The organism is Aquincola sp. J276 (genome assembly GCF_024700035.1).
GTDB classification, from domain to species: domain Bacteria; phylum Pseudomonadota; class Gammaproteobacteria; order Burkholderiales; family Burkholderiaceae_C; genus Aquincola; species Aquincola tertiaricarbonis.
This window is the reverse complement of the sequence record NZ_JAJONC010000002.1, coordinates 2511768-2559255: the sequence shown is the minus strand read 5'-3', so window position 1 is coordinate 2559255 and position 47488 is coordinate 2511768. Positions and strand designations below refer to the sequence as shown.

Annotated in this window: 41 protein-coding genes and 4 pseudogenes (1 of these 45 running past the window's edge); 15 read left to right on the top strand and 30 right to left on the bottom strand. The window is 71.1% G+C overall.

Annotated features, from left to right (window positions below; translation table 11 throughout):
• Both LRS14_RS29860 and LRS14_RS29845 read right to left on the bottom strand, forming a co-directional pair.
• Positions 1-222 (bottom strand): fasciclin domain-containing protein (locus tag LRS14_RS29860; RefSeq protein ID WP_257802158.1); only part of this gene is annotated, 222 nt, incomplete at its 3' end.
• Between the two features lie 258 nt (positions 223-480).
• Positions 481-1001 (bottom strand): annotated as a pseudogene (locus tag LRS14_RS29845) (fasciclin domain-containing protein).
• A gap of 210 nt (positions 1002-1211) precedes the next feature.
• Here LRS14_RS29845 and LRS14_RS29840 point away from each other — a divergent pair.
• Positions 1212-1806, top strand: a pseudogene (locus LRS14_RS29840) (TetR/AcrR family transcriptional regulator).
• A gap of 15 nt (positions 1807-1821) precedes the next feature.
• Here LRS14_RS29840 and LRS14_RS30875 read toward each other — a convergent pair.
• The 3 genes from LRS14_RS30875 to LRS14_RS29825 all read right to left on the bottom strand — a co-directional run bounded on the left by LRS14_RS30875 (position 1822) and on the right by LRS14_RS29825 (position 3409).
• On the bottom strand, positions 1822-2373 hold the full coding sequence (locus LRS14_RS30875; protein ID WP_404977619.1) for a polyhydroxyalkanoic acid system family protein: 552 nt from the start codon (positions 2371-2373) through the stop codon (positions 1822-1824).
• The gene (locus LRS14_RS29830; RefSeq protein WP_257802153.1) at positions 2300-2557 is read right to left on the bottom strand and encodes a hypothetical protein; all 258 of its coding nucleotides are present in this window, start codon (positions 2555-2557) and stop codon (positions 2300-2302) included. Before LRS14_RS29830 ends, LRS14_RS30875 begins: the two co-directional genes overlap by 74 nt.
• Positions 2558-2620: 63 nt before the next feature.
• Positions 2621-3409, bottom strand: a complete 789-nt coding sequence (locus LRS14_RS29825; protein WP_257802152.1) for a hypothetical protein — start codon at positions 3407-3409, stop codon at positions 2621-2623.
• Between LRS14_RS29825 and LRS14_RS29820 the strand changes: the two genes are divergently transcribed.
• Positions 3399-4547, top strand: a complete 1149-nt coding sequence (locus LRS14_RS29820) for a hypothetical protein (protein WP_257802151.1) — start codon at positions 3399-3401, stop codon at positions 4545-4547. The two genes, LRS14_RS29825 and LRS14_RS29820, sit on opposite strands and share 11 nt — an antisense overlap.
• 10 nt (positions 4548-4557) lie before the next feature.
• Here LRS14_RS29820 and LRS14_RS29815 read toward each other — a convergent pair whose 3' ends face one another.
• The 5 genes and pseudogenes from LRS14_RS29815 to LRS14_RS29795 form a co-directional block, all read right to left on the bottom strand.
• A complete protein-coding gene (locus LRS14_RS29815) occupies positions 4558-7701 on the bottom strand; it encodes an efflux RND transporter permease subunit (RefSeq protein WP_046114795.1) in 3144 nt (1047 codons plus the stop codon).
• A 10-nt stretch (positions 7702-7711) separates the two neighbouring features.
• Positions 7712-8884, bottom strand: coding sequence for an efflux RND transporter periplasmic adaptor subunit (locus tag LRS14_RS29810; protein ID WP_046114796.1), 1173 nt, complete (start codon positions 8882-8884; stop codon positions 7712-7714).
• A gap of 166 nt (positions 8885-9050) precedes the next feature.
• A pseudogene (locus LRS14_RS29805) lies at positions 9051-10332 on the bottom strand (HD-GYP domain-containing protein).
• A 67-nt stretch (positions 10333-10399) separates the two neighbouring features.
• Positions 10400-11509 carry a chorismate synthase gene (gene aroC / locus LRS14_RS29800; protein ID WP_046114798.1) on the bottom strand — a complete coding sequence of 370 codons (1110 nt, stop codon included), beginning with the start codon at positions 11507-11509 and terminating at the stop codon, positions 10400-10402.
• 87 nt (positions 11510-11596) lie between these two features.
• Positions 11597-12076 (bottom strand): CBS domain-containing protein, encoded by a 480-nt coding sequence (locus LRS14_RS29795; protein ID WP_046114799.1) that lies wholly within the window; start codon positions 12074-12076, stop codon positions 11597-11599.
• A gap of 110 nt (positions 12077-12186) precedes the next feature.
• Here LRS14_RS29795 and LRS14_RS29790 point away from each other — a divergent pair, with 110 nt between their 5' ends.
• The 3 genes from LRS14_RS29790 to LRS14_RS29780 are packed head-to-tail and all read left to right on the top strand — an operon-like array spanning position 12187 to position 14515.
• Positions 12187-13485 (top strand): O-acetylhomoserine aminocarboxypropyltransferase, encoded by a 1299-nt coding sequence (locus tag LRS14_RS29790; protein WP_257802150.1) that lies wholly within the window; start codon positions 12187-12189, stop codon positions 13483-13485.
• Positions 13482-14330 (top strand): alpha/beta fold hydrolase, encoded by an 849-nt coding sequence (locus tag LRS14_RS29785; RefSeq protein WP_257802149.1) that lies wholly within the window; start codon positions 13482-13484, stop codon positions 14328-14330. The genes LRS14_RS29790 and LRS14_RS29785 overlap by 4 nt, the downstream gene beginning before the upstream one ends.
• Positions 14327-14515 carry a hypothetical protein gene (locus tag LRS14_RS29780; protein WP_257802148.1) on the top strand — a complete coding sequence of 63 codons (189 nt, stop codon included), beginning with the start codon at positions 14327-14329 and terminating at the stop codon, positions 14513-14515. The genes LRS14_RS29785 and LRS14_RS29780 overlap by 4 nt, the downstream gene beginning before the upstream one ends.
• Before the next feature lie 4 nt (positions 14516-14519).
• Here LRS14_RS29780 and LRS14_RS29775 read toward each other — a convergent pair whose 3' ends face one another.
• Complete coding sequence (locus LRS14_RS29775) at positions 14520-15749, bottom strand: YihY family inner membrane protein (RefSeq protein ID WP_404977618.1); 1230 nt, start codon at positions 15747-15749, stop codon at positions 14520-14522.
• 19 nt (positions 15750-15768) lie between these two features.
• On the opposite strand from LRS14_RS29775, the gene LRS14_RS29770 reads away from it, so the two are divergent.
• The gene (locus LRS14_RS29770; protein ID WP_046114804.1) at positions 15769-16179 is read left to right on the top strand and encodes a DUF2069 domain-containing protein; all 411 of its coding nucleotides are present in this window, start codon (positions 15769-15771) and stop codon (positions 16177-16179) included.
• The gene (locus LRS14_RS29765) at positions 16179-17663 is read left to right on the top strand and encodes an FAD-binding oxidoreductase (RefSeq protein ID WP_257802147.1); all 1485 of its coding nucleotides are present in this window, start codon (positions 16179-16181) and stop codon (positions 17661-17663) included. The genes LRS14_RS29770 and LRS14_RS29765 overlap by 1 nt, the downstream gene beginning before the upstream one ends.
• On the opposite strand, the gene LRS14_RS29760 is transcribed toward LRS14_RS29765, so the two are convergent.
• Complete coding sequence (locus LRS14_RS29760) at positions 17599-18249, bottom strand: LysE family translocator (RefSeq protein WP_257802146.1); 651 nt, start codon at positions 18247-18249, stop codon at positions 17599-17601. The two genes, LRS14_RS29765 and LRS14_RS29760, sit on opposite strands and share 65 nt — an antisense overlap.
• 48 nt (positions 18250-18297) lie before the next feature.
• Between LRS14_RS29760 and LRS14_RS29755 the strand changes: the two genes are divergently transcribed.
• The 5 genes from LRS14_RS29755 (at position 18298) to LRS14_RS29735 (ending at position 25298) form a co-directional block, all read left to right on the top strand.
• Positions 18298-19389: a hypothetical protein gene (locus tag LRS14_RS29755; protein WP_257802145.1), complete on the top strand. Its 1092-nt coding sequence runs from the start codon at positions 18298-18300 to the stop codon at positions 19387-19389.
• Positions 19390-19476: 87 nt separating this feature from the next.
• Positions 19477-20703, top strand: coding sequence for an HD-GYP domain-containing protein (locus LRS14_RS30530; protein ID WP_257802144.1), 1227 nt, complete (start codon positions 19477-19479; stop codon positions 20701-20703).
• Positions 20704-20857: 154 nt separating this feature from the next.
• The gene (locus LRS14_RS29745) at positions 20858-21763 is read left to right on the top strand and encodes a flagellin (protein ID WP_257802143.1); all 906 of its coding nucleotides are present in this window, start codon (positions 20858-20860) and stop codon (positions 21761-21763) included.
• A gap of 145 nt (positions 21764-21908) precedes the next feature.
• Positions 21909-23834 carry a tetratricopeptide repeat protein gene (locus tag LRS14_RS29740; RefSeq protein ID WP_257802142.1) on the top strand — a complete coding sequence of 642 codons (1926 nt, stop codon included), beginning with the start codon at positions 21909-21911 and terminating at the stop codon, positions 23832-23834.
• Positions 23835-23930: 96 nt separating this feature from the next.
• Positions 23931-25298 carry a bifunctional 2-polyprenyl-6-hydroxyphenol methylase/3-demethylubiquinol 3-O-methyltransferase UbiG gene (locus LRS14_RS29735; protein ID WP_046116017.1) on the top strand — a complete coding sequence of 456 codons (1368 nt, stop codon included), beginning with the start codon at positions 23931-23933 and terminating at the stop codon, positions 25296-25298.
• A gap of 35 nt (positions 25299-25333) precedes the next feature.
• Here the strand turns inward: LRS14_RS29735 and LRS14_RS29730 are convergent.
• The 15 genes and pseudogenes from LRS14_RS29730 to LRS14_RS29660 all read right to left on the bottom strand — a co-directional run.
• Positions 25334-25531: pseudogene (locus LRS14_RS29730) on the bottom strand (GNAT family N-acetyltransferase); the annotation flags it as partial.
• 112 nt (positions 25532-25643) lie between these two features.
• Positions 25644-25913 carry a hypothetical protein gene (locus LRS14_RS29725; protein ID WP_257802141.1) on the bottom strand — a complete coding sequence of 90 codons (270 nt, stop codon included), beginning with the start codon at positions 25911-25913 and terminating at the stop codon, positions 25644-25646.
• Positions 25914-26025: 112 nt separating this feature from the next.
• The gene (locus LRS14_RS29720) at positions 26026-27261 is read right to left on the bottom strand and encodes an N-acetyl sugar amidotransferase (protein ID WP_257802140.1); all 1236 of its coding nucleotides are present in this window, start codon (positions 27259-27261) and stop codon (positions 26026-26028) included.
• Between the two features lie 16 nt (positions 27262-27277).
• Positions 27278-28060 (bottom strand): HisA/HisF-related TIM barrel protein, encoded by a 783-nt coding sequence (locus LRS14_RS29715; RefSeq protein ID WP_257802139.1) that lies wholly within the window; start codon positions 28058-28060, stop codon positions 27278-27280.
• Entirely contained in the window at positions 28050-28670 is a 621-nt protein-coding gene (gene hisH, locus LRS14_RS29710) for an imidazole glycerol phosphate synthase subunit HisH (RefSeq protein ID WP_257802138.1), read from the bottom strand. The genes LRS14_RS29715 and hisH overlap by 11 nt, the downstream gene beginning before the upstream one ends.
• On the bottom strand, positions 28667-29794 hold the full coding sequence (locus LRS14_RS29705) for an N-acetyl sugar amidotransferase (protein ID WP_257802137.1): 1128 nt from the start codon (positions 29792-29794) through the stop codon (positions 28667-28669). The genes hisH and LRS14_RS29705 overlap by 4 nt, the downstream gene beginning before the upstream one ends.
• 17 nt (positions 29795-29811) lie before the next feature.
• Entirely contained in the window at positions 29812-30693 is an 882-nt protein-coding gene (locus LRS14_RS29700) for a phytanoyl-CoA dioxygenase family protein (protein WP_257802136.1), read from the bottom strand.
• A gap of 21 nt (positions 30694-30714) precedes the next feature.
• Positions 30715-31758, bottom strand: a complete 1044-nt coding sequence (locus tag LRS14_RS29695; protein ID WP_257802135.1) for a class I SAM-dependent methyltransferase — start codon at positions 31756-31758, stop codon at positions 30715-30717.
• Between the two features lie 5 nt (positions 31759-31763).
• Positions 31764-32834 carry a pseudaminic acid synthase gene (gene pseI, locus LRS14_RS29690; RefSeq protein WP_257802134.1) on the bottom strand — a complete coding sequence of 357 codons (1071 nt, stop codon included), beginning with the start codon at positions 32832-32834 and terminating at the stop codon, positions 31764-31766.
• Positions 32835-32995: 161 nt separating this feature from the next.
• Positions 32996-34525, bottom strand: a complete 1530-nt coding sequence (pseG, locus tag LRS14_RS29685) for a UDP-2,4-diacetamido-2,4,6-trideoxy-beta-L-altropyranose hydrolase (RefSeq protein WP_257802133.1) — start codon at positions 34523-34525, stop codon at positions 32996-32998.
• Positions 34525-35223, bottom strand: coding sequence for a pseudaminic acid cytidylyltransferase (gene pseF / locus LRS14_RS29680; protein ID WP_257802132.1), 699 nt, complete (start codon positions 35221-35223; stop codon positions 34525-34527). The genes pseG and pseF overlap by 1 nt, the downstream gene beginning before the upstream one ends.
• Position 35224: 1 nt before the next feature.
• Positions 35225-36391, bottom strand: a complete 1167-nt coding sequence (gene pseC, locus LRS14_RS29675) for a UDP-4-amino-4,6-dideoxy-N-acetyl-beta-L-altrosamine transaminase (RefSeq protein WP_257802131.1) — start codon at positions 36389-36391, stop codon at positions 35225-35227.
• 20 nt (positions 36392-36411) lie between these two features.
• Positions 36412-37452: a UDP-N-acetylglucosamine 4,6-dehydratase (inverting) gene (pseB, locus tag LRS14_RS29670; RefSeq protein WP_046116007.1), complete on the bottom strand. Its 1041-nt coding sequence runs from the start codon at positions 37450-37452 to the stop codon at positions 36412-36414.
• A gap of 11 nt (positions 37453-37463) precedes the next feature.
• Complete coding sequence (locus LRS14_RS29665) at positions 37464-39182, bottom strand: hypothetical protein (protein WP_257802130.1); 1719 nt, start codon at positions 39180-39182, stop codon at positions 37464-37466.
• An 8-nt stretch (positions 39183-39190) separates the two neighbouring features.
• Positions 39191-40753, bottom strand: a complete 1563-nt coding sequence (locus LRS14_RS29660; RefSeq protein ID WP_257802129.1) for a class I SAM-dependent methyltransferase — start codon at positions 40751-40753, stop codon at positions 39191-39193.
• A 221-nt stretch (positions 40754-40974) separates the two neighbouring features.
• Between LRS14_RS29660 and LRS14_RS29655 the strand changes: the two genes are divergently transcribed.
• Together LRS14_RS29655 and LRS14_RS29650 are read left to right on the top strand one after the other, a co-directional pair.
• The gene (locus LRS14_RS29655) at positions 40975-41880 is read left to right on the top strand and encodes a flagellin (protein ID WP_257802128.1); all 906 of its coding nucleotides are present in this window, start codon (positions 40975-40977) and stop codon (positions 41878-41880) included.
• Between the two features lie 75 nt (positions 41881-41955).
• Positions 41956-43056: a hypothetical protein gene (locus tag LRS14_RS29650; RefSeq protein WP_257802127.1), complete on the top strand. Its 1101-nt coding sequence runs from the start codon at positions 41956-41958 to the stop codon at positions 43054-43056.
• A 69-nt stretch (positions 43057-43125) separates the two neighbouring features.
• Here LRS14_RS29650 and LRS14_RS29645 read toward each other — a convergent pair whose 3' ends face one another.
• The 3 genes from LRS14_RS29645 to LRS14_RS29635 all read right to left on the bottom strand — a co-directional run bounded on the left by LRS14_RS29645 (position 43126) and on the right by LRS14_RS29635 (position 47087).
• Positions 43126-43764, bottom strand: a complete 639-nt coding sequence (locus tag LRS14_RS29645; RefSeq protein ID WP_257802126.1) for a PEP-CTERM sorting domain-containing protein — start codon at positions 43762-43764, stop codon at positions 43126-43128.
• Positions 43765-43832: 68 nt separating this feature from the next.
• Positions 43833-46439, bottom strand: coding sequence for a spermidine synthase (locus LRS14_RS29640; RefSeq protein ID WP_257802125.1), 2607 nt, complete (start codon positions 46437-46439; stop codon positions 43833-43835).
• A gap of 6 nt (positions 46440-46445) precedes the next feature.
• Positions 46446-47087, bottom strand: a complete 642-nt coding sequence (locus LRS14_RS29635) for a 2OG-Fe(II) oxygenase family protein (RefSeq protein WP_257802124.1) — start codon at positions 47085-47087, stop codon at positions 46446-46448.
• A gap of 143 nt (positions 47088-47230) precedes the next feature.
• Here LRS14_RS29635 and LRS14_RS29630 point away from each other — a divergent pair, with 143 nt between their 5' ends.
• On the top strand, positions 47231-47488 hold the 5' portion of the coding sequence (locus LRS14_RS29630; protein ID WP_257802123.1) for a copper chaperone PCu(A)C. The gene runs 189 nt beyond the window's last position; 258 of the gene's 447 nt are visible here — the first part of the coding sequence; the start codon lies at positions 47231-47233; its stop codon lies beyond the right edge, outside the window.

Sequence of the window (47488 nt, the reverse complement as noted above, 5' to 3'; positions counted from 1 at the left end):
CACGCCGTTGCTGGCATGGATGTCGGTCTTCACCACCTTGGCCTTGTCCACCATCACGCCGCCGGTGGTGCTGACGGTCAGCCCTGAGCCCTGCAACTGCTCCTCACCTTGCCGGCCTTCACGTCGGCGGCCATCACCTTTGCCCGGCACCACGTGGTAGGTCAGCACCTTCGTCAGCGCGGCCTTGTCCTTCAGCAGCGCATCCAGTTGTGCCTTGGGCACCTTTGGCGAAGGCCTTGTCGGTGGGCGCGAACACGGTGAACGGCCTGGCCCTTCAGCGTGTCCACCAGGCCGGCGGGTTGCACCGCAGCCACCAGGGTCTTGAACGAGCTGGCGGACACGGCGGTGTCGACGATGTCGGCGGCCATGGCGGTCATGGCGCCGAAGCTCAGGGCAGTGGCGATCAGCAGTTTCTTCATGGTGGTGTTTCCTTCGGGGTTGACGAACGGGACGGGATGGAACGGGGAAAGGGCCGGCGGCTCACACCGCCGGCAGCAGAACCTTGTCGATGACGTGGATGACGCCGTTGCTGGCCATCACGTCGGTGGCGGTGATGGCGCTTCGGCGGCCGCGCTGGTCGGTGATCACCAGGTCGCTGCCCACGGTGAAGCTGCCGCCCTGCACCGTGGTGATGGGCGTGCCCACCGGCACCTGCGCGCAAGCACGCGGCCGCTGACCACGTTGTAGGTGAGCACGGCGGTGAGCAGGGGCTTGTCGGCCAGCAGCGCCGCCTTGGTCACGCCCAGCTCGGAGAGCAGCGCGGCAAAGGCCGCATTGGTGGGCGCAAACACGGTGAAGGGGCCGGGGCCGCTGAGCGTGGTGGCCAGGTCGGCCGCGACCACGGCTTCCACCAGGATGCTGAAGTCGGGCAGGCTTTGCGCCACCTGCACGATGTTGCGATCCTCGTGGTCGTCATCGTCAACGTTGCCGCAGGCGGCCAGCAGGGTGCTGCCGGCGCCCAGCGCCGCGGTGAGCAACAGGGAACGTCTCCTGAACTGCATGTGTGCTCCTGGTTGTGTACTGGCGAGGCCGGATACTAACCATTCAGGCCATAACTAGACTGCACAGTATCATTTGCGACCGAAGCGTGTGGTTATTGACGTGGAGGTTCGGCTGAAGCACCATGTCGCCGGGGTAAAAGGGCGGGCATGGCAAGCAAGATCAGACAGGAAGCCGGCGTGGCGTCGGCCAAGCGCAGCTTTCGCGCGCAGATGCATGAGGCACGGGAGGACGCCATCGTGCAGGTGGTCAACCGCCTGCTGGCCGAGCGCGGCTATGAGGCGATGACGGTGGACGAGGTGGCCGCCGAGGTGGGCATTGCCAAGGCCAGCCTGTACCGCCACTTTCCCAGCAAGGAAGACCTGGCCGCCGCCGCCATGGTGCGCACGCTGGAGCGGGCCCAGGCCTTCGTCGACGCCCTGGATGCCGAGGCCGCCGAAGGCGCGCCGGCCACGCCGCTGAACAAGCTGGAAGGCCGCCGCCCGCTGGACCATCACCGCGCAGCTGCAGGGCGAGATGCCTTCGCTGCCCAGCCAGAACTCCGGCCTGCGCAGCGCCCTGATGAACAACGAGGCCTACGTGGGCGGCCTGATGTCACTGAGCGACCGGCTCGGTGCCTGGATCGAGGCCGCACAGGCCGACGGCAGCCTGGACCAGCGGCTGCCGCCCATCGTGGTGCTCTACACGCTGTATGCGCGGGGCTGCGACCCGGTGCTGGGCTTCCTGCAGGGCACCGGCGAATTCACCGATGCGCAGATCACCGAGATGGTGCTGGGCACCTGCTTCAACGGCCTGGCGGCGCGCTGACGGGCAGCGGGCGCCTCAACCGGCGGGGCCGAGCAAACGGTCGAGGTTGGCTTCGATCTGCGACTCGATGCGGCCCTGGTAGGCACTGAGCAGGAAACCCAGCTGCGCCTGCAGGTCGAAGCGGTCGGCGCTCACGTGCAGCTCGCCCGACACGCCGCTGCGGCGGAACAGCACCCGGTCCTGCGCCTCGCCCGCCTGGTAGTCGCAGCGCAGGCCATAGTCCCGCTCCGCCTGCGCCACCCACTCCTTCGCGCGTCGCGCGCCTGGGCCAAGCCCAGGGTGTGAGTCCGGTGTACTGCCAACTGCGCCATGGTGTCCCTGTCTGGTGGAGGCCGCCGGCCGATCCGCTTCGGCCGCCGGCGTTGGAGGGCTTCGGTCGATGGGGGTTCCGCCGGATCGGCAGGACCGGCCATGCCGACAAGCTAGGGAGGAATTCCCTCCGAAGGGGTGGCACCCGCCCCCGAAGGGCGTTGGTGGTGCCCGCAGCAGCCGCCTAACTTGGTTCCACGCATGCAGTGCCGCGGGCCGTCCCGGTCCGTTCGGGCCCGTGCGACAAGGAGCTCTCATGGAACAGCGTCACCCCCCGGGCCGTGGTGCCGAGCCGGTCGTGCTGCAGGTCACCACCCGCCAACGCCCCGATTTCCAGCAACCGCTGATGGCATGGCTGTTCGATGGCGGTGGCCGGCTGGCCGCGCGTGTCGAGGTCAAGGACGGCCGGCTCGAACTGCCCGCCACCGATGGCGGCGGCCATGGCCGCCTGTTCATCACGCCGGTGGACGAGCGGCTGGTCGAGACCGAGCCCACGACCGCCATGCTAGAACGCCTCGGCGCCTACGAGCCGGTGCTGCTCATCGGCGAGCGGCTGAAGCCCGTGATCGACATTCCCGGCCTCGTCATCGACCACTGGCCGTTCTGCTTCTGCTGGCTGCGCGGCCGCGTCGAGCGCCTGTCGGACCATCGCGCCATCTGCGGCGCCCGGGTGCATGTGTGCGAGGTGGACCGGCTGCCATGGTGGATCCGCCGGTTGCCCGAGCGGGACATCTTCAAGCTGCGCGACGACCTGCTGGAGGTGCTGCGCCGCCCGCCGGTGCCGCAGCCGGTCCCCGGTCCCGAGCCCTTCGACCCGCGCCCGCTGTTCCGCAGCGGCATGCCGCAGGCGCTCAATCCGCAGCCGCTGCCGCCGCAGGACAGCATCGAGCTGCCGGCCGCGCTGCAAGCCAGCCTGCGCAGCCGCTCGGCCCAGATGGTGCGCAGCACGCTCGCCGACCATGCCCAGCTGCTGCTGCCGTGGCTGTGCCTGTGGCCGCACTGGTGGTGGCGGCTGCGCTGCGACGAGATGGCGGTGCTGACCACCGACAACCAGGGCCGCTTCGAGACCACGCTGTTCTACCCCTGCCACGGCGACCACCCCGACCTGTACTTCTGGGTGGAGTACGACTTCGGCAGCGGCTTCGAGACGGTGTACCGGCCCGGCATGGCCTGCAACACGCACTGGAATTACGCCTGCGGCACGCCGGTGACGCTGCGCGTGCCCGACCCGCGCGTGCCGGGCTGCGAGGAGGAACCCGACCTGCCCGGCCGCCAGGTGAGTGGTGCTGTCCATCGGCCCCGGCGTGGCCGTGCGCGAGCTGCAGGCCACGGGTGCCGGCGAAGGCCTGACCACCGCAGGCGAGCCCTTCGGCGGCACGCTGGAGCCGCGCGTGGACTTCAGCCGCTCGGCCCTGATCGGCGGCGGCATTCCGTACTACCGCTGGTCGTACCGGCGGCTCAGCGGACCCGACGGCGTGGCCGCCACGGTGGACGCCGCCTCGGTGCCGCTGGGCGTGTGGTCGGTGATGTCGCGCGACGTCTACCGCCACTACAAGCTGGGCACCAGCTTCCCGTCGGAGCGCATGGGGCCGATGCCCACCGCGGGTGCCGATGCCGCGCCGCTGCCCAACCTGTTCCGCATCCGTCCTGTGGCCCCGCCCGCCGGCACCGAGTGGGTGGTGCTGGACGAAAGCGTGGACCTGGCCACCGCCTACCTGGACAGCCACATGCTGGCCGGCGCGCCCACCGCGGCGCCCTGGCCCGACGACCTGGCCGCCGGCCGCTACGAGCTGAAGCTGGAGCTGTTCGACAGCGCAGGCGCCCTGGTGGACTGGACGGCGCAAGGCATCGACCTGCGCATCACCGACCAGGACGCGCCCTTCGGCACCGCCACCGTCACCAGCTCCACCGCACCCGCCCACAACCGGGTGCTGGTGGGCGGGGCGACGATGGGCTTCCGCATGGTGCTGCGGGTGGACAACAACCGCTGCTCGGCCGACATCCAGCCGGAGGGCGGCACCGTGTCGCCCGACCCGGTCTGCGGCTTCCACAACTATGCGCAGCCCAGCGACACGGCCGGCTTGTCCTTCGTGGCGCGGCACCCCAACGGCTTTGCCACCTACGGCTTCAGCGTCACCCGCGGACCGGGGCCGGCACTGGCCGTGGCGGGCACTTCGGGCGTGGCCGGTGCGCCGGGCAGCAACGGCTACCTGCAGACGGGCAGCTTCAGCTATGGCAAGGCGGTGACGGTCTCGGCGTTGCTGGGCCCGTGCAGCAACGCGGCCTATGCCGAGCGGCTGGAGGTCAGCGCGATGGCCACCAACGGCTACGGCACGCTGACCCAGTACAACGCGGCCGACAACGCGGCCTTTGCACTGGCCATGCCCTGCCCCGCCTGCGAGTGCACCGAGGCGGAAGGCGGAACGGCCTGAGCCGCCCGGCTCAATGCCGGTCCGCCGGCGCCAGGCCGCGGTCGCCGCCCAGTTGGGGCGCGGCCGCGGCCGGCGCCCGCTTGTCGCGCACCAGGTACGAGTACAGCACCGGCACCACCACCAGCGTCAGCAGCGTGCTGGTGATCACCCCGCCGATGATGGCGCGGCCCATCGGGGCCTGGATCTCGCCGCCTTCGTTGAGCGCCAGCGCCAGCGGCAGCATGCCGAACACCATGGCGCCGGTGGTCATGATGATGGGCCGCATGCGGATCAGGCCGGCCTGCAGCACCGCATCGGCCACGGTGGCGCCGCCGCGCCGCGCATGATTGGCGAAGTCCACCAGCAGGATGGCGTTCTTGGTCACCAGGCCCATCAGCATCACCAGCCCGATCATGCTGAACAGGTTGAGCGTGGAGCGCCACAGCAGCAGCGCCAGCATCACGCCGATCAGCGCCAGCGGCAGCGAGGCCATGATGGCCAGCGGCTGCAGGAAGCTGCCGAACTGGCTGGCCAGCACGATGTAGATGAAGATGGCGGCCAGCGCCATCGCGGCCACCACCGCACCGAAGGCCTCCTGCTGGTCCTTCGTGGCACCGCCCACGTCGAAGCTGTAGCCCGGCGGCAGCCGGGTGGCCTGCACCAGCTTCTGCACGTCGGCGCCCACGTCGCCGCCCGGCCGCCCTTCCACGCCGGCGAACACCGCCTCGCGCCGCTGCAGGTTCTGCCGGCGGATCACTTCCGGGTTGACCACCGGCACGATGTCGGCCACCGCTTCCAGCGTGATGGGCGTGCCGTTGGGCGCGAAGGCCACCGGCAGCTGGCGCATCTGCACCACGCGCTCGCGCAGGTGCTCGGGCAGGCGCAGCAGCACCTCCACCTGCTCGCCGTCGGGCGTGGTCCAGTGGGTGGCGGCCTCGCCGTTGACATAGGCGCGCAGGCTGGAGGCGATCTGCGGCGCCGTCAGGCCCAGCTCACGCACCGCATCGGGCTTCAGCCGCACCGCGTAGGCCGGCAGCCCGGGCTTGGCGGACACCTCCACATCCACGATGCCGGGGATCTTGCGCACCTGGTCGGCAAATTCGTTGACCAGCCGCACCAGGCCTTCGGGGTCGGTGCCCAGCAGCGCCACGTAGATCGGCCGCTCGAAGCCCACCGACATCTCGATGCCCGGGATGCGCGCCAGCTCGGCGCGGATGGCGTCCTCCACCTGCTTCTGGCTGCGGCTGCGCTCGGCCCGCGGCTTCAGGCCGACGTTGAGCGTGCCCACGTTGCGGCCAACGTTCAGGCCTTCGCCGTCGCCGCCCACGGTGGTGCTCACGCTCTTGACCTCCGGCATCGCCATCACGATCTGCTCCACCTGGCGGAACTTGTCGTCGGTGCGCGCCAGGCTGGCGCCCACCGGCATGCGCACCGACAGCTGGGTGAAGCCCTGGTCCGTCTGAGGGATGAACTCGGTGCCCACCAGCGGCACCAGGCCCAGGGCGGCCACGAAGCTCAGCACGCCGGTGGCCAGCACGATGCCGCGGGGCGACACCGAAGCCCGGCCCCAGCCGTAGCGCCGGCCGCTGAAGGCCCAGCGGATCAGCCGCTCGTACACCGCATGCAGCAGGTCCATGCCGCGGTCGGTGGCGCGGATGGCATGGCCCACCACCGGCAGGCGTTTCAGGCGCGCGCTGGGCGGGTCGTGCCATACCGACGACAGCATGGGGTCGAGCGTGAAGCTGACGAACAGGCTGACCAGCACCGCCACCGTCACCGTGATGCCGAAGGGATAGAAGAACTTGCCGACGATGCCGCCCATGAAGGCCACCGGCACGAACACCGCGCAGATGGCGAAGGTGGTGGCCATCACCGCCAGGCCGATCTCCGCGGTGCCGTCCAGCGACGCCTGGCGATGATCCTTGCCCAGGCCCACATGCCGCACGATGTTCTCGCGCACCACGATCGCATCGTCGATCAGCAGGCCGATGCACAGGCTCAGCGCCATCATCGTCATGAAGTTCAGCGTGAAGCCGAAGGCATGCACCGCGATGAAGCTGGAGACCACCGCGATGGGCAGCGTGAGCCCGGTGATGACGGTGCTGCGCCACGAATGCAGGAACAGGAAGACGATGGCCACGGTGAGCAGCGCGCCTTCCACCAGCGTGCGCTGCAGGCCCTTGAGCGAGTTCTTCACCCAGTCGCTGTTGGCATAGATGAGCTGCAGCTCCATGCCGGCGGGCAGCGTGGCGCGCAGCTCGTCCAGCGCGGCCTTGATCTCGTCGCCGGTAGCCACGATGTTGGCGTCCTGCTGCTTGAAGATGTTGAAGGTGACCGCGCTCTGGCCGTTGACGCGGGCCAGGGTGGTGGGCTCCTGCTCGCGCTCCACCAGGGTGCCCAGGTCGCCCAGCCGCAGCGGCAGGCCGTTGCGCAGGCCCACCACCGTGTCGGCGAAGCGCTTGGGATCGCGCACCATGCCTTCCACCCGCAGCATCGCGTCCTGCACCGGGTTGCTGAGGATGCCCACCGCCTCGTCGCGGTTGGCCGCGGCCAGCTGCGTGGCGATCTGTGCCGGCGTGATCTGGTAGGCCCGCAGCCTCGCCGGGTCCAGGTCGATGCGCAGTTCGCGCTTGGTCAGGCCGGCCACGTCCACCCGCGCCACGCCGCCCACGCGCACCAAGCGCTTGCTGGCGGTCTGGTCGGCGTAGATGGACAGCTCGCGCGCGCTGCGGCCGGTGGACAGCAGCGCGGCCACCACCACCGGCTGGCTGTTCTCGTTGTCCACCCGCAGCACCGTCGGCGGCTTGGCATCGCGCGGCATCAGCGACTGCACCGCGGCCACGCGGTCGCGCACGTCCTGCAGGCCACGCGACATGTCGGCGTTCAGGTTGAACTCCACCTGCGTCTGGCTGCGGCCTTCGAAGCTGCGCGAGGTGATGCGCTTGATGCCGGCCACCGCGTTGACCGATTCCTCGACCAGCTTGGTGACCTCGCGCTCCACCGCCTCGGCCGAGGCGCCGGGATAGCGCACGTCGACATAGGCCATCGGCGGCGCCACGTCGGGCAGCTGCTCCACGCCCAGCCGCAGGTAGGCGAACAGGCCCAGCACGCACAGCGCGGCCATCACCATGGTGGCGAACACCGGGTTGTTGATCGCGACGCGGGTCATCCACATGGCGCGCTCCTCACTTCACCAGCGGTGCCGAGGCGCCGCTGGCGGCCACCGAGCCTGCCTTGCCCGGCAGCAGCAGCGCGCGGGTGCCCTCGCGCAGGTTGTCGAAGCGTGCGGCCAGCACGCGGGCATCGGGGGCCACGCCCTGCAGCACCTCCACCCGGCCGCCGGCCTCGTCGCGCCGGCCGGTGATCACCGCCCGCCGCGCCAGCACGCCGCCTTCGATCAGCCACACATGCTCCTGCCCCGACTGGCTGCCGATGGCACTGGCTGGCAGCGTGAGCCGCTGCTGCGCATCCGGCAGCACCACGCGGGCCACGGCGTACTGCCCGGCGCGGAAGGTCTCCTTCGGGTTGTCCAGCACCACCGTCACGCCGATGGCGCGGCTGCCGGGCTCGGCCGCGGGCGCGATGCGCGCCAGCGTGGCGGCCACCGGCGTGGCCACGCCTTCCACGTTCACCTGCACCGGCTGGCCCGGCGCCAGCAGCGAGACCTCGTGCGTGCCCACGCTGCCGGCCAGCTCCAGCCGCGCCAGGTCCACCAGCGTGAGCACCTGCTGCTCCGCGGCCAGCTTCTCGCCGGGCACCACATGGCGGCGCGCCACCACGCCGGCAATCGGCGCCACAAGGGCCGCATCGCGCTGGGTGACCCGCAGGCTGTCCACCTGCGCCTGCGCCGCCTGCAGCTGGGCGCGGGCGGTGTCGAGTTGCGCGCGCGAGGTGTCCAACGCATTGGCGGAAATGAATTGCTGGTCGGCCAATCGCAGGTTGCTCTGGTAATTGCGCTCGGCCTGCGCCCATTGCGCCCGCGCCGATTCCAGCATCGCATGGCGCTCGTTGACGCGGCTGTCCAGCTCCGCCAGGTCGATGCGGCCCAGCAGCTGGCCGGCGCGCACGCGGCTGCCTTCGTCCACCGACAGCGACAGCAGCGTGCCGGCGGCCTTGGCGCGCACCACGGCCGTCTGCGGCGCCACCAGCGGGCCGGAGAACTGCAGCACCAGCGGCAAAGCCGTGGACTGCGGGTGCACCACCTCGCGCGGCGAGAACTCCAGCGTCACCTCCGGCTTGGCCGCTTCGGGCTTGGCCCGCTGGGTCCACATGGCGCCGGCCAGGCCGCCTCCCACCAGCAGCAACAGCACCACCACGGCCGCTGCCTTGGCCTTGGATCTGGGCGCCTGCTTGCGCATTCCACGCTCCTCGCTTCTCGTGTTGTGTGGCAATGCAGCTCGTGGCGCATTGCAATTCGCGGGGCAGTGTAGAAGGCGCCGCACGGCCTGCAAGTGGCCATGCGACGGAGTGCGGATGGATGCGACGGACTGCAGGCCGGCTCGGCGGCCGGCCGCGGCGGGCCGCTCAGCGGCGGGCGGGCGCCGCGTCCCCGGCCCACAGCTCGGCCAGGTGCGGGAAGTTCCACTGCGCGGGCGATTCGCGGCCGACGATGCGCTCCCGCGCGCCGGCCTGCGACAAGTCGATGCGCGCCACGCTGATCGGCATGTTGGAGCGGGTGGAATAGAACGCCTTGACCACCGGCGCCACCAGCGTGCCGGGGTTCTGCTCCACCACCACCGCCAGCTTGCCCGACTCCAGCCGCACCAGCGAGCCGACGGGGTAGATGCCCAGGCTCTTGACGAAGGCGCCGAGCATCGCCTCGTCGAAGTGCCCCTTCCAGGACATCATGCGGGCGATGCTCTCGGCCGGGTCCCAGCCCGGCTTGTAGGGCCGGTTGGAGGTGATGGCGTCGTACACGTCGCAGATGGCGCCCATGCGGGCCACCGCGCTGATGCGCTCGCCGGGCAGCCGGTGCGGATAGCCGGTGCCGTCGATGCGCTCATGGTGGTGCAGGCACACGTCCAGCACCGAATCGGGCGCGCTGCCGCCCAGCAGCATCTCGTGGCCACGCTCCGGATGGGTGCGCATCACCGCGAACTCCTCCTCGGTGAGCTTGCCGGGCTTGTTGAGGATGTCCAGCGGCATGCTGGCCTTGCCCATGTCGTGCAGCAGCCCGGCCAGGCCGGCTTCGCGGCAGGCGGCGGTGTCCAGGCCCAGTTCGCGTCCCAGCGCCACCATCAGCGCGCACACGGCCACCGAATGCATGTAGCTGTACTCATCGCGTGTCTTCAGCCGCGCCAGGCTCACCAGCGCGCCGGGGTTGCGGAAGACGGACTCGGAGATTTCCTCCACCAGCGGCAGGCACTGCTGCGCATCCAGCGCACGGCCCAGCCGCGCCTCGTTGAACATGGACTGCACCGCCTGCTTGCTGCGCCGGCACAGCTGCTGGGCCTTGCGCAGTTCCTCCTGCAGGCTGGCCGACGGGGGGTGGCGGCATCGGCGATGCGGCCGGCGGCGCCGCGGGCGGCGTCACCGCGGCCGTGGCGGCGGAGGCATCGGCGCCATGCGCCGCAGGGGCCGACGCCCGCGCCGGTGCCGGCAGCGACGGCCGGCCATCGGCCAAGTCCAGCCCCTGGCTGGTGTCGATCCAGCATTCCGCGATGCCGCTGTCCAGCGCGGCCCGCAGGTCGGCCAGGTCGGTGAGCACGAAGCGCGACTTCCAGAAGGGATGCCGAACCCAGGAACTCTCGAAGGCATGCAGGTGCATGCCCAGGCGAAGGTCCGCCACCTGAATCTTTTTCAACATCGGGGAACTGCCGTTTCAAGCGTTAGCCATCATTTCGGCAAGAACCCCGCCATGCAAAAGGGGATTCTTAGAGGGTTTCACCCACCTGGCCGGGGATGGCAGGCACCGGCAGCACCACGTCGGCGTTCTGCGCCCGGTGGCGCAGCGCATGATCCATGAGCACCAGCGCCAGCATTGCCTCGGCGATGGGCGTGGCGCGGATGCCGACGCAGGGATCGTGCCGGCCGAAGGTTTCCACCGTGGTGGGCTGCAGCGCGCGGTCGATCGACGCCTTGGGCGTGCGGATGGAGCTGGTGGGCTTGATGGCGATGGACACGCGCAGGTCCTGCCCGGTGGAGATGCCGCCGAGCACGCCCCCGGCGCGGTTGGCGCGGAAGCCCTCGGCGCTCAGCTCGTCGCCATGCAGGCTGCCGCGCTGGGCCACCACGCCGAAGCCATCACCGATCTCCACGCCCTTGACGGCATTGATGCCCATCATCGCGTAGGCGATGTCGGCGTCCAGCTTGTCGTACAGCGGCTCGCCCAGGCCCACCGGCACCTGGTGCGCCACCACCTCGATGCGTGCGCCGCAGGAGTCGCCCTCCTTGCGCAGCGCATCCATGTAGGCCTCCATCTCGGCGATCTGGCTCACGTTGGCGGCGAAGAACGGGTTGTTGGGGATGTGCGCCGCATCCTCGAAGGCCACCGGCAGCTCGCCCAGCTGGCTCATCCAGCCGGTGAAGGTGGTGCCGTGACGCTCCAGCAGCCACTTGCGCGCCACCGCCGCCGCGGCCACCGTGGGCGCGGTGAGGCGGGCCGAGGAACGGCCGCCGCCGCGCGGATCGCGCAGGCCGTACTTGCGCCAGTAGGTGTAGTCGGCATGGCCGGGGCGGAAGGTGTCGAGGATGTTCCCGTAGTCCTTGCTGCGCTGGTCGGTGTTGCGGATCAGCAGGCAGATCGGCGTGCCGGTGGTGCGGCCTTCGTACACGCCGGACAGGATCTCCACCGCATCGGGCTCGTTGCGCTGGGTGACGTGGCGGCTGGTGCCGGGGCGGCGGCGGTCCAGCTGCGGCTGGATGTCGGCCTCCGACAGCGCCAGCCCGGGCGGGCAGCCGTCGATCACGCAGCCGATGGCCGGGCCGTGGCTTTCGCCGAAGTTGGTGACGCGAAACAGTTCGCCGAAGGTGGAGCCGGGCATTGCAAGAACCAGTCAGCTAGGAATGAATAAGGCCCGGCACCTGCACGGCGCCGGGCCCCGGATTGTGCGTGGACTCCGCTGCGTGACTCAGAGCTTGGGCTGCACGCCCGCGGCCTCGACCGCCGAATCCTGGTCCACCGGCCAGTCGCGGATGTAGGCCTTGAGCATGCGGTTCTCGAAGTCCTGGCTGTCCACCACCGCCTTGGCCACGTCATAGAACGAGATCACGCCCATGAGCGTTCGCTGGTTGAGCACCGGCATGTAGCGCGCATGGCGCTGCAGCATCATGCGGCGCACCTCGTCCAGCTCGGTCTCGGGCGTGCAGGTCAGCGGCTCGTCGTCCATGGTGCTGCGCACCAGCAGGTCGCCCACGGTGCCGCCATTGCGCACGATGGCCTGGATGACTTCGCGGAAGGTGAGCATGCCGGTGAGCTCGCCATGGCTCATCACGCACAGGGAGCCGATGTCCAGCTCGGCCATGGTCTTCAAGGCCGTGGCCAGCGGTTCGTCGGGGGTCACGGTGTAGAGCGTGTTTCCTTTGACACGCAGGATGTCGCTGACTTTCATGGCAGTGCTCCGGGGCAGGGTTCGGCGCCAACATAGCACACAATCTTTCGCATGGCGCCCGGCAGTTTCACCGCTGACGCCGGGGCACGACAACACGACAAGGAGACTGCATGCCCGGCCCGTCCGACCCCGGTTTCGACACCCTGGCGCTGCATGCCGGCGCCGCGCCCGACCCGGCCACCGGCGCCCGGGCGCTGCCCATCCACCTGAGCACCAGCTTCGTGTTCGAGAGCAGCGAGCACGCCGCCTCGCTGTTCAACATGGAGCGGCCGGGCCATGTGTACAGCCGCATCAGCAACCCGACCACCGCGGTGTTCGAGGAACGCATGGCGGCACTGGAAGGCGGCGTCGGCGCCATCGCCACCGCCAGCGGGCAGGCGGCGCTGCACCTGGCCATCTGCACCATCGCCGGCGCCGGCTCGCACGTCGTGGCCAGCAGCGCGCTGTACGGCGGATCGCACAACCTGCTGCACTACACGCTGGCCCGCTTCGGCATCACCACCACCTTCGTGAACCCGCGCGACGTGGACGCCTGGCGCGCCGCCATCCGGCCCGAGACACGGCTGCTGTTCGGCGAGACCCTGGGCAACCCGGGGCTGGACGTGCTGGACATCCCTGCCGTGGCCGCGGTGGCGCACGACGCCGGTCTGCCGCTGCTGGTGGACAGCACCTTCACCACGCCCTGGCTGATGAAGCCCTTCGACCATGGCGCGGACCTGGTGTACCACTCGGCCACCAAGTTTCTGTGCGGCCACGGCACCGTGGTGGGCGGCGTGCTGGTGGACAGCGGCCAGTTCGACTGGGATGCCTCCGGCCGCTTCCCCGAGCTGAGCCAGCCCTATGCCGGCTTCCACGGCATGACCTTCACCGAGGAGAGCACCGTGGGCGCCTTCCTGCTGCGCGCGCGGCGCGAGGGCCTGCGCGACTTCGGCGCCTGCATGAGCCCGCACACCGCCTGGTTGATCCTGCAAGGCATCGAGACGCTGCCGCTGCGCATGGCGCGCCATGTGGACAACACCCGGCGCATCGTCGAGTTCCTGGCGGCGCATCCGATGGTGGCCGGCGTGGCCTACCCCGAGCTGCCCGGCCACCCCGACCATGCACTGGCCCGGCGCCTGCTGCCGCGTGGCTGCGGCGCGGTGTTCAGCTTCGACCTGAAGGGCAGCCGCAAGCAGGGCCAGGCCTTCATCGAGGCGCTGAAGCTCTTCAGCCACCTGGCCAACGTGGGCGACTGCCGCTCGCTGGTGATCCACCCGGCCTCCACCACCCACTTCCGCATGGACGACGCCGCGCTGGCGCAGGCCGGCATCGGCCCCGGCACCATCCGCCTGTCGGTGGGGCTGGAAGACCCCGACGATCTGCTGGACGACCTCAGGCGCGCGCTGAAGGCCGCGGAGAAGGCGCAATGAAGATCCTGGTGAACGGCCAGGCGGCCTACGCCTACACCGGCGGCAAGCCCTTCGACCCCACGCTGCCCTGCGTGGTGATGGTGCACGGCGCACTCAACGACCACAGCGTGTGGACGCTGGCCGCGCGCTGGTTCGCGCACCACGGCTTCGGCGTGCTGGCGGTCGACCAGCCCGGCCATGGCCGCAGCGCCGGCCCGGTGTTGCCCAGCGTGGAGGCGCTGGCCGACTGGCTCTGGGCGCTGCTGGACGCAGCCGACGTGCAGCAGGCCGCGCTGGTGGGTCACAGCATGGGTTCGCTGATCGCGCTGGAAGCCGTGGCCCGCGCGCCGCAACGCGCCACCGGGCTGGTGATGGTGGGCACGGCCTATCCGATGAAGGTGTCGGATGCGCTGCTGGCCACCGCGCTGGCCCAGCCACTGGCCGCCATCGACATGGTGAATACCTTCTCGCACAGCACGATCGCCGCCAAGCCGTCGTACCCTGGCCCCGGCAGCTGGCTGCACGGCGGCGGCCGTGCACTGATGCGCCGGCTGCTGAAGCTGGGCGAAGGCAGCGTGCCCGCGGGCAGCAACCTGTTCCACCACGACTTCCAGCTGTGCGACGCCTACGCCAATGGGCTGCAGGCCGCCGCCGCCGTCACCTGCCCGGCCACGCTGGTGCTGGGCGGGCGCGACCAGATGACCCCGCCCAAGGCCACGCGCGACCTGGCCGGCGCGTTGAAGGCCCGGGTGGTGACGCTGCCCGCGGCCGGCCATGCGCTGATGCAGGAAGCGCCGGAGGCGCTGCTGGGGGCGTTGAGAGGGGCGTTGCAGACGGTGCCGGCGAGCGCGGGGAGCGCACGATGAGCCGCCGACACGACGAGCGCACGCAGCTGATGCTGCTGGAAGACGCCCGGCGCGGCCTGGCCGACGTTGCCGCCGGCCGTACCGTGGACGCCGACGAAGCGATCAGGCAGCTGCAACTGCGGCGGGCCGAACAGCGTGCCGGGCAGCCTGCTGCGCCCGTACCTCCCCGCCCGCCCGCCGGCTGACCCCCTACAGCACCTCTTCCAGCCGCAACGCCTCCACCCCCACCTTCTGCCTGAACGCCCGCGTCGCCGGGTCGGGCACCAGCAGCAGTTCGTCCAGCAGCGGCTGCAGCGGCGTGCGCTGCGGGTCGACCAGCAGCACATGGCGCTGGCCACCCTCCTCTTCCAGGCGGCCCACCCAGTCGAGATCCACCAGCGCGTCGATCACCGATTCCACCAGCAGCGGGTCGGTGCTCAGCGCCTCGGCCAGCTGGCGCAGCGTCAGGCCGTGGCGGCGGCCGCCGTGGGCCTCGCTCAGCAGCCGCAGGGCGCCGATGGCCAGCGAGAACTGGTGCCCCGGCACCGCCACCCGGCGCACGATGCGCATCGACAGGCTGGGCGCATAGGCCGCGATCACCGCTCCCAGCAGCACGATCACCCAGCCGATGTACATCCACAGCAGCAGGATGGGCAGCGTGGCGAAGGCGCCGTACACCGTGGAATAGGTGGGCACCAGGCCCACGTACCAGCCCAGCACCTTCTTGGCCACCTCGAAGCCCACCGCGCAGAACAGCCCGCCCGCCAGCGCATGGCGCCAGCGCACGTCGGTGTTGGGCACGTAGTGGAACAGGCCGGTGACGGCCGCCGCCTGCAGGGAGAACTCCAGCAGGTTGAGCAGGAAGTTCACCGTGTCCGGCATGGCGCCCACCAGGCCGCGGCTGGCGGAGATCGCATAGCTGGTCATGGACAGGCTGACGCCCAGCACCAGCGGCCCCAGGGTGATGGCCGCCCAGTACACCAGCACCCGCTGCGCGATCGGCCGCGGCCGGCGCACCCGCCAGATGGTGTTGAGCGTGCGGTCGATGGTGAGCATCAGCGCCAGCGCGGTCAGCAGCAGCACCACCAGGCCCAGCGTGCCCAGCTTGGTGGCCTGCCGGGCGAACTGCGTCACCGCGGTGAGCACCGGCTTGGCGATGTTGTCGGGCACCAGCGTCTGCAGGAAATAGCGCTCCAGCGACACCTGGAAGCTGGAGAAGATCGGGAACGCCGAGAACAGCGCCAGCATCACCGTGACCAGCGGCACCAGCGCGATCAGCGTGGTGAAGGTGAGGCTGCTGGCGGTGAGGCCGAGGCGGTCTTCGCGGAAGCGGTCGCGCAGGGTGCGCAGGGTGTCGAGCCAGGGCCAGCTGCGCAGCCGCATCAGGGCGCTCAGGGCCCGGTGGCGCCAGGGTCGGCGCTCGAGGGTCACGGGGGGCATGCGCCTATCATGCCAGCCCATGGCCGACACACCCGCCCTGCCCGACCGCACCACTTCCGTCACACGCAACGTCGCCGTGGCCAGCCTGCTGGCGCTCATCGTGCTGGGCCTGGCCTGGGAGCTGTGGCTGGCCCCCACCGGCCAGCGCACCTGGGCACTGAAGGTGCTGCCGCTGGCCATTCCGCTGGCCGGCTTCCTCAAGTACCGCATGCGCACCTACCGCTGGGTGAGCCTGCTGGTATGGCTGTACTTCACCGAAGGCGTGGTGCGCGCCACCTCGGAGCGCGGCGTGGGCGCCGGGCTGGCGGCGCTGCAGGTGCTGCTGTGCGTGGTGCTGTTCACCGCCTGTGCCTGGCATGTGCGCTGGCGCCTCAAGCGTGGCCATGCGGCCGAAGCCGAGGCCGCCGCGGCCGACCTGCCCGCCCGCTGATGGACGTCGCCCCGCTGGATGCGCTGCCCGCGGCCCTGCGCGCCGCGCTGGGGCCGGCCCATGTGCTCACCGGCACCGACGCCGCCGCCTACGAGCAGGACTGGCGCCAGCGCTGGCCAGGCCGGGCGCTGGCGGTGGCCCGGCCGGGCTCGGCGGAAGAGGTGGCCACGGTGCTGCGACTGGCCGCCCGCCACGGCGCCAGCGTGGTGCCGCAGGGCGGCAACACCGGCCTGGTGGGCGGCGGCGTGCCCGACGACAGCGGCCGCCAGCTGGTGCTGAGCCTGGGCCGCATGAACCGCATCCGCGCCATCGACGCGGCCAACCTGACGATGACGGCCGAGGCCGGCTGCGTGCTGCAGGCACTGCAGGAAGCGGCCGCCTCCCAGGGCCTGCTGTTCCCGCTGAGCCTGGCGGCCGAAGGCAGCTGCAGCATCGGCGGCAACCTGGCCACCAACGCCGGCGGCACCCAGGTGCTGCGCTACGGCAATGCGCGCGAGCTGTGCCTGGGCCTGGAAGTGGTCACCGCCCAGGGCGAGCTGTGGAATGGCCTGGCCGGCCTGCGCAAGGACAACACCGGCTACGACCTGCGCGACCTGTTCATCGGCAGCGAAGGCACGCTCGGCGTGATCACCGCCGCCACGCTGAAGCTGCATCCGCAGCCGGTGGCCACGCTCACCGCGCTAGCGGCCTGCCCTTCGCTGGAAGCCTGCGTGGCGCTGCTGATGCAGGCACGCGCCCGGCTGGGCGCCGGCCTCACCGGCTTCGAGGTGATGAACCGGCTGTCGCTGGCGCTGGTGGCAAGGCACTTCCCGCAGCTGGCGCAGCCGCTGCCGGACGCGCCCTGGACGGTGCTGCTGGAGCAGTCCGACGGCGAGAGCGAAGCCCATGCGCGCAGCCTGTTCGAAGGCCTGCTAAAAGCCGCCATCGAGGACGGCACCGTGCTCGATGCGGTGGTGGCCGAGAGCCTGGCGCAGTCGCGCGGCCTGTGGCACCTGCGTGAATCCATTCCGCTGGCCCAGGCCGCGGAAGGCACCAACATCAAGCACGACATCGCGCTGCCGGTGTCGGCCATCCCAGTCTTCGTCGCGGCCACCGACGCGGCGCTGGCCCGGGCCTTTCCCGGGGCCGCGCTGGTGAACTTCGGCCACCTGGGCGACGGCAACCTGCACTACAACCTGCAGGCCCCGCCCGGCATGCCGGCCGCCGAGTTCCTGGCCCGCCACGAATCCGCGGTGAACCACATCGTGTACGACGGCGTGATGGCCCATGGCGGCAGCATCTCGGCCGAGCACGGCATCGGCCAGCTCAAGCGGGACGAACTGGTGCAGCGCAAGAGCCCGGTGGCGCTGGCGCTGATGCGCAGCATCAAGCAGGCGCTGGACCCGCAGGGCCTGCTCAACCCGGGGCGGGTGATCGACGTCAGCGCGACGACAGCGCCAGCCGCAGGCCGAAGCCCAGGAACATCGCCCCGATCAGCCGGTTGAGCCATCGCACCAGGCGCCGGCTGGCCTTGACCCGCTGGCTGGCGAAGGCGGCCGACACGGCCAGGAAGTGGCACCACAGCATTGCGTTGAAGTTGAAGATGCAGCCCAGCACCACGAAGGCCAGCGCCTTGTTCGGCGCCTCCGGCGCGATGAACTGCGGCACGAAGGCGAGGAAGAACACCGCCACCTTCGGGTTGAGCACATTGGTCAGGAAGCCCTGCCACCAGATGCGCCGCCAGGTGGGCGCCGCACCGGCATCCGCGACGGTGATGCCTTCGGCAGGCGGCGGCGACGGCCGCTCGCGCCGCAGCAGCATCGACAGCCCGATGTACACCAGGTATGCGGCCCCCAGCATCTTCACCACGGTGAAGGCGGTGGACGAGGCCGCCAGCAGCGTGGACAGGCCCAGCGCCGCGGCCAGCACATGCACCATGGTGCCGGCGCCGATGCCCAGCGCCGCGGCAGATCCGGCACGCCAGCCGTGGCGGGCGCTGCGCGACATGATGAGCAGCGAATCCGGCCCCGGTGCGACGTTGAGCAGCAGGCCCGAGATGATGAACAGCGGCAGATCCTGGATTCCGAACATGGCACGGCCCGGCGTTGATGGCTTGTGCGCATTCTCCCGGAGCCGGCCGTGAGCGCCGAGACCCTGCGCCAGCAGGCGCAGCTGGCCTTCCTGGCCAGCGGTGCGCAGATCGAGGTGGGCCGGCAGGACGACCTGCCGCTGCCGCTGGCGGTGCTGCGCACAACCACCGCCGACAGCCCGCATGTGCGCCAGGTGTTCCACGGCGGCCTCACCGCCACCGTGTACCAGCTGGAGGCCGGCGGCAGGCTGTGGGCGCTCAAGCGCCAGCGGCCGGAAAGCCTGGTGCGCAATGTCGATGGCCAGACCGCCTTCCTCAACGAGGTGCAGCGCCGGGCCGAGCTGCATGCGCTGCGCCACGACCCCGCGCTGCGGCACGTGGTGCCCACCCAGTACGCCTCGCTGCACGACGGGCTGATCCTGTCGCCCTGGATCGACGGCGCACCGCCGCGCCGCTTCGGCCCGCGGCTGTACCGACAGCTGTTCGGCACCCTGGCCGCGCTGGAGCTGCACGGCTTCTTCGAATGGGACCTGTGCCCGGGCAACCTGCTGGACGACGGCACGCAGCTGATGCTGTTCGACTTCGGCTACATGTACCGCTTCGATCCGCTGCGCCAGTTCAACAACAACGGCCTGGCCACGCCGATGTTCCATGGCGTGGAGCGCTTCGAGACGCGCTGCTTCTTCGGCCACCTGCTGACCAACCCCGACGGGCTGGACGAGGCCGGCCTGCTGGCCGCCTACCGCGAGGAGAAGGCCTGCGCGCTGCAGTACGCCCGGCACAAGCTGCAGCGGCTGGAGCAGGCCGGTGCCAGCGCCCCGGTGCTGCAGTGGCACCAGGCCCTGGCGCAGCGCTGGGAGCAGGCGCTGGCCGGCAGCGCGGCGCTGCAGCGGCTGTACCTGCTGGAATCGTTCCGCTCCTTCGTCATCGACCTGCTGGACGACCTGCACGGCCGCTCCTGCACGCCGGCCACGCTGCACAAGGCGGATGCGGTGCTCGACCTGCTGCAGCAGCATGCGCCGCTGCTGCGCGAGGCAGGCGGCCTCTTCTTCGGCGACGAGGCGCTGGACGACGCCGCGCTGCTGCAGCGCTACCGCGGCCTGCGCGCGCAGGCGCAGCAGTGGCAGCTGCCCACGGGCTGAGGCCACCCTGCCGATCAGGCAAAGCAGCCCTGGCCAGCGGTGTTTCTCCCACGATCGGCCCGCGCCGCTTGAGGCAAGCTATACCGTGTGCTCAAACGTATTACCACCGACCAGCTGCGCATCGGCATGTTCATCCAGGAGCTCGGCGGCTCCTGGATGTCGCATCCGTTCTGGCGCAGCAAGTTCCTGCTGACCGACGAGAAGACCCTGGCCAAGGTGGTCGAGAGCGGCGTGCCCGACCTGGTGATCGACACCGCCCGCGGGCTGGACGTGCCGGCGGTGGCGGCCGCCCCGGCGCCCGCACCGCCGATGGTCGCGCCACCGGCCGAACCCGGCGCCGCACCCGAGCCGCCGCACACCGTGCTGCCGCCGGCGGCCTCGCCCGACTATCGCCAGGCCGCCGCGCTGTGCGACCGCTCGCTGGTCGTCGTCAACACCTTGTTCCACGAAGCCCGCATGGGCAACGCCATCGACGCCGAGCACTGCGTGCCGGTGGTGCAGGAGGTGATCGACTCGGTGGCGCAGAACCCCACCACGCTCACCAGCCTGGCCCGCTTGAAGACGGCCAACGGCTATGCCTACATGCATGCGGTGGCGGTGTGCGCGCTGATGGTGTCGCTGGCCCGCACCATGGGCCTGACGCCCGAGCAGACCCGCGAGGCCGGCCTGGCCGGCCTGATGCTGGACATCGGCAAGACCCGCATGCCGCCCGAGCTGCATGACAAGCCGGGCCGCCTTACCGATGCCGAACAGGCGCAGTTCCAGGCCCATGTGCGCCATGGCCAGCAGCTGCTGCTGGAGGCCGGCGGCTTCAGCGAGGCGGTGATCGACGTGGCGCTGCACCACCATGAGCGGGTGGACGGCGCCGGCTACCCCGACAAGCTGGCCGGCGACCGCATCAGCCTGCTGTCGCGCATGGCCGCGGTGTGCGACGTGTACGACGCCGTCACCTCCCGACGGCCCTACCACGCGCCCTGGGACCCGGCCGAGGCCATGAGCCACCTTGCCCGCACCAAGGGCCAGTTCGACACCCGCGTGTTCCAGTCCTTCGTCAAGTCGGTGGGCGTGTATCCCAACGGCTCGCTGGTGCGGCTGCGCTCGGAGCGGCTGGCCGTGGTGCGCAGCCAGGGCCTGGCCTCGCTGCTGGCGCCCAAGGTGGCGGTGTTCTATTCGGTGGCCGAGCGGCATGCGCTGGAGCCCTTCGAGCTGGACCTGGCCGACGCCAAGGCCGACGACAAGATCACCGGCATCGAGTCGCCCGAGGCCTGGCGTTTCAAGGACCTGGACCGGCTGTGGCTGGGGCCGCTGAAATAGCGGATTGAAGCGATGGCCGTGCGGTTTGTCACGCACCGGCCGGGCCGTGGAGCGTGCGCTTAAGCCGCGGCGCCGGACGGTCGTCCTGTTACATCGAGGGCGACGTCATGCCCCGCATCCAGACACGCTTCCACCCGATCCACGGAGCACCCCCATGCTGAGCCTGCACACCAATTCCGCCGCCCTGTCCACCACCAACGCCGTGGGCAACACGCAGCGCGCGCTGTCCACCTCGCTGACCCGCCTGGGCACCGGCTATCGCATCAACAGCGCGATGGACGACGCCGCCGGCCTGCAGATCGCCACCCGCCTGGAAGCCCAGACCCGCGGCATGAGCGTGGCCATGCGCAACACCCAGAACGGCATCTCGATGATGCAGACCGCCGAAGGCGCCTTCGACGAAGTGACCAACATCCTGCTGCGCATGAAGGACCTGGCCACCGAGGCCTCCAACGGCTCGGCCACCGCCGACGACAAGACCGCCATGCAGGCCGAGTACGACGCGCTGGGCTCGGAGCTGAAGAACATCGTCTCCAACACCTCGTTCGCTGGCGAGAAGCTGTTCGGCACGGGCGCTTCCGCCGGTGCCATGTCGGTGGCCAAGTTCTCGGCCGCCGCAGGCGTCACCTTCCAGATCGGCGCGGCCAACACCGAGACGATGCTGGTCAACATCGCCACCGCCGCCAACAGCCTGACGGCCGACAGCGGCTCGCTGGGTGCCATCAGCGCCACCTACGATTCGACCGCCACCTCGGCCAGCGTGGGCACCGAGCTGACGGGCAGCGCCAACGCCACCATCGCGCTGATCGACACCGCGCTGAAGGATGTCTCGACGGTCCGCTCGTCGCTGGGTGCCGCTTCCAACCGCCTGGACCATGTCTACAACAACCTGTCGAACATGAGCACCAACACCCAGGCCGCCAAGAGCCGCATCACCGACGTGGACTTCGCCAGCGAAACCGCCAACATGACCAGCAAGCAGCTGCTGCTGCAGGCCGGCACCTCGATGCTCAAGCAGTCGTCGAGCATGAGCCAGCTGGCGCTGTCGCTGCTCAACTGACGACCGGCCATCGCGCCTCGCCAAAGCCAGCCTCCGGGCTGGCTTTTTCCTTTGGCGGCGGCGGAACAGGCCCGCTTTGCGGCGGCTGATCCGCCCATGGGGCCCACGGGCGCTGCCTAGACTGCGACAACCCCTTGCACAGCCGATGAACGCACAAGCCCAAGCAGCCCGCGCCGAACGCCACCGCCATGCCGGTCTCCAAGCGATGAAGGGCGCGCAATGGGCCGAAGCCCGCCGCGCCTTCCAGCAGGCGGTGCAGCTGGCGCCGCGCGACACCGCCGCCTGGCTGCACCTGGCCCATGCGCAGCTGCAGCACGGCGACGTGGAAGCCGCCATCGCGGCCGCCCGGCAGGCCCGCGAACTGGCGCCCGACAGCGCGCCCGCCTGCCTGACGCTGGCCGAATGCCTGGCGCTGCAGAACCGCCATGCCGAAGCCGCCGCGGTGTATGCCTCGCTGCCGGCCGGCGTGCCGCGCCAGGCCGACTACCTCTCGGCCCACGGCACCGCGCTGCTGCTGGCGCAGCGGCCGCAGGAGGCCATTCCGCTGTTCATCCAGGCGGTGACGCAGAAGATCGACCACGCCATCACCCACTACCGCATGGGCCTGGCCTTCCGCAACCTGCACCGGGACAAGGAAGCCAGCGTGTGCTTCCGCACCGCCATCACCGTGGACCGCGAAGGCGGCGTGCGCGCGCTGGCGCTGCCGCAGCTGCTGACGGCCAGCATGCAGGCCTGCGACTGGAGCACGCTGGCCGCCGACACCGCGGCGCTGTTCGACTGCATCGACCACGCCACCGACAAGACCATCGGCAACCTGGCGCCCTTCACGCTGCTGGCGCTGCCCGCCGGCGCCGCGCGTGAACGCAGCCTGGCCGAGCGCTACACCGCCTTCACCACCCGGCACCTGAAGCCGCTGCCGGCGCCGGGCCCGCGCAAGCCGGGCCGCATCCGCGTGGGCTACCTGTCGGCCGACTTCCAGAACCATGCCACGGCGATGCTGATCACCGAGCTGCTGGAGCGGCGCGACACCCAGCGCTTCGAGGTGTTCCTGTACTCCCATGGCGCCGACGACGGCAGCGCCATCTCGGCCCGCGTGCGCGCGGCCGGCGACCATTTCGTGGACGTGTCCACGATGACGCACAACGCCATCGCCCGCCGCATGCGCGCCGACGGCATCGACATCGCCATCGACCTGAAGGGCCACACGCGCCAGACCCGCTTCGAGCTGCTGGCCATGCGGCCCGCGCCGGTGCAGGTGAGCTTCCTCGGCTACCCCGGCACCACCGGCGCCCGCTTCATCGACTACGTGATCGGCGACCCGGTGGTCACGCCGCTGGCCCATGCTGCGCACTACACCGAGCACATCGTGCAGATGCCGGCCAGCTACCAGCCCAACGACAGCCGGCGCGCGTTGCCGCCCGCGCCGCCGCGCGCCGCCCTCGGCCTGCCGGAGCAGGCGGTGGTGCTGTGCTGCTTCAACCAGAGCTACAAGTTCAGCCCCGCGATGGTGGGCCTGTGGGCGCGCATCCTGGCGGCCACGCCGGGCAGCGTGCTGTGGCTGCTGAGCTGGAACGAACACGGCCAGCGGAACCTGGTGCAGGCCTTCGGCGCGCTGGGCATCGCGCCCACGCGCCTGGTATTCGCCGACAAGGTGCCGGCCCACCAGCACATCGCCCGGCTGCAGCAGGCCGACCTGTTCCTGGACACCTGGCCCTGCAATGCCCACACCACTGCCAGCGAGGCGCTGTGGGCCGGCGTGCCGGTGCTCACCGTGCCCGGCGAGACCTTTGCCAGCCGCGTGGCGGCCAGCCTGGTGAGCGCCTGCGGCCTGCCGCAGCTGGCCTGCGACAGCGAGGAGACCTACGTGCAGCAGGCGGTGGCGCTGGTGCGGCAGCCGCAGGCGCTGCAGGCCCTGCGCCAGCACCTGCGCGCGCAGCGGCTGCAGCTGCCGCTGTTCGACACCGCGCGTTATGCCCGCGACTACGAAGCCCTGCTGCAGCGCATGTTCGACCGCCACCAGGCCGGGCTGCCGCCGTCGCCGCTGCCTGCCGCCACCGACGGCACCGATTAGCGCCCGAAGCGCGCTGCTGTTCCGCGCTTGGCCGCGTGCCGCGTTTCCTAGACTGGCTGCACACCCGATTGCGGCCGTGCCGCTGGAGACCGCCCGATGAACAGCGCCGCACCCGCCAACTACTACGATGGCCTGAACCAGAAGCTGCTGGATGCCATTCCGACGGGCGCCCGCAAGGTGCTGGAACTGGGCTGCGCCAACGGCCGCCTCGGCCGCCGCTTCAAGGAGCTGCATCCCGGCGCGCAATGGCATGGCATCGACCTCTCGGCCGAGGCCGTGGCCACCGCCGCGCCGCACCTGGACAGCGCGCTGCGGATGGACCTGGACCATGCCGACTTCTCGGTGCTGGAAGGCGGCTACGACACCATCGTCATCGGCGACCTGCTGGAACACCTGCGCGACCCCGCCCAGGTGCTGGACGCGCTCTACGACATCAGCGCCGACGATGCGCGCATCGTCTGCTGCGTGCCCAACATGGCCCACATCTCGGTCATCCAGCGCATGCTCAGCGGCGACCTGAGCTACGACCCCAACGGCCTGCTGGACCAGACGCATGTGCGCTTCTTCTCGCCGCCCTCGCTGTTCAAGCTGTTCCTCGACAGCGCCTGGCTGCCGCACCTGCAGGACCAGTACCGCTTCGACCTGACGCCCAGCCCATTCGTCACCCATGTGCTGAAGGCGGCCGAGGCGCTGGGCCTGCCGCTGCAGACCGCGGTGCGCAACCTGGACTGCTACCAGATGATCGTGGTGGCCGCCAAGTGGCCGATGCAGCAGCTGATCAAGCCCGGCAAGCGGGCCCAGTTCAGCGTCATCGTGCCGGTCAACCGCATCTGGCAGGCCGAACTCAACATCGCCCGCTCGCCCGGCCTGATCGAGGCCGCGGCGCAGCTGATCCTGGTCGAGGCCGACAGCGCGGCCGAGGCCTATGCCAAGGGTGCGGCGCAAGCCCGGCATCCGTGGCGCGTGCTGGCCCACCAGGACGTGTACTTTCCGCGCGGCACCGGCTATGCGCTGTCGCTGCAGCTGGGTGCGCTGGAGGAAGCCGGCCTGGCCGGTGCGCCGGTGGGCTTCGTCGGCCTGTCGCAGGCGGCCGACGGCAGCCGCAGCCACAGCGGCGTGGTGGTGGACCGCCGCCACCTGCTGCGCAACCCGCCCACGCAGTCCGGCATCACCATCGACGAGCTGGCGGTGTGCCTGCATGCCAAGAGCAAGCTGGCCATCGACCCGCACCTGGGCTGGCACCTGTGGGGCACCGACCTGTGCCTGCAGGCCGAGGAGCGCGTGGGCCAGCCCATCGCGCAGATCCTGGACGTGCCGGTATTCCACAACTCGGTGGGCGACTACGACGTGCCGCCCGCGTTCCACGAAAGCGCCCGCGTGCTGCTGGCCAAGTACCCGCACCGCGCCAGCGTCGTCACGCTGATGGGCGAGCTGGTGCGCAAGAACGCCGCCAAGGCGGCCTGAGGCTCGGCGTGGTGGCAGGCCGGCTTGCCGGCCGGTCAGCTCGGCGGCATGCCGTCGCCAGGCAGGTGCGAGTACATCCAGAAGTCGCCTGGTGTGCTGCGCACCATCCGGTAGGAGCGCAACAGGCCTTCGCGCCGGAAGCCACAGCGCTCCAGCACCCGCAGCGACCGCGCGTTCGAGTCAAGCACCGTCGCTTGCACCCGTGCGATGCCCACATGGGCATGCGCCCAAGCAAACCAGTGAGGAATGTCGTCCGCCTGCAGCGGTCGGATCCCGACATGAGCGTGCCCGGCATCCGGAAGCGATTCGAAATGCATGCGCAGTTGACTCGTTTGAGAAGGGTGCTCAGACCTCCGGGCAATCTTCGAGCAAGCCGCCCGTCAGCTTGCCTTCGAACCGTGCCTGCAATTCAGCGACCAATTGCACCACCTTCGCCGGGGGCGTCGAGCGGCACGACACGATCTTGACACGGCCCGGTTGAAGCCTGACGACCGCGTCCACCGCCGGTGTCGCAAGCGCCGACCTGACATCGGCGACCCGGTATCCGGACGGCAATGCCTGCACCGTCAGTTCCTGGTCGAAGTGGCTGCAGCCCGAAAGGAAGATCGCGGTCACGGCGAACCACCTGGACGCTGCAAGTGCTTTGTTCATGGATGGGTTGGCATCAGCCCGCTGTGGTCGGGCTCGAAGCTTACGATGAGCCCGCCATGGGCCACTCCGCCCCTCCCTACGGATGCCCCTTGCCCACCGTCACATAGCCCTCGACGCCGTCATGCGCCAGCACGTCGTTGGCGGTGAACAGGTCTTGCGGCGCCTCGGCGGCGGCCTCATCGGCGTGGGTGCTCCAGCCGGCGAATGTCCACTGGCCCGGCGCCTGTGCCTGCCACACCGCGGGGTTGCGGTGGCGGTCGGCGATGAAGTCCAGCCCGCTCGGGTCGATGCCCAGCCAGCGGCAGAACAGGTCCTGGTGCGGCACCGGCGCCTGCTCATGCGCTCGCACCAGCGCCAGGCCCTGCGCGCGGGTGATGCGGCCGTGGCGGATCTCGCGGCTGGCATGGTCGGTCACGCGGGAGTAGCCGTGCTTGTGCAGCTTCAGCCGGTCGTGCAGGCCCATGTAGTTCCAGCAGTCCACATGGTCGTAGCAGTCGAAGGTGCGGGCGAAGGCCGCGGTGCGGTAGCCGTGGCTGGCCATCATCTGCTCATGCTGGGCCTTGGGGTCCCAGCGCACGTAGTTGCCCAGGTAGATGCCGCGCACGCCCACCTCGGCCAGCGCGGCATCGTCGGGGTAGCGGTACTGCCAGATGTCCTCTTCCTTCAGGGTGTCGAACATCGACAGCAGGTCGTCCGCCTCGCGACCCATCAGGTCGTGGTCCTTGCGGTAGCGGCGGGTCATCTCGGGCTCATGCTCGTGGGAGAACATGCCCACCTGCTCCAGCCCCTGGTGCGCGCCCCACAGGATCAGCGGGATGCGGTAGCGCACCGCCGTCTGCACCGGGAACACCGTCTGGCCGGCGATGCAGTGCCAGTACAGGCTGCCGAACTCGCGCAGGGTGCTGCGCACGATCTTCTTCACCGAATGCGGGTTGACGTTCTGCTGCAGCAGGTCGCAGTCGAAGCGGATGCGCAGGTTGGCCAGGTTGCGGATGCCCAGCGCGGTGTTGAAGTACTTGTTGTAGGTGACCAGCAGCGGGTTCAGGCCCAGCCGCTCCTTGACCAGGTGGACGATGTAGTACGAATCGGCGGCGCCGCTGACCGGCACGATGCAGTCGTACTGCTCGCCGCTGCGCGAGCGGTAGGGCGCCACCAGCGTGCGCAGGCGTTCCCAGCGCTCGGCCCAGTCCAGCGTGTCCTTCTCCTCGTGGATGCGGCAGCCGGAGCAGATCCCTTCGTCGTCCAGCACCAAGCCCAGCGGATGGGCGGTGGTGTAGAGGCAGCGGCGGCAATGCAGGAAGGAAGCGGTCATGGTGCGGTAGCGGGTTTCAGGCCACGGCGGCATCGGCCGCGGCATAGGCGGGCGCGCGCAGCGGCAGGCCGGCCAGCATGTGCTTGAGCTGCTGCACCGCATGCTCGCGGTAGCTCAGCATGTTGCCCACCGCCACGCACACCACGCCGGCCTGGCCCAGCACCTCGCGCGTGAGCGCGGGCTCGCCCAGGCCGCCGAAGGCGATCAGCGGCAGCGCCGGCAGCGGCCAGGCGGTGGGCAGGCGGCGGTCGAAGCCACCGGGCCGGCCCTCATGGCGCCAGTCCACCAGCAGCGCTTCGGAGAAGGCGCCGCCGCCCAGCACCTCCAGCAGCGCGCCAGGCAGCGGCTGCTGGCGGCGGCTGCGGTGGTCCAGCCAGGCCAGCGAGCCCGCGTCGTCCAGCGCCAGCGGCATCACCGCCACCACCGCCTGCGCGCCCAGCGGGCCAGCCAGCTCGGCGGCGGCCTGCGGGTCGTCATGCAGCAGGGCATCCACGCCCACGCGCTCGGCGCCGGCCTGTACCGCGGCCACCGCATCCGCGGCATGGCGGATGCCGCCGACGTACAGCAGCGGCGTGGACAGGCCGCGGCGCGACAGGCGCTGCAGCAGCGGCAGGTCGGGTCCGCCGCCGTGGGCCGCGCGGTCGATGCACTGCAGCACGATCTCGTCCACGCCCCAGCGGTCCAGGTTCTCGGCCAGCACCTCGGGGCGGCCCAGCGGCAGGTGGCGGCCATAGCCCACCGATTGCACCGCCCAGCCGTTCTTCACGGTGATGACACCGGCCAGTCGCTTATGCAGCATGGCAAAGCCCTTCGATCACGTGCGACAGCAACCGCCGGCCTTCGGCCTGGCTCTTCTCGGGGTGGAACTGCAGGCCCACCACGTTGGCGCGGCGCACCGCGGCGGTGAGCGGCGTGGCCGCATCGGCCCAGGCCAGCGCGCGGCGGTAGGGCTGCGGCGTGTCGAACACGAAGCTGTGGTTGAAGTACAGCGCATTGCCCTGGCTGGCGGCCAGCAGCGGCTCGTCGTCGGCCACCTCGATGGCATTCCAGCCGATGTGCCAGGCCGGCCGGCCCAGCGGCCGCACACGGCCGGGGATGAGGCCCAGGCCGGCGGTGGGCGTGTGCTCCAGCGATTCATCGGCCAGCAACTGCATGCCCAGGCAGATGCCGATCAGCGGCTGGCCTTGCGCCGCACGCTCGCGCAGCGCTTCGGCCAGGCCCTGCTGCCGCAGCGCCTGCATGGCCGCAGGAAAGGCGCCGACGCCGGGCAGCACCACCGCATCGGCAGCGGCCAGCGCGGCCGGCTCGCGGGTGCTGCGGCAGCGGTGGCCCAGGCCGGTGAGCGCCCGCAGCACCGAGGCCAGGTTGCCCGCGCCGTAGTCCACCACCGCCAGCGTGCGGCGCTTCACAGCCCCACCCCCACGCGGAAGCGGCGCTCGATGCGGCCGTCGGGCTGGATGCTGAACAGCTGCGTGTTGGTGGCCGCATGCACCTTGGCCCAGAAGGCCGGCACGGTGATGCCGAGGTAGTCGCAGTAGCGGGCGATGTACTCGGGCGCGCAGGCGTCGTCGTAGCGCTCCACCAGCGCGATGCCCTGCTCGCGGCTCATGCGGCCGAGGCGGATCTCCTCGTTCACGTAGTCGGTGGTGCGGCCGAAGCCGAACTTGTAGTGCTTGATCATCTGGTTGATCGGCGTGAAGTCCTCGTCCAGCGCGGTGACGCCGAACAGGTCGCCGGTCATCTCCACGCCGTCGCTGCGGATCTCCAGGCCGTCTGCGCAGGAGTACATCGCGTTGTTCACCAGCGACCAGTCGCCCATGAACCAGCCCAGGTACACGATCTGCAGGCCACTGGCCTCGAACTCCTGCGGCTGCGGGTACACGTACGGCAGCAGCTGGCGGCGGTCATGGCCGGCGTCCAGCATCCACTGCAGCCCGCTGGACAGGGTGTTCATGTGGCGCAGGTTGTTGCCGTCGTAGCCGGTGCGGCCCAGGGCCTTCATGTCGCCCAGCTGCAGCGCGGGGTTCTCGCCCCACAGCACCAGGTCGATGCCATAGCGCAGCGCGATCTGCGGCACCGCCGAGAACAGCGCCAGCTCGGTGGAGCGGAAGGAGTTGGTGAAGGTGTCGAAGCCCTGCCGCTTGAGCGTGCGCCAGGTGGCCGGCGCCGGTTGCGACACCAGCACGTCGAAGCCCAGCTCGATCAGGTTGGACAAGTTGTGCATGCCGCGGTGCGTGGCCTGCTCGGGCGGGTAGCTCAGGCACACCAGCAGCGGGTTGATGCCGAACTTGTCGCGCACCCACAGCGCCTGGCGGGTGCTGTCCTTGCCGCCCGACACGCCGATGATGCAGTCGTGGAACTGGCCCGGCTTGCGCCGGCGGCTGGCGAACAGGCCTTGCAGGATCTCGATGCGCTCGGCCCAGTCCACCTCGCGGGTGGCGTCCACGTAGTCGCACGCGGGGCACACGCCGGCTTCGCTGAAGCGGGTGTTGGGCCGGGTGTCGGGCTGCAGGCAACGCAGGCAGTAGCGCATCGGCAGGTGGCCTTTCGTCAGAGCCCGAAGCGAAAGCCCTGCTGCGCCGCCAGGGCCTGCAGGTCCTGCGGCACCTGGTAGTTGCGCAGGTAGGTGTAGTCGGGTCGGCGGTGGATGAATTCGCTGTAGGCGGCCGCGCGCCGGTTGTCGGTGGCGGCGATGAAGAACAGCGCCAGCTTGTTGCCGTAGTCCGGCTGCTCCACCTGCTTGGGCGTGGCGCGGTGGTCCATGCGGGTGTGGAACACCACCAGGTCGCCAGCCCGGCTGTCGAGCAGCACGCCGTGGCGGCGGGTGTAGTCCTCGTAGCGCTGCGCGGCATCGGGCTGCGAGCGGTCGGGCTTGGGCACGCGGTGGCTGCCGGGCACCACCGACAGGCCGCCGCCGTTCTCGGCCGTGTTGTCCTGCAGGTAGACGGCGCACTGGTACACGCCGTAGTCGGCGTTCCAGTGGTCCATCGAACCGGCACGCTCGAACATGTCGGTGTCCTTGTGCCAGCCGCCATAGCCGTCGCGGTGGGCGGCATGCTCGGGCAGCAGCACGAAGCCGGGACCGATCAGCTCGCGCAGCACCCGCGCCATGCGCGGCACGAAGAGCCGGCGCGCCACCTCGGGCAGTTTGAACAGGTCCACCAGGATGCTGCCGATGCCGGCCGAGCGGATGATGCCTTCCTGCAGCGCCGGGGCTTCGAAGCCCGCATGGACCAGCCGGCGCAGCACGGCCACCTCGTCGGCGGAGAAGAAGTTGCGCGTGCAGTGCCAGCCCTGGCGAGATAGCTGCAGCGCCGGATGCGGCGCGGGTGCAGCCGCCGGTGCGGCCGCCGGTGCGGGGGCGGGTGCGGCGTGATCGAGCGGCGATTCGAGCAGCGAGGCCAGCGCGCTGGCCGAGGGTGCGAGTTGCATGGCGTGGGCCTTGGTGGGGTGTCAGGTGCGGCGGGCGATCAGCCGCATGTTTCCGGACAGCTGCTGAGCCGCCAGGAACTGCTGGAAGGCGCCGCCCAGGCGGTCGAAATCGTCCACCAGCACCTGCTGCAGGAAGGGCTGGGCCGAGACATCGAAGCGGCCTTCCAGGATGGCCTCGCGCACCAGCTCGGCATCCAGCCGTCCGGGCGTGCAGGCTTCCAGCACCTCGTAGCCCAGCCGCTGCAGCAGGGCCGACAGCGACGCGGGGTTGAACAGGTTCACGTGCTCGGTGTCCACCGCCACCGACTCGGCGCCCAGCACCTGGGTGTCGAAGCCGTTGCCGTTGGGGCAGGTGAGCACCAGCAGGCCGCCCGGACGCAGCAGGCGCGAGGCGGCGGCGATGAAGGCTGCGGGATCGAACACATGCTCCACCACCTCGAAGCACACCAGCACGTCGGCCGGGTCGGTGGCCTCGGCGGGCAGGTCCTCCAGCGCCGTCTCGTGCACCGTGATGCCCTGGCGGCGGCAGGCCTCGGCCATGGCGGGCGTGCGCTCGACGGCCGACACCCGCTCGAAGGCGCCGCTGCCCAACGCCAGCGCCGCGAAGGTGCCGAAGCCCGGGCCCAGCTCCACCAGGTGGCGCGGCGCCACGCCATGGGTGCGGCAGGCCTGCAGCAGCGTGTCCAGCATCGGCGCGCAGATCTTCTCGCGCCGCCGCGCCTCCGAGCGCGGGAAGATGAACTCGCCCCAGATGCGGTAGTTCTCGGAGTGGGTGTAGTAGTCGTCCATCACCGCCGGCGTGGGCCGGGGCGACATGTAGAGCGTGTCGCAGTCGTCGCAGCGCATGAAGCGGCAGCGGTACTTGTCGAAGGCATGGTGCGCAGCGGCCTGGCCGCAGGCCGGGCACGGCACCGTGACGAACTCGGCCAAGCGCGCCTGCAGCCGCGCGATGTCGCGGGCATAGGCCTCGCGCTGCATGGCCAGGAACTCGGGCGAGCGGATCTCGGCGACGCTCAGCGCCGGTGCGGTGGGTTCTGCAAGAGCTGGCATGGCGGTCGAAGGCATGGGGTTCAATGGGTGGCGGCCGGATCGGCCTGGCGCTGCAGCAGGGCCCAGCTGGTGGGCGTGCCGCGCTTGACGTCGCGCAGCACGGTGCAGCCGACCAGGGCCTCCAGCTCGCGCGGGGGCAGGCCGAAGCCGGGGCGGATGGCGCGCAGGTGGGCGCGGGTGAGCACCTCGCCGGCCTTCATGTCCTGCACGATGTAGACGGAGCGGCGGAACTGCAGCGAGCCCTGCTCGGCCACGCTGGCGCCGAAGCGGGCGCTGCCCATGGCCTGCCAGGCCCGTTCGGTCTCGGTGCGCAGCTGGGCCAGCTCGGCCGGCTCCAGCGAGAAGGCCGAGTCCACGCCGCCTTCGGCGCGCGACAGCGTGAAGTGCTTTTCCACCAGCACCGCGCCCAACGCCACCGCGGCCACCGCGGCGCCGCAGCCCATGGTGTGGTCGGACAGGCCCACGTCGCAGCCGAAGGCCTCGCGCATCACCGGGATGCTGCGCAGGTTGGAGTTCTCCGGCGTGGCCGGGTAGGTGCTGGTGCACTTGAGCAGCACCAGGTCGCGGCAGCCGGCCGCGCGTGCGGTGCGCACCGTCTCGTCGATCTCGGCCAGCGTGGCCATGCCGGTGGACACGATCATCGGCTTGCCGGTGGCCGCCACCTTGCGGATCAGCGGCAGGTCGGTGCACTCGAAGGACGCGATCTTGTAGGCCGGCACGTCCAGCGATTCGAGGAAATCGACCGCGGTGTCGTCGAACGGCGTGGAAAAGCAGTGCAGCCCGCGCTCGCGGGCGCGGGCCATCAGCGGTGCATGCCAGTCCCACGGCGTGTGCGCCTCGTTGTAGAGGTCGTGCAGGCGGCGGCCGGCCCACAGGCTGCCGGGCTGCTCGATCACGAAGCCGGGCATGTCCACGTCCAGCGTCATCGTGTCGGCGGTGTAGGTCTGCAGCTTGATGGCATCGGCGCCTGCGTCGGCCGCGGCATCGACGATGGCCAGCGCCCGCTCCAGCGAGCGGTTGTGGTTGCCGGACATCTCGGCGATGACGTAGGGGCGGTGGTCGGGGCCCACCGCGCGCCCGCCGATCAGCATGGGGCGCCGCCCGCGCCAAGCAGGCGCGTGGCGTGCGGGAAGGTCTCGTCGGACATCGGGGTTTCTCCAGGCAGCACGAAGCGATCATCCGCCGCGCCGGCCTGGCCGTCCGGCCGATAAGCCGGGCTTTTGCGGGCCGACTCGCGGCCGATGGCGCGCCGTCAGCTGCGGCGGAAGTGCAGCACCTGGCCCTGGCGGCCGGCCGGCAGCAGGCCCGTGGCCAAGGCCACCCGCACCGAAGCGGTGTTGCCCTCGCGCACCTCCGCACGCAGCGGGCCGGGCAGCCGTGCGGCCAGCAGGCGCACCATGCGGACGCCCAGGCCGCGACCGCGGGCGGCGGGGGCCACCGTCCATGACAGCACCTGCGCTGGATCCGGCGCGCCGGGCGCAGGGGCGTCGGCGCGCACCGTGCCCACCGGCTCGCCGCCCAGGCAGGCCAGCCAGAGCTGGCGCCGGTCGTCGGCCAGCACCGCGGCCAGCCAGCGCTGGTGGTCGGGCCAGGCCACCGGCGCGCTGCCATGGCTGGCCTGGCGGGTGGCTTCGTCGTTGCGCCACGCCAGCAACAGGCGGGCGTCGTCCATCGTGGCCGGGCGCAGCGTGAGCGCCAGCCCTTGCATCGTGGCGGCCACGCGGCTGGCGCCCTGCCCGTCCACCAGGCCGCGCGCAGCAGCCGCCAGGCGGCGGCGTAGCGTGCCGGAGGCCAGCAGGCCGGCCAGGGCGCCGGCGATGGCCGGGGCATCGGGCACCGGTGCGTCCGCCGTGCCGGCCACCAGCTGCAGCACCTGCCGCCGGGCCAGCGGCTGCAGGGCCTGCTGCTGGTTGGCGGCCACGGCCACGGCCAGCGTGGGCGCGCCCAGGCAGCAGCGCTCCCAGGTGGCGCCGCCACCAGCCCCGATCTGCAGGCCATGGCGGCCGAAGAAGCCGGCCAGGTCGGGCTGGTCCAGCAGCAGCGTGGTGTGCGGCCGGGCGGCCACCGCCTGACGCAGCGCGGCCAGGTGCACGAAGGCGCTGCTGGCCGCCACCTCCACCGGGCCATGGAATCCCGCCAGCGTGCAGGCCTGCAACGCCTGCTGGCTGAGGCCTGCGGCATCGGTGCCGCCCATGAAGATGCCGATGCTGTGCACCGCCTCCTGCACCACGCAGGGCGTGGCGCCGGCATAGGCCGGGCCGAGCAGCGCATGGCCGGGCCCGGTGCAGCCGGGCGTGCCGGCCGGCAGCCGGCCGGCGTACTTGGCGGCATGGTCGTCGGCCAGGTTGTGGTCGATGAGCAGGTCCACCTGCAGTGGGCGGTCGGCCAGGTCGTCGATGGCGGCGATGGCGCAGCCCAGCGCCGCGGACACGGCGCGGTGCCAGCGCTGGTCGAAGGCATAGTGGTCCACCACCAGCCAATCGGGCTGCAGCGGCGCGGCAGCCGCAATGGCCTGCGCCGCATCGTCGGCCTGCGGCAGGCCCGCCCAGGCCGCATGGGCGGGCGCATCCGCATCGGGCTGGAAGCCGGGGGCCGGTGCCGGCAGCAGGCTGCAGCCGAAGCCTTCGGCCGCCACCAGCGCGGCCACGTCCAGGCCCAGGTCGCGGCAGACGAAGTGGCATTGCGCGCCGCGTGCGCGCAGCGCCTGCGCCAGCGACAGGCAGCGCCGCAGGTGGCCCAGGCCGATGCGGGCCGAGGCATCGGCGCGCAGCAGCACCTGCATCACACCGGCCCGGTGGTGGCGGCGGGCTGCCAGGCCTGGTACAGGCGCTCGGCGCGCTGCCAGTCTTCCTCGGTGTCGATGTCCACCACGCTCCAGGCGGGCAGCACCAGCGTGTGCGCATGCTGGTGGATGGGCAGGCCGGCGCGCCAGGCGGCAGCGCGGCCCCAGTAGAACTGGCCGGCATCGAAGTAGGCCGGCGGCAGGTCCTGGGTGCGGGTGAGGCTGTGCTCCGGCTGCATCGGCCGGCTGCTGCCGTCGGCCGCGCGCAGCAGCGCCCGCTGCACCGGCGAAGGATGCGCCGCCACCGGGAACACGAAGCCGGTGGCGCCGCCTTCCAGCACCGCCAACGCGGAGCGCAGCAGCGCCGGATCGAGCAGCGGCACGCCGGGATACAGGCAGCACACGGCCGCGTCGTCGGGCAGCTGCAGCGCGTCCAGCGCATGCGCGATCACCGGCACGGTGGGCGTGTGGTCGTCGGCGAGCGCGGCCGGACGCTGGAACGGCGTGTCGGCGCCGTGTTCGCGGGCGATGGCGGCGATTTCGGCATCGTCGGTGGACACCACGATGCGGTCGAACACGCCGCTGCGCTGTGCACAGCGCAGGGCATGCGCAATCATCGGCAGGCCGGCGAACGGCCGCACGTTCTTGCGCGGAATGCGCTTGCTGCCACCGCGTGCGGGAATGACGGCCAGCCGCATGTCAGCCCCCGGCCGTGGCCTGGCGCAGCACATCCACCACGCGGTCCTGCTCGGCCTCGGTCATGCCCGGAAACAGCGGCAGCGACAGCGCCCGCGCGTAGTAGCGCTCGGCCGCAGGAAAGTCGCCCGGACGGAAACCACGGGCCGCATGGAAGGGCTGGGTGTGGATGGGGATGTAGTGCACGTTGGCGCCGATGCCGGCCTGCCGCAGCGCATCGAACACCGCGCGGCGACTGGCGCCGGTGCGCGTCTCGTCCACCTCCACCACGTACAGGTGCCAGGCGCTGTCGGCATCGGGCCGGCGCGGCGGCAGCTGCAAGGGCAGGTCCGCCAGCAACGTGTCGTAGCGCGCGGCCAGCGCGGAACGCCGGGCCTGCATGGCGCCCAGCCGTGTGAGCTGGGAGCGGCCCAGCGCGGCCTGCAGCTCGGTCATGCGGGCGTTGTGGCCCAGCACCAGCTGCTCGTAGCTCCAGGGGCCGTCGGGCGGCTGGCGGGTCTGCGCCTGCCCGCGCACGATGCCGTGGCTGCGCAGCAGGCGCAGCCGCTCGGCCAGCGCAGCATCCTGGGTGGTCACCAGGCCGCCTTCGGCGGTGGTGATGACCTTTACCGCATGGAAGCTGAACACGGTGGCATGCGCGTAGGCATGGCCCACCGGCCGGCCCAGGTAGCTGGCGCCGGTGGCATGGGAGGCATCCTGCAGGATGCGGAAGCCGTAGCGGTCGGCCAGCGCGCGCATCTCGCGCAGCTCGCAGGGCAGGCCGGCGAAGTCCACCGGAATGAGCAGCTGCGGCAGCCGGCCGGCAGCGGCGGCCGCCTCCAGCTTGTGCGCCAGCGCGGCCACGCCCAGGTTGCGGGTGGCGTGATCGATGTCGACGAAGTCCACGTCGGCGCCGCAGTACAGCGCGCAGTTGGCCGAGGCCACGAAGCTGTTCGGGCTGGTCCACACCAGGCTGCCGGGGCCGATGTCCATGGCCAGGCAGGCCAGGTGCAGCGCCGCGGTGGCATTGGTCACGGCCACCGCATGGGCCACCTGGTGGCGGTCGGCGAAGGCGGCCTCGAAGGCGGGCACCTCCTCGCCCTGGGTGAGGAAGTCGGAGCGCAGCACGCGCACCACCGCGTCGATGTCGTCTTCCGAGACCTGCTGACGGCTGTACGGAATGAAGGCCATGGCCTGGTAGCCGCAGGCGTTCAGGCGGCCAGCACGCTGGCCGGGCCGGGCATGGCGGCGGCGGCATCGGCCGCGCCGAAGATCATGCCGCGCAGCTGCGCCACGCTGAGGAAGTCGGGGTTGGTGCCGCTGTTGTAGGAGAAGCCGGGCGCCACCATCGTGGCACCGGTGCGGGCGATGTAGTCCTCGATGCTGAACTCCGCCCCACCGCTGGGCAGGATGGCGTAGTAGCGGCCGAGGTCCACCGTCTGCAGGCTGTCGCAGGTGGTGATCATCTCCTCGTGGATCTTCTCGCCCGGGCGCAGGCCCACCACCGTCTGCTCGCAGTCGGGGGCGATGGCGGTGGCCAGGTCGGTGATGCGGTAGGACGGGATCTTGGGTACCAGCACCTCGCCGCCCAGCGCGTTCTCGATCGACCACAGCACCATGTCCACGCCTTCCTGCAGGCTGATGTTGAAGCGGGTCATCTGCGGGTCGGTGATCGGCAGCCGGCCGGTGGCCCGCTGCGACAGGAAGAACGGGATGACCGAGCCGCGGCTGCCCATCACGTTGCCGTAGCGCACCACCGAGAAGCGCATGTCGCGCTTGCCCTTGATGTTGTTGGCGGCGACGAACAGCTTGTCCGAGCACAGCTTGGTGGCGCCGTACAGGTTGATCGGCGCGGCCGCCTTGTCGGTGGACAGCGCCACCACGTTGCGCACGCCCTGGTCCAGGCTGGCCTCGATCACGTTCTGCGCGCCCAGCACATTGGTCTTGATGCACTCGAACGGGTTGTACTCCGCCGCCGGCACCTGCTTGAGCGCAGCCGCATGCACCACCACGTCGATGCCTTCCAGCGCACGGCGCAGGCGGTCGGCGTCGCGCACGTCGCCAATGAAATAGCGCAGCGCCGGGTACTCGCGGGTGGAGAAGGTCTGCGCCATCTCGTACTGCTTGAGCTCGTCGCGCGAATAGATGACCAGCCGCTTCACGTCGGGATAGCGGGCCAGCACCGTGTTGACGAAGGCGCGGCCGAAGGAGCCGGTGCCGCCGGTGATCAGGATGGACTTGTTGCTGAGCATGGGGCTTTCCTTCAGGCAGCGGCGCGGGGGTCTTGCGCGAAGATGCGGGACGTGGCGTTGTCCAGCCGGTGGCCGTACTCGGTGGCCTGGCGCTGCAGCCGCTGCGCATAGTGCGCCTCGTCGGCCAGCATGCGCTCCAGCGCGGCCAGGATCTCCTCGCCGCCGGCCGAGGGCACGGTCTTCATGTTGATGATGTCGGCGGCCGAGAGGTAGTCGGCCGGCCAGCACTGCTCGGCCGCATGCATCAGGAAGCAGCCGGCCTCTAGGAAGTCGATGCAGGCGGTGGTGGGCTCGCCGTAGCTGATGCACACGTCGCTCTCGGCGGCCACCTCGGCCAGCGGGCGCTCGAAGTCGCGGTGCAGCGTCTGCGCCGGGATCTCCAGCGAGCCGGAAGCGATGGCCAGCGTGGAGTTGTTGGGCTTGAGCCGCACGATCAGGTGCACGCCGGCCCGCTGGCACATCGCGGCCAGCGCCCGGTGGAATTTCACCGTGTTGCCGAAGTCGATGTGCAGGATGCCGTGGCCGAACAAGGTGTTGAGCAGCAGGCACACGATGCGGGCCCGGGTGCGCTCGCGCCGGGCCGGCGCCGGGCGCAGCCGCACCGGACGGGTGGCCACGCGTTCGTTGTAGACGGTGCGTGCCGGCGTGGCGAAGCCTTCGCGCTCCACCGCCGTCACCCGCACCGAGTGGGGCAGCAGCTGGGCCGGGTAGGACGAATGCGGCAGCACGGTGATGTCGCTGCCCAGCTGCTCGGCGATGGTGAACAGCGGGCCGCACACGCCGGTGTCGTGGTCGGTGAGCACGAAGTGCGGCTTCTGGCGGCGCAGCGCCTGCTTCAGGCCCTGGTAGTTCACGGCCTGCACGAAGCAGGTCTCGGCCATCAGGTCGGCCTGCAGCCGCAGCGCATGCGCGGGCAGCTGCAGCTCGCGCAGCTCGGCCTCGATGATATGGCGGGCACGCTCGCGGTAGGTGAGGCTCAGCTCGTTCACATAGGCCGCGGGCAGCTCGGCCACCGGCAGCAGCGGCACGCGCTGGGTGCCCAGCGGCATGTCCCAGAAGGCGCTGGGCACCTCGATGTACTGCGGGAAGCGCTCGGCGATCTCGGCGCGGTAATGCGCGATGTGGTCCACCACCGTGGGCACGTGCACCACGGCGGAGGCGGCCTGCGCGCTCAGGTGGTCTTCCAGCCGCGCGAAGTCGAAGCTCAGGCCACGCGCCTTGGGCGTCCAGTTGTACGCATCGTCGTAGCTGCCCACCACGCGCCAGCGCGACGAGCTGCCCATGAACAGGTCGGTGGAGACGAAGGAATCGAAATAGAACTGCTGCGGCACCTCGGTGCGCAGCAGGCCCACCGAGGTCTCGCCGAAGGTGGCGTCGGCCGCCTCGCCCAGCCGGCGCGCCATCAGCGCGCGGATGTAGAAGAAGCGGAACAGCAGCATGTCCCAGCCCTGGAACTGGCCCTTGCCGAACAGGCGCTCGCGCTCCAGCGTCAGCCGCTGGTCGATGCGGTGCGCACGGGCGGTGGCCTCGGCATGCACGCGGGCCTGCAGGTGGCCGGCGGTGTCGATGCCGCGGTAGTCCACCCGCGCCAGGTCCAGCTTGAGGTGCACCGCCTCGTCCACCACGCCGGGGTCGATGAACAGCAGCTTCTGGCCCTCGTAGGGGCGGGGGTTGCGCGACAGCGCCACCACGTCGCTGCGTTGCAGCAGCAGCAGGGCCTGGGTGGTCATGCCGGACATCAGGCCGCCGCCACGCTGTCGTGCAGGTGGTCCATCGCCTCGACGTACGAGACCACCTGCAGGGCCTCCGCGGCGATGCCATCGACGCCGTCGTCGGGAACGCCGCCGAAGTCGGCCTGCATGGTGCGGGCCAGCGTGCGCTCGCGCAGCGTGGTGGCCGTCTTGCGCAGCTTCACCCGCATGAAGGCGGCCTGCTCCTTGGCACAGGGCTTGAGCTGCAGGTCCAGCCATTCGGAGGCGGCCATCTCGAAGCGGTGCTCGAACCAGCCCAGGTACCAGAACCAGTCGATGTAGTAGACCCAGGAGTTCTCGTTGAGCGCCCGCAGGTGCGTCGGGTCCTGCCAGGCGGTGGGCGCCTTCTCGTAGGGCACCTCGATGTCGAACACGCCACCGTCCTTCAGCAAAGCCAGCACGTTGGTCATCAGCCGCGGCAGGTCGGGCACATGCTCCAGCACGTTGTTGGCATACACCGCCTCCAGGCTGCCGGGCTGCAGCAGCACCTGGCCGCCGCCGCAGGTGGGCAGCTGCAGCGGCAGCTCGATGGGCTGGCCCAGGTCCAGCACCACGTCGGGCCGGGCCTGCGCCAGGATGTCCACGTTCAGCCAGCCGGGCTTGTAGTCCTTGCCCGAGCCCAAGTTCATGCGGGTGGGCTGCCACGGCTCCATCGAGCGCATGCCCTGGCGCACCTGGCGGTAGCCGGCGGCGAAGGCCAGCACGTCGGCATAGCCTTCCAGCGGGTCGTAGCTGGCGAAGTTGTCCAGCTGCGCGCGGGCGGCCTCGAACCAGGCCGGGGTGTTGAAGGTCTCGGCGAAGAAGCGGTCCAGCTGCGCCTCGTTCTCCAGCCAGGTGACCGACTGCTCGAAGGCCTGCGGCGGCTGGGTGCGCTCGCTGCGCTCGGAGATCACCGGCGTGCCCAGCGACAGGCACTGGAACACCCGCGCCTGCTCGAAGCGGCTGGTCTCGTAGAAATGGCAGTTGACCACTGCCTTGGCCTGGCGGATGAATTCATCGCGCTCGTCGCCGTACACCGCATGGTCGAACACGGCCACCTGGGCGCCGCTGCGCTCCACGCGGTCCAGGAAGGCCTTGCGGCGCGGGTTCATGCTGCCGAAGAACAGCAGGTCGATGGGCCGGTCCTCCAGCGCGATCGCGGGGATGCCGGTGGCTGCGGTGCCCAGATAGGGCGCGTGGAGGAAGGGCACCACCGGCACGTCGTCGGGCTGCTGCGAATAGGCGGGGATGTTGGCGGCGTCGTAGTCCACCACCGCGCTGCGGGCCAGCAGCGCCAGGTAGGCCGGGTCCACCTGCGCGCCACCGGCGCCCAGCTGCTCCAGGTTGACGAAGACGCAGTCGTGGCGATCGGCCAGCTCGGGCGCGAAGCCCAGGTGCGCGCCGAAGACGAAGTTCACCGCGTCCTCGCGCAGCCGGTTCTTGCCCAGCGTGACCTGGGCGCCCAGCCGGCGGAACTGATAGCGGAAGTAGCGGGCGTGATCGAGGAACGCCAGGGAATGCACATAGCCCGCGGGCTGCATGATGGCAAGGTGTACCGGGGGCAGGTGCATGACGAAGGCTTGTTGGGCGCGGCTTGGCGCGGGATACGGGGACTTTAGGCAGCGCAGGCCGTGACGTATGCCTCGATCAACGGGCCGATTGGCCGGTTTTTCAACGCCGTGCACGCCGGCGCTTAAGCCGCCGGCCCGCCCCGCCGCCTTGTACCGGTGAGGGCGATGCAAGCCCGTGACCCCACACCGCGACAACGCGACCACTCACCCGGAGTACCCCCATGCTGAGCCTGCACACCAATTCCGCCGCCCTGTCCACCACCAACGCCGTGGGCAACACCCAGCGCGCGCTGTCCACCTCGCTGACCCGCCTGGGCACCGGCTATCGCATCAACAGCGCGATGGACGACGCCGCCGGCCTGCAGATCGCCACCCGCCTGGAAGCCCAGACCCGCGGCATGAGCGTGGCCATGCGCAACACCCAGAACGGCATCTCGATGATGCAGACCGCCGAAGGCGCCTTCGACGAAGTGACCAACATCCTGCTGCGCATGAAGGACCTGGCCACCGAAGCCTCCAACGGCTCGGCCACCGCCGACGACAAGACCGCCATGCAGGCCGAGTACGACGCGCTGGGCTCGGAGCTGAAGAACATCGTCTCCAACACCTCGTTCGCTGGCGAGAAGCTGTTCGGCACGGGCGCTTCGGCCGGTGCCATGTCGGTAGCCAAGTTCTCGGCCGCCGCAGGCGTCACCTTCCAGATCGGCGCGGCCAACACCGAGACGATGCTGGTCAACATCGCCACCGCCGCCAACAGCCTGACCGCCGACAGCGGCTCGCTGGGCGCCATCAGCTCGACCTACGACTCCACCGCCACCTCGGCCAGCGTGGGCACGCAGCTGACCGCCACCGCCAACGCCACCATCGCGCTGATCGACACCGCGCTGAAGGATGTCTCGACGGTGCGTTCGTCGCTGGGTGCGGCCTCCAACCGCCTGGACCACGTGTACAACAACCTGTCGAACATGAGCACCAACACGGCCGCTGCCAAGAGCCGCATCACCGACGTGGACTTCGCCAGCGAAACCGCCAACATGACCAGCAAGCAGCTGCTGCTGCAGGCCGGCACCTCGATGCTCAAGCAGTCGTCGAGCATGAGCCAGCTGGCCCTGTCGCTGCTGAACTAAGCCACCCGGAACCGGAGGCGCACACCGCCCCGCTCCTGAAAGCCAGCCCTTGCCGGGCTGGCTTTTTCACATTCCATGGCCGCCCACCGCATCCCCGCCATCTCGCCCATCGCCCGCGTGCCCGCCACCTGGCCGGCCGCGCGCGAGACGGCACCGGCCGCCGCGCCCGCGCAGCCCGCGCCGGCGGCCCGTCCGGCAGCGCCCGGCGGGCTCAGCGATGCCACGCTGGGCGCGCTGGCCTCGATGGCCCCCGCGCTGCCGCCGCACCTGCTGGCCGCGGCCGCCGACCGCGACGGCCAGCGCCGCGGCACCTCCGCGCCCTTCGGCGAGGCCGCGGCCGAAGGCGAGACCCTGCCTGCCCCGCTGGCCGCCACGCTGGTGCCGCCGGAAGCCCGGCTGCTGCGCGCCAACGGCGCACCGGCCGCGCCGCTGGCCGCCGCCTGGCGGGCCCAGGTGCTGAGCGGCGACCGCGGCCTGGCCCGCGCGGCCGAACCCGCGCGTGGGCCGCGGCCTGCCGCCGCGCCGCCGGCCTGGGCCACGGCGGAATTTCCGGCGCTGGCACTGCTGCCGCTGGCGGCTTCCCAGTCGATGGCGGCGCAGCATGCCGTGCCGGGGGCACAGGCGCCGGTGCTGCCCGGCCTCACGCCCGACAAGCTCGGCTACCTGCTGCATGCCTGGAACGGCCTGCCGGTGGGCCTGCGCCTGGTGCAGGCCGAGCCGGAAGATGCACAGCCCCCGCCGCAGCAGGCCGAGCTGCCCGCGCTGCGGCTGGCGCTGGCACTGCCCACACTGGGCCGGCTGGTGCTGCAGCTGCAGCTGGCCCACGGCGGCGTGTGGCTGGCGGTGGCGGTGGAAGATGCCGGCGCCCTGCCCTATGTGCAGGCCGCGCTGCCGGCCCTCACCTCAGCGCTCGGCCAGGCCGGCCTGCGGCTGCTGCGCTGGCGGCTGGAACGCGGTGCCGGCCACGGCGCCGCCTTCCACAATGCGCCGCTGCAGCTGCCGCCCACGGCGGTGCTGCTGGCGCCCGCGCTGTTCCGCGCGGCGGCCGAGATCGTGCTCGTGCTGCAGCAGGTGGACCTGCTGGCCGCCGCTGAAAAAACAGAGCCTGCGCAACCGCCGGTGGTGACACCGGTGGATGCGCAGGCGCTTGTGAAGCCGGAACCTCCCGTGGCTTGACCGGCCACCGGCTCCAGCGGGCGCGCACCAGGCGCGCCAGGCGTTGTTCGAGTTGGCCTTGGCCGCGGATCAGCCGATGTTGCGGCGACGGCGCGCCACGAAGGCCACCATGCCCAGGCCACCGGCCAGCAGTGCATAGGTCGAGGGCTCGGGCACCGGGGCCAGCGTCACGTTGTCGAAGGCGACCACGCTGTTGGCATCGGCGAACGAGATGGACTTGCCGACGCCGGCGAACACCGCGCTGGTCTTCTCCCAGTTGCAGAAGGCCGTGTCGCTGCAGCCGGCGGTGGCATTGGCGTTCAGGCTCAGCGAGGCCAGCAGGTCGCCCGTGCCGTTCAGGCCCGAGTAGATGTTGATGCTGTTGTTCAGCATCGCCGACGACGAGTAGTACAGCGACAGGTAGCCGCTGAAGCCGGCGTCGACGTTGACATAGGCGGTTTCGCCGAACACGAAGGCCACGGTGCCGCCGCTGGGGGCATTGCTGAAGTAGGGGCCCAGGGCATCGTTGGTCAGCGACAGCATCGATGACGTGAACGACACGCCGTGGTTGGTGCCGGTGCTGCCGGCGCCGCTGGTGCCGCCGTTGTAGAACTCGTTGACCGAGGTGCCGTAGTCGCCCACGCCTTCGAAGGTCAGGGTGACGGGGTTGGCGGCCAGGGCCGGCGCGGTGGCCGCGACCAGCGCGGCAAGGATGGCAAGACGCTTCATGAACAACTTCTCCTCATGATGATTTGGAACGCTCGAATCCAGTCTAGGGACGGTTCGTGACAGTTTGCTCATCGCCCCTGCCATGTCGCCTGCAGTTCATCCCGCAACTGCCGCGCGGCCTGCGCATCGGTGGCGGCCAATGCATCGGCCATGCGCTGCAAGGGCAGGCGGGCAGGCTCGAAGTCGGGGCTGGTGCGCAGCACCGACAGCAAGGGCTCGCGCACCTGGTCCAACATCTGCCTCACGTCGGCGGATGGCCGCACGCCCTGCCCGGCCTGCAGGAAGCCGTCGCGTGCGCGCCAGTAGGCGGCCAGGCGCGCCGCGTCGGTGGCGGGCGCCGCGCTGCCCAGCACCTCCTGCGGCTGCGCATCCAGCGCCTGCAGCAGCGCCAGCAGCCGCTGTGCAGGCCGTGAATCGGGCGCATAGGTGATGCGCGGCGCGGCATAGGCCACCACCGGATGGTCGTCGGTGTTCAGCGGCGCGCCGGCCGACCAGGCACCCAGCGCGGCCGGCCCGGCCACGAAGCTGCCCAGCACCGACCAGGCATCCGGCAGGCCAAAGGCGGCGGGCGCGGCCGGCAGCGCCGCCTGCGCCATGCGCGCCTGCACCTGCGCCACGCCGAAGCCGCCGCCACCCTGGCGCGCCAGCAGGCCGACCACCGGCGTGTCCAGGCTGTGGGTGGCCAGCAGCATCCAGCCGCCGGGGTACACCGCATGGAAGCTGCGCACGATGCTGCGCAGCGTGGGCAGGTCCAGCTGGTGCAGCGGCAGCCATTGGCAGAAGAGGCCACCCGGTGCCAGCCGCGCCTGCACCGCCGCGAAGTGCTCCACCGTGTACAGCGCACCGCTGCCGCTGCGCGCGGGATGGAAGTTGTCGGCCACGATCAGGTCGTAGGCGCCGCCATCGGTGCGCACGAAGCGGCGTGCATCGGCGGCCACCGACTGCAGCCGCGGCGGCGTGGCCTGGCCGAACACGCGGCGGCCAAATTCGCCGGCCGCGTCGATGACCTCCGGCAGCAGTTCCACCGCGCGCACCTGCAGCCCCGCATCCTGCGCGGCCGAGCCCGCGGTGACGCCGGTGCCCAGCCCCAGGAACAGCGCCTGCCGCGGCGCGGGATGCAGCAGCAGCGGCAGCAGCGCCTGGCGGGCATCGGCGGCCAGGCTGTCGCTGCTGCCCTCCTGCTGCCGGTTGTTGATGCGCAGCCGGGCCACGCCGGCCGCATCCTCCACCACGCTCACCACCGCCATCGGCCCTTCGGCCAGCTGCACGATGCGCCCGCCCTCCGGCACCTGCACGAAGCGCAGCGGCGGCGCCGCCAGCGCCACCAGCAGACCGGCGCACAGCAGCACCCAGCCCCAGGCGGCGGACCAGGCGGCGCGGCCGGCCAGCGCCAGGTAAGCCGCCGCCAGCAGCAGCAGCGTGGCCTTGGCACCCAGCGCCGGCACCGCCAGCACGCCCAGCAGCAGCGGCGCCGCCGCCGCGCCCAGTGTGTTGATGCCCAGGCTGCGGCCGAAACCGATGCCCAGGCGCCCGGCCTCGGTGCCCAGGTGGCTGAACAGCGCGCCCATCACCAGCGTGGGTGGCCCGAAGGCTGCCAGCGCCAGCACCGCCTCGGCCACCAGCGCCGCGGCCATGCTGCCTGCGGTGCCCTGCAGCGCGGCCAGCACCGCGGCATGCAGCCCCGGCGCGCCGTACAGCGCACCGGTGCCCAGCAGGCAGGTGGCGGCCAGCGCGCCCAGCAGACGGCCGCGCAGCAGCGCGTCCTGCGCCGGCCCGCTGCGGCGCCAGCGGCCATAGGCGGCCGCCCCGACGGCGCTGCCCACCAGGTACACCGCCAGCAGCATGGCGAAGGTGTAGACGGTGTTCTCCGTCACCTGGCTGATGACGCGCACCGCCAGCACTTCGTAGCCGATGCCCAGCAGGCCGGTGGCCGCCAGCAGCCACTGCAGCCGGCGCGCCTCTGGCCGGGCGGCGGCTGCGGAGCCTGCGCTGGCCGGGGCGGCAGCGCGTTGATCGAACACCGTCCACGCCAGCGCGGCGCACAGCAGGTTGAGGCCGGCGCACAGCGCCGCGCTGCGCAGCAGCCCCAGCGCCGGCACGGCCCAGAAGGCCACCGCCAGCACGCCCAGCACCGCGCCGAAGGTATTGCCCGCATACAGCGCCGCGATCCACCCGGCCCGCGCGCCCGGGCCTTCGCGCAGCGGCGCCAGCACCCGTTCCATCGCCGGCAGCGTGGCGCCCATGGCTGCGGTGGCCGGCAGCAGCAGCACGAAGCAGCCGCCGAAGGCCACCGCCCACTGCCAGGCGGCCGAAGGCTGCGGGCCGGCGGCGGCCAGCATCGCGCTGGCGGCCGGCGCCATCAGCAGGGCCAGCAGCAGGCTCCACCCGCCGATCACGGCCTCGCAGCCGGCATACCAGAGCGCCGGCCGGCGGCTGCGCAGGATGCGCCCGCCCAGCGCCAGCGCCCCCAGCGCCAGGCCGCCGAAGAACGCCGCCACCACCGCCAGCACCGCGGCGCTCTCGTGGCCCAGCCACAGCGCGGCCTGCTGCGTCCACACCATCTGCAGGCCGAGCGCGGAGGCGCCCGAGCCCAGCATCAACGCCAGCGCCAGGCGCCAGCGCAGGCCGGTGCCGGCCAGCGCCGGCACCTCGAGGACCGCAGCCTGTCTAGACAAGTGGTTTCACCCGGTGAAGCCGATGCGGTAGCCCCACGAATCCAGCCGCGTGGGGATCGCATTGAAGGCCAGGGTGATGCGCTGCTCGCCCGGATTGGGCGGCACCGCATGCATCAGGTAGCTGGGGAACAGCACCAGGTCGCCGGGTTGCGGCTGCGGGCTGATCCACTTGTCCGCGCTGAAGGGGCCGGTGCTGCTGCCGGCATGGTCGTTCTTGAAGCTGAAGTCGTGGCCGCCCGGCGATTTCATGAACACCGTGCGCGACTCCGGATGGGTGGGCGTGAGGTACACCACGCCGGAGATGAAGCTGTTGGCATGGTTGTGCATGGCCTGGCGGCCGCCGGTCTCCAGCACGTTGACCCACATCTCCTTGAGCGACCAGCCCAGCGCCTCGCCGAACATCAGCGCGCCGAAACCGGCCAGCCGCGGCGTGATGGCGGCGGCCACCAGCCCCAGCAGCGGGCTGTCGGAGGGGCGCAGCATGGCGGTGTGGGACAGCGCATCGCTGGCGTTGTTCCGCACCGCGGCCTGCGCACCGAAGTGCTCCACCAGGCCGCGCACCAGGGCTGCATCCAGCGCACCGGCCACGCGCATGAAGGGCGTGGGAAAGAGGGGAATCACCTCTTCGGTGGAGCCTGAACCTGCCATCTGCCATCTGCCTTCGGGTGTGGCGGCGGACTGTAGGAGCGCTTCAAGACAGCCGCATGACAGTGCGGCCAGCGCTGTCATGCGGCGGTCATCGGGCCGTCATCAGCGCGGCCTAGCGTGCCGGCAACCAAGGAGTACCCCCGATGAACCACCGCTTCCACCGCCGGGGCCTGCTGCAGGCGGGCTGCGCGCTCGGCCTGGCCGGCCTGCTGCCCGCGGCCCGCGCCTGCGAGTACTTCGCGCCCAACCTGCGCATCACGCATCCCAACACCCGCGCCACCGGCCCGGGCGAGACCAGCGCCGTGGTCACCATCAAGTTCGACGAGGTGACCCGTGCCGACCGGCTGGTGGCGGTGCGCACCCCGGTGGCCACCGGCGCCGAGATCGGCGGCACGCAGGCC

Bases quoted from the DNA above. Each gene is read 5' to 3' on its own strand.
- LRS14_RS30875 (WP_404977619.1), bottom strand. From the start codon at position 2,373: ATGAGAGCTCCTTGTCGCACGGGCCCGAACGGACCGGGACGGCCCGCG.
- LRS14_RS29830 (WP_257802153.1), bottom strand. From the start codon at position 2,557: ATGGCCGCCGCCATCGGTGGCGGGCAGTTCGAGCCGGCCGTCCTTGAC.
- LRS14_RS29825 (WP_257802152.1), bottom strand. From the start codon at position 3,409: ATGGACAGCACCACTCACCTGGCGGCCGGGCAGGTCGGGTTCCTCCTC.
- LRS14_RS29815 (WP_046114795.1), bottom strand. From the start codon at position 7,701: ATGTGGATGACCCGCGTCGCGATCAACAACCCGGTGTTCGCCACCATG.
- LRS14_RS29810 (WP_046114796.1), bottom strand. From the start codon at position 8,884: ATGCGCAAGCAGGCGCCCAGATCCAAGGCCAAGGCAGCGGCCGTGGTG.
- aroC (WP_046114798.1), bottom strand. From the start codon at position 11,509: ATGCCCGGCTCCACCTTCGGCGAACTGTTTCGCGTCACCAACTTCGGC.
- LRS14_RS29795 (WP_046114799.1), bottom strand. From the start codon at position 12,076: ATGAAAGTCAGCGACATCCTGCGTGTCAAAGGAAACACGCTCTACACC.
- LRS14_RS29790 (WP_257802150.1), top strand. From the start codon at position 12,187: ATGCCCGGCCCGTCCGACCCCGGTTTCGACACCCTGGCGCTGCATGCC.
- LRS14_RS29785 (WP_257802149.1), top strand. From the start codon at position 13,482: ATGAAGATCCTGGTGAACGGCCAGGCGGCCTACGCCTACACCGGCGGC.
- LRS14_RS29780 (WP_257802148.1), top strand. From the start codon at position 14,327: ATGAGCCGCCGACACGACGAGCGCACGCAGCTGATGCTGCTGGAAGAC.
- LRS14_RS29775 (WP_404977618.1), bottom strand. From the start codon at position 15,749: ATGCCCCCCGTGACCCTCGAGCGCCGACCCTGGCGCCACCGGGCCCTG.
- LRS14_RS29770 (WP_046114804.1), top strand. From the start codon at position 15,769: ATGGCCGACACACCCGCCCTGCCCGACCGCACCACTTCCGTCACACGC.
- LRS14_RS29765 (WP_257802147.1), top strand. From the start codon at position 16,179: ATGGACGTCGCCCCGCTGGATGCGCTGCCCGCGGCCCTGCGCGCCGCG.
- LRS14_RS29760 (WP_257802146.1), bottom strand. From the start codon at position 18,249: ATGTTCGGAATCCAGGATCTGCCGCTGTTCATCATCTCGGGCCTGCTG.
- LRS14_RS29745 (WP_257802143.1), top strand. From the start codon at position 20,858: ATGCTGAGCCTGCACACCAATTCCGCCGCCCTGTCCACCACCAACGCC.
- LRS14_RS29740 (WP_257802142.1), top strand. From the start codon at position 21,909: ATGAACGCACAAGCCCAAGCAGCCCGCGCCGAACGCCACCGCCATGCC.
- LRS14_RS29735 (WP_046116017.1), top strand. From the start codon at position 23,931: ATGAACAGCGCCGCACCCGCCAACTACTACGATGGCCTGAACCAGAAG.
- LRS14_RS29720 (WP_257802140.1), bottom strand. From the start codon at position 27,261: ATGACCGCTTCCTTCCTGCATTGCCGCCGCTGCCTCTACACCACCGCC.
- LRS14_RS29715 (WP_257802139.1), bottom strand. From the start codon at position 28,060: ATGCTGCATAAGCGACTGGCCGGTGTCATCACCGTGAAGAACGGCTGG.
- LRS14_RS29705 (WP_257802137.1), bottom strand. From the start codon at position 29,794: ATGCGCTACTGCCTGCGTTGCCTGCAGCCCGACACCCGGCCCAACACC.
- LRS14_RS29700 (WP_257802136.1), bottom strand. From the start codon at position 30,693: ATGCAACTCGCACCCTCGGCCAGCGCGCTGGCCTCGCTGCTCGAATCG.
- LRS14_RS29695 (WP_257802135.1), bottom strand. From the start codon at position 31,758: ATGCCTTCGACCGCCATGCCAGCTCTTGCAGAACCCACCGCACCGGCG.
- pseI (WP_257802134.1), bottom strand. From the start codon at position 32,834: ATGCTGATCGGCGGGCGCGCGGTGGGCCCCGACCACCGCCCCTACGTC.
- pseG (WP_257802133.1), bottom strand. From the start codon at position 34,525: ATGCAGGTGCTGCTGCGCGCCGATGCCTCGGCCCGCATCGGCCTGGGC.
- pseF (WP_257802132.1), bottom strand. From the start codon at position 35,223: ATGCGGCTGGCCGTCATTCCCGCACGCGGTGGCAGCAAGCGCATTCCG.
- pseC (WP_257802131.1), bottom strand. From the start codon at position 36,391: ATGGCCTTCATTCCGTACAGCCGTCAGCAGGTCTCGGAAGACGACATC.
- pseB (WP_046116007.1), bottom strand. From the start codon at position 37,452: ATGCTCAGCAACAAGTCCATCCTGATCACCGGCGGCACCGGCTCCTTC.
- LRS14_RS29665 (WP_257802130.1), bottom strand. From the start codon at position 39,182: ATGACCACCCAGGCCCTGCTGCTGCTGCAACGCAGCGACGTGGTGGCG.
- LRS14_RS29660 (WP_257802129.1), bottom strand. From the start codon at position 40,753: ATGCACCTGCCCCCGGTACACCTTGCCATCATGCAGCCCGCGGGCTAT.
- LRS14_RS29655 (WP_257802128.1), top strand. From the start codon at position 40,975: ATGCTGAGCCTGCACACCAATTCCGCCGCCCTGTCCACCACCAACGCC.
- LRS14_RS29650 (WP_257802127.1), top strand. From the start codon at position 41,956: ATGGCCGCCCACCGCATCCCCGCCATCTCGCCCATCGCCCGCGTGCCC.
- LRS14_RS29645 (WP_257802126.1), bottom strand. From the start codon at position 43,764: ATGAAGCGTCTTGCCATCCTTGCCGCGCTGGTCGCGGCCACCGCGCCG.
- LRS14_RS29635 (WP_257802124.1), bottom strand. From the start codon at position 47,087: ATGGCAGGTTCAGGCTCCACCGAAGAGGTGATTCCCCTCTTTCCCACG.